Below are 54,073 nucleotides of genomic sequence, written 5' to 3' on the forward strand. Positions count from 1 at the left end.
ATCTGCTCGGCCTTGGACCGGAGCCGGTCGACCGACTTCGCGGTGTTGCGGCCGAGGACCGCGCCGACGAGTCCGATGAGGACGACGCCGGCGACCGTCGCGTACAGGCCGTACTGGGAGACGCTCTCGACGAAGCCATAGGCCTCCGTGGTGGGCGTGTGGACGAGGACGACCCAGTCCGTCTTGGCGACGGGTGAGTAGCCGACCACGTAGGAGGTGCCGTTCACGCCGGAGGCGGTGCCGTCGGTCAGGACGGCTCCGGTCGGCGGCCCGCCCTGGAGTGCGCCGCTCTCTCCCGGGTCGAGTCCGAGCCCGTTCTGGACCGCGCTGGTGTCCTCGCCGTAGGTCGAGAGGAGGTGCGACCCGGTCTCCTCGAAGACGACCGAGCCGGAGCGGTCGACGACGAGGGTCGTGCCGCTCCCATCGCTGCCCTGCAGGTTGCCGACGTACTCCTGTAGCGGGACGGCGTACACCAGCGCCATGTCCGCTGGCAGGTCCTTCGTGGTGACGAAGGCGTACCGGGGGACGTTCGACCCGTAGGTGCTCTCGCTGGAGTAGGCACCGGTCATGACGGTCTCGGTCCCACCGGAGAGCTCTTCGGTCCACGAACCGTTCAGCTCCGAGACGGGGGTACCCGCGAGCCCGAACTTCGTGCTCGCGACGACCTCCCCGGTGGAGCGGTCGATGTAGTGGAGGTTCGCCGAGTCACCCGCGTCGGACCCGGTGAACCCCTTCTTCTCACGTTCGAGGTACTTCGTGATGTTCTCGGTCGAGTCGCCCGTGGGCGTGCCGCGCGCGACCGACTCGACCACCTGGCGTTGCTGCTGGTTCCACGCGTACAGGGCGCGTGCCTCCTGTTCTGCGAGCGTCGCGTACTCTTCGTTCGCGTCTGCCTGTATCTGTTCGCTCATCTGGTCGGTGGCTGCGATACCCACGCCGCCCACGGAGACCCCGAGGACCACCAGCGCGATGGCGAACTTCAGTGCGTAGTTCCGCCGGATGAACCGCGGAACGATACGTCGCAACATCCCAAGCATACTGACAACAATATCGGCATGTGTAGTAAAATGTTGTGTAGAATTTCATCATGATTTCTGAGAATCGAACCTGTTAGTGTTCCTATCAGTAGTGATGGCCACTGGCGACGACGACCGGCCAGCTATCCGGGATTCGGGCTGCGTTCCAGCAAGATGTTCCACGAACCGCAACATTCAGACGCGCTGAAACCTCGTCTAACGGCCGTCTGACGGGTTTTGAAGTGACGCCGAGCACAACGTGAGTGAGATGACAACGATCTCTGAGCGGCTCCGGCGGGTCGAGCGGGGAGCCGAGTTCACCGGACTGTACGGACCGGTCAACAGGCTCCTCCTGCTGGTCGGTGCGCTCTTGCTCAAGGTGAGCGTGCAGCTGACCGTCTTCGACGACTCGCTGGTCGGCGCTGTGCTGTACTACCTGGCCGTGACCGTTCTGGTCCCCATCGCGCTCGTCGGCTGGTATCGGCTGCGGTCGGCGGAACACAGTGGCCGCAGTACTCGAAACGGTGGTGGGGTTCGCGGCCGGTTCCAGTTCCCGTCGCTGGCGGTCTCTGTCGGTTCGGATAGTACAGGCCGTCGCAACTCGTCGCTCGGCCGGGCGTCTGCATCGCCCCTGGTTCGACTCCGCCGGCGACTCGCATCGATCCGCCCAGCAGTTCCCTGGGCACCCGACGAGATGGACAGGCTCTGAAGGAGAACGTGGCTCTCAGTCGGCGGTCTCGCTGACCTCGAGTTCGAGGTGACAGCACTTGTCGGCCTCGGCGTCGAAGCAGTCGGGGCACTCCGAGCGGCGGTCGATGATTGTGTCGAGTCGGTCGGCCACCGTGTCGTCGATGACGGCCTCCAGTGCGTGGGCCTCCTCCCGGAAGTTCTCGACCTCGAGGACGTTCGCGAGGAAGCGCTCGATGATGCAGTAGGTCTGCAGGGCGTCTTCGGCCCGGAGGATGCCCTCGTCGGTGAGTTTCGCGCCCTTGTACTTCTCGTGGTCGACGAGCCCGCGTTCTTCGAGTTTGCCGACCATCTCGTTCACGCTGGCGGGTGAGACGTCGAGCATGTCGGCGAGCGCGCCCGTCGCTGCCGGCCCGTCGTTCATTCGCTGCACCAGGTAGATCGCCTTGAGGTATTGGTCTGCCGTATTCATCGGTCTGCCCCCGTGGTTCGCGGTCCGCCAGTGCCCGTCATTCGCGGTCCTCCATGATCGTGGCGACTTCCTCGACGCCCTCTGCCTCCTCCTCGCGGATGCTCCGGAGGGTGTCGAGGACGCGGTCGCGGTCGATGCTGAAGTCGCTGTCACTCGCCTCGATGGCCTCGATGAGGTCGTCGTAGAACTTGTACGCCGTCTCCTCGTTGCAGAGCTGGTCGTACAGTAGCCCGTCGAAGTCCTCGGGTTTCGTCTGTGCGTACTTGGCCTCGACGAGGGTGTTTATCTCCTCGTACGGGACGGTTTCGGCGTCGAGGTCCTCGATGAGTGCCTCGAGGCGGTCGCGGTGCTCGGCTGACTCCTCGGCGGCGTGTTCCAGCAGGTCGCGGATCTCCTCGTCGACCTGCTCGGACTCGTCACCGAAGGAGTCGAGATGGTGGTAGGCACGTGACTCGACGACCTCTTCGAGCACCGCGCCGATCTGGAGGAGGCGCGCGAGCTGGTGGTCGGTCGAGACACGCTGACCCAGACTCATATCCAAAAGGCGGGGACGGGGCTACCTAACTCTTGCTGACTGTCGAAACGAGGCCAGTCGGCCCTCAGTGACTGCTATCTGGTCGATGTATCGCCGGTCTGTGGCCGGCATGTGGCCTGTGAGTAAGCCACACTGTCGAGAGCGTAACTCTCAACCTGCCGGCTCCGGTCAGTACGTACAATGACTGGACAGGACTGGTACGAGGACGCGACCGTCTACACACTCGACGTGAAGACGTTCAACGACTCGAACGGCGACGGATGGGGTGATTTCCAGGGCCTCATCGAGAAGCTGGACTACCTCGACGACCTCGGCGTCGACTGCATCTGGCTCCGTCCCTTCTACCCGAGCCCCCTCCGTGACAACGGGTACGACGTAGCTGACTACCGAGACGTCGACGACCGACTCGGCTCCCTCTCAGACTTCGAGGAGTTCACCGACCGGGCCCACGAGCGCGGTATCCGCGTGCTCACCGACGTCGTGTTCAACCACACGTCCATCGACCACGGCTGGTTCCAGGCGGCCCGCGAGGACCCCGAATCCGAATATCACGACTACTATCTCTGGACCAGCCACGTCGAGGACGCCTACAACACCATCAACATCTTCCCGGAGTACGAGGACGGCGTCTGGTCCTACGACGACGTGGCCGAGAAACACTACTTCCACCAGTTCTACCACCACCAGCCCGACCTGAACGTGTCGAATCCCAGAGTGCGCGACGAGATTCACGATATCCTGCGGTTCTGGCTCGACAAGGGCGCAGACGGCTTCCGGGTCGACGCCGCCCATCCCATGCTGATGCAGAAGGGCCACAACGGGACCGAGGAGGGCATCTGGCTGTTCAAGGAGATGCGCGAGGTCGTCAAGGCGGAGAAGGACCACGCCATCCTGCTCGCCGAGGCCGACGACGAACCCGAGCACCTCGACCACTACTTCGGCGACGGCGACACCTTCGACCTGCTGTTCAACTTCGTCCTCAACGCCCACATGACCTACGCGGTCGGCGTCGGGGACACCTGGCCGCTCCACCGGGCCGACGACATCCTCCCCGACATCTCCGACGTGGGCCACTGGGCGAACTTCCTGCGCAACCACGACGAGTGGAACCTGCTCAAACTCCCCAACGAGGCGCTCGAACACGCCCGCGAGTACTTCGGGCCGGACGACGACTCCTCGTGGATCTTCGGCCGCGGCCACCGTCTCCGACTCGCCGACCTCTACGACGGCGATCACGACCGCATCGCGATGGCTCACAGCCTCCTCTTCTCGTATCCCGGCACGCCCGTCATCCTCTCGGGCGACGAGATCGGCATGGGCTCGGACCTCTGGCTCGACGAGCGCGAGTCCGTCCGCACCCCGATGCAGTGGGACGACAGCCAGAACGGCGGCTTCTCCGACGCCGACCGCGAGGACTGTTACAACCCGCCCATCGCCCACGGGGAGTTCAGCTACGAGCGCATCAACGTCGCCGACCAGCGCGAGCATCCCGACTCGCTCCTCTCGCGCATCCAGCGCATCGTCGCGGCCCGACAGGACAACCTGGAACTGGCTGACGGCTCCTTCCACATCGCCGAGTCCGGCCACAAGGACGTGTTCGTCCACCGACTCGACACCGACGATACGGCGTTCATCTTCGCCCACAGCCTTACCGACGAGCCCCGCGAATCGGTTCTCCAGTGGGAGGTGCCAGACGCCGATACGACCCAGATACTCGGACCCGGCGACTACCACGTCGAGGACGGCGGCGTGACGTTCTTCCTCGACGGCTGTGACTACGTCTGGCTGCGCGGCGACAAGAGCCACTGGGACTGAGCTACCAGCCCGCCATCCAGGCCGTCTCGACCGTCTTTCGAACCAGCCAAAACCGCTTCTTCGCACCGCGATACTTGTTGTAGCTCACCAGTCCGAGCAACAGGAGCAAGACCAATCCCACGACCGCCGCCATCGTGGCTGCCCGGGTCGTTCCCAGTGACGCCGAACCGCCCAGGTACGTCACCGCGGCGAGTCCGACGGCGAACGGGAGCGCGTCGACGAAAGCGACCAGCAGTGCCGCGAATCGAGTCATGTCGGCGGCTTCACGGGACCGCGAGAAAAGCCTTCGGCCCGGAACAACGGCCCGGAACACAGCGGTCGCTCGGGAGGCTGAGAACGGAAAGAGAGAGAAAGAACCGCGTCTGCGCTTACCCGCGCAGGCGCTCGGAGATGAGCTCTTCGAGGTCGTCGCGGAGTTCGTCCACGGCGACCTCCTCGAGGACCGGCACGAAGAAGCCCTCGACGAGCATGTTCTTGGCGGACTTCGGGTCGACACCGCGCGAGGTCATGTAGAACATCTCCTCGGCGTCCACCTGGCCGACGGTGGCCGAGTGGGACGCTTCGGTGTCGTGGTTGTTGATGATGAGCTTCGGCGAGGCGTCGGCCTCGGACTTGTCGGAGAGCATCAGCGTGTTCTCACGCTGGTAGCTCGACGTGTCCCAGGCGTCGCGGCCGACGTCCTGGACGCCCTCGTACACCGAGCGGGCGGTGTCGTCGAGGACGCCGCGGGTGACGAGGTCGGCGGTCGTGTGCTCGGCCTTGTGCCAGACCCGACTGTTCACGTCGAAGTGCTGGTCGTCGTGGCCGAAGAACGCGCCGACGATGTGGGTCTCGGAGCTGTCACCGTCGAGCGTCGTCTCGACGCTGGACTTGGTGAGACGGGACCCGATGTTGCCCTCGATCCAGTTGATCGTGGCGTACGTGCCGGCGGTGCCGCGCTTGAGCGTGTAGTTGTACGTCTCCTCGTCGAGGTTCTGGAGGCTCCCGTACTGGACGTGGGAGTTCTCACCGGCGGCGACCTCGACCAGCCCGCTGTAGTAGCGCTCGCCCTCGAGCTCCTCGCCAGTGGACTGGCGCTCGAGGATGGTGACGGAGGCGTTCTTCTCCGTGATGACGAGCGTGTAGTTGAACAGCGACTGGCTGTTCATGTGCGTCCGGATCTTCACGTCCTCGGCGTCGACCTTCTCGGGGACGTAGACGACGGTCCCGTCGGTGAACAGCGCGGTCGACAGCGCGGTGAGGTAGTTCTCCTGCGGGTCGATGACGCTGCCGAAGTGCTCCTTGACGAGCTCCTCGTGGTGGTCGACTGCCTCGGACCATTCGAGGACGGAGACGCCCTCGGCGCTGACGCGCTCTTTGTCCTGCGCTGCGTTCAGCGGGTCGACGAAGCCCTCGAAGTCGAGGTTCGCGAGGTTCGTCCAGTCGCGGCCGGGCGTCCGGATGACGCTCGGCATGTCGAGCGATTCGAGGGCCTCGAGCGCGTCGAGACGCGTCTCGAGGAGCCACTCGGGCTCGCCCAGTTCGGTCGAAATCTGCTCCACCTGGTCTCGTGTGAGATTGGCGTGTACCTGTGTGCTCATGTCAATTCTCGGGATTACCCGAGGCTACCCTCCATCTCGAGTTCGATGAGGCGGTTGAGTTCGACCGCGTACTCGATGGGCAGTTCCTCCGTGATGGGCTCGATGAAGCCGGCGACGATCATCTGCTTGGCGTCGTCGTCGTCCAGTCCGCGGGACTGGAGGTAGAAGACGTCCTCGTCACCGATCTTGCCGACGGTCGCCTCGTGGGCGACGTCCACCTTGGACTCCTGGATCTCCATGTACGGCATGGTGTCGGAGGTGGACTCGTTGTCGAACATCAGCGCGTCACACTCGACCGACGTCGAGGAGTTCTCGGCGCCGTTGGCGATGTGGACGAGGCCACGGTAGTTCGTGCGGCCGCCGTCCTTACTGATGGACTTGGACTCGATGGTCGACTTCGTGTCGGGCGCGTTGTGGTAGACCTTCGCGCCGGTGTCGATGTTCTGGCCCTTGCCGGCGAACGCGATGGTGATGTGGTTGTCCGTCGCGCCGCGGCCCTTCAGGATGGTCGCCGGGTAGAGCATGGTGGCTTTCGAGCCCATGCTGCCGGAGACCCACTCCATCGTGCCGTTCTTCTCGACGATGGCACGCTTCGTGTTGAGGTTGAAGGTGTTCTTCGACCAGTTCTGGACCGTCGAGTACTGGACGTGGGCGTCCTCGCCGACGAAGACCTCCACACAGCCGGAGTGGAGGTTGTGGCTGCCGTACTTCGGGGCGGAACAGCCCTCGATGTAGTGGACCTCCGAGCCCTCCTCGGCGATGATGAGGGTGTGCTCGAACTGGCCCATCCCCTCGCTGTTCATGCGGAAGTACGCCTGCACCGGCATGTTGACCGTGACGTCCTCGGGGACGTACACGAACGAGCCGCCGGACCAGACGGCACCGTGGAGCGCGGCGAACTTGTTGTCCGACGGGGGGACGCACTTCGTCATGAAGTACTCCTTGACGAGGTCTTCGTGCTCCTGGACGGCCTTGTCCATGTCGCAGAAGATGACGCCCTTCTCCTCCCACTGCTCCTGCATGTTCTGGTAGACGATCTCGGACTCGTACTGGGCGCCGACGCCGGAGAGCGCCTTGCGCTCGGCTTCCGGGATGCCCAGCTTCTCGAACGTGTCCTTGATCTCGTCCGGGAGGTCATCCCAGTTGTCCGCGCCGCCACGCGTCTCCACGTCGGGGCGGATGTAGGGGACGATCTCGCCGATGTCGAGTTCGGAGAGGTCCGGCTGTCCCGGCCAGTCCGTCGGCATCGGCATCTTCTGGTACTGCTTCAGTGCGCGAACGCGGCGCTCGCGCATCCACTCGGGCTCGTCCTTGTCTTCGGAGATGAGCCGAATGGTCTCCTCCGTGAGACCCTTCTCGGTCTGGAACGCAGACTTCTGTTCCTTCTTGAACTCGAAACGGGCCTCGGTGTCTGTCTCTTTGAGGTGGTCTTGATCTGAACTCATGATTTGATTGGTTGTTGATTACTGGTGGGTACGTATCTACCCTGTGCTAGCCAGAACCGGTTACGCGGTCTCGTAGACCTCCTCGCGGACCCAGTCGTACCCGTGCTCTTCGAGCTTCTCGGCGAGTTCCGGGCCCTCGCTCATGACGACCTGGCCGTCGAGCATGATGTGGACGTGGTCCGGCTCGACGTAGTCGAGAATACGCTGGTAGTGGGTGATCTGGAGGATGCCCGTGCCGACCTCGTCGCGCAGGGCGTTGATGCCGTGGGAGACGTCCTGCAGGCGGTCGATGTCCAGCCCGGAGTCGATCTCGTCGAGCACGGCGATGCTCGGCTCGAGGATGGCGGCCTGGAGGACCTCGTTCTGCTTCTTCTCCCCGCCGGAGAAGCCGGCGTTGAGGTAGCGCTGGGCGAACTTCTCGTCCATGTCGAGCTGCTCCATCTTCTCCTGGAGGAGCTGCTGGAACTCGGCGACGCCGATGTCGCCCTCGTCGGCGGGACCCTCCATCGGGGAGGTGTCGTAGCCCGCCTCTTCCTCTTCTTCCTCCTCGCCGTCGTCGTCCTCGAAGAGCTCCTCGCGCTCGTCGAGCTTGGCGTTGAGGGCCGTGCGCAGGAAGTTCGTCATCGTGACGCCCTCGATCTCTGCCGGGTACTGGAAGCCAAGGAAGATGCCGAGTGCGGCACGCTCGTTGGGCTCCATGTCGAGCAGGTTCCAGGTGCGCTTGTCTTCCGGAATCTCGAAGTCCTCGCCGAAGTCACCCTCCTCGAGGTGGAGCAGGACCTTCCCGTCCGTTACCTCGTAGGCGGGGTGGCCCGCGATGACCTTCGCGGTCGTGGACTTCCCGGACCCGTTGGGACCCATCAGGGCGTGAATCTCGCCCGAACGAACCTCAAGGTCGACGCCATCGAGAATCTTCTCACCGTCGTCTTCTGCGACCTTCGCGTGAAGGTTTGTGAGTTCTAGTCGTGCCATTCTGAGCTACCTCTTATCGTTCTAGCGAAAGGGGGTCGGCCCCATAATGCTTGCGTAATGCCCCGCTTTCGATTCCCGAATGCAGAAATATTTTTCTCGGTTGGTAAACTGTGGCACAGTTTCGGTCGACCGAAACCCCGTCGACCCGACGCCCTACATGAAGTTGCCGAGGCCAGTCTGTTGTTGGCCGGATTTCACTTCGTCCCAGGAGATGCCCAGGGCTTCGATGACGCGGGCGATGGGACCCTTCAGGGTCTTCTCGAGCATCTTGTCGTAGTCGACCTCGAACGTCTCGGGCACCTGGTCGGCGTACTCGAAGCAGATGACGTCCGGGTCGCGCTTGAACTCGCCGTAGAGGTGGTTGCGCTGGGGGTCGAACTCACCGGCGTCCTCCAGTTCTCGGAAGTACTCGGGGTGGACCTTCTTGAGGTAGAGGCGCTTCGGCTTCGACCCGCGGTCGAAGTTCGTCCCCAGCAGCATGTTCGCGTACTTCGCGCCTCGCACGTGCGCGGTGTCGGTGTCGTAGTCGTCGAGTCGTTTCCCGATACCGCCCGGGATGGCGATGTCGTCGTAGCTCATCTCACCGGCCTGGAAGTCCTCGATGATGTCGTGGAGGTACTCCGTGATGTCGTCCTCGCTGGCACCGCGGACGATCTGGTCGATGACGTGGTGCTGGACCTCCTTCGTGATGGCCGCGATGTCCGAGCGCTTGTACTCGAACCCGGTGATGTCGATGTCGTCGACGTCCTTGCCCTCCTTCCAGACGATGTGGCCCGCGTACCGCTTCTTCTTGCCCGCCTGGAAGAACCGGCGATACAGTTTCTCGAACTCAATCTGGAAGCGGTGCTCCTCGCCGCCCTCGATGTCGACGTCGAGCTGCTCTCGCGCGAACTCGTCGTAGGAGGCGTTGATGTGCTCCTCTATCTTGAAGGACTGCTCGATGGCCTCCTCGACCGACACGTCGGTCCCGAGTTCCAGCATGACGGAGTCGGTGTCTCCGTACGCGACCTGGTAGTCTATCTCGTTGGCGGCTTTCTCGGTGTGTCGGATGACCTCGCGGCCTGTCGCGGTCACGGCGGCACCCATCTCCTTGTCGTAGAGGCGGAACCGGTCCCAGCCCAGCACGCCATACAGCGAGTTCATGATGACCTTCACTGCGGCCTGTTGCTGGTCGTATCGTTCGTAATCCTCGCTACCGGGTTCGTGCTCGTTGCGCAGCGACTTCTTGTGCTCGCGCTCGCCGAGCAGTTCGTCGACCATCTCCCGGATCATGCCGTCCTCGTCCTTCCGGAAGTGGGTCCCGTTGGGGGCCTTGTAGGTCGGGCCCTCGAAGCTGTCGGGGTCGACCTTCGTCTCGGGGCTCGCGTTGATGGTCACCATGCACATCGGGTAGAGCGACTTCAGGTCGAGCACCGTCACCATCTCCTTGACGCCGGTGATGGGGTCGAAGACGGCCCCGCCCTCGTAGTCCTCGGACTCCTGTTTGCCCTTCGAGGGCAGCGCCCAGCTCCCGTGGACCTTATGGAGTACGTACATGTCGACCGCGTCACCCGCGGTCGGGGCGTCCTCTAACTTACAGCCGACGAAGGTGCGGACCTCGTCCCAGAAGGCGACGATGTCCTGCTTGCGGTCGAGTTCGACACAGATCTCCACGTCACGAAGGTTGTATTCGAGGAGTTTCTCGGGGTCCTGCTCCCAGAGGTCGCCGATGTCGCCGGTGTAGCGCTCTTTCCCCACGTCGAGTTCGAGCTCGCCGACGGCGTCGAGCCGGTAGGATTCGAGTTCGGAGAACTGCGTGCTCTTGTAGGCGTACAGCAGGTCGAAGACGACGCGGCCCTTGATGTCCGGACCGCCCCAGCCCGAGCGCCAGACCTCGTTCACGCGCGAGAGGCGATTCAAGTCCAGGTCGTACTCGTGCATCGCGGAGTCAAGCACGTCGAGCCGGTCGAGGAAGTACGGCGCGTCGAAGTCCTCGAAGTTCCACCCGGTCAGCACGTCGGGGTCGGTCTCGTCGATGTAGTCGACGAACGCTTCGAGCATCGCCATCTCGGCCTCGCGCTGGCTCTCCCCGTCGAACGTCTCGACGCGCACGTCGAGGTCGCCCTCGATGGGCTCGTAGTTCGGCAGTTCCTCGGGAATCTGGGCGTCACCCTCGTGGGCGACGTTGAGCCAGACGACGTACTCGTCGTCGACGGAGTCGTGCGAGGTGAGACAGACGATTGGTTCCTCACCGTCCTCGGGGAAGCCGTTCCGGTCGTCGACCTCGATGTCGAAGGTGTTGACGCGGGGTTCCGCGGTGACCTCGGTCGCCTCGACCTCCTGGTGGGGGACCCGGAGGACGCCACTGCGCCCGCGGCGCTCGGGGAGGCGAATCCCGCTCTGGATGTCCTTGTCGATGAGGAACCGGTTCGGGAACAGGATGTCGGCCTCGTAGTGGTCGAAGCGGTCGCGGATGTTCCCGACGTCCCGTGGCGTGCGTCCGAATATCTTCGTCAGGTGCTCCCCGCGGATGCTCTCGTAGGGCTCGCCCTCGTCGTTCGTCTCTTCCCAGTCCGTGATCACCGCCTCGTTCTCGAGTTCTTCCTCGTCGAGCGAGTCCGTCGGGGCGTAGAAGTACGGCTGGAAGCCGAACACCATGACGTGCTCGGCGGTGCCGTCGGGACGCCGGCCGAAGACGTGGATCACCGGCTCCTCGTGGTCCCCGGAGCCCTCGACGGTGTAGTCGACCTGCATGACGGCCAGCTCGACGGTCCCCTCGGGGTCGGGGAACAGTGCCTCGTCGCTCTCGACGATATCTGAGTTCTCCAGTCCCGGTGTCGTGACGGCCTCGGCCTCCGCGACGAGGTCGTAGGCGTCGTCACCACCGTCAGCCTGCGCACCCGCGTCCCCTGACGACTCCCCGAAGTCGGCGAAGGACGCCTGTTGTCCGGTCATTGCAGACGGATTAGCGGCCACCGATTAAAAGGATGGTTCATCGCGGTCGGCCGGCGTGGCTCACCCTGAACGGCCGGTATCCCACTGCCGTCTCCGGATGGTGTCGTTGCCCCGGCAAAAAGACCTTTACAGTGGTACGACTTAGCAAGGGGCGAGGTGAATGGGCTTGTCCGACCACGCAAGTAACGGTGACGGATCGACGCCCGACCAGAGCGCAGCAGATGGAACGGAATCCATCGAGACATACGAGACGGAGGATAGCGTCGTATTCTACGACGCCGAGAACCCGCTTGCGTGGCTCGAAGCCACCAAGACGTTCGCGCTGCGAGACGTGGCATAGAGAGACGACAGTCTCTGACATAGGGAGACAACGGCCCCTATCATAGGGAGACGACTCGGCACAGTCTCGAACTATCGCAGAACCCTTTTGTCCCAACCCGAACTATCTAGAAGTAGTGTTCAACGAGCGTAGCGAGCACGAACCGGACGAGTTCGACCCGGAGGACGACCTCCGGGACTACGAGGACGAACTCACCCCCTCGGTTCGGATTCCCGAAGCCCCGCAGGCACCGTCGGTTCCGGACGAGGCCGACGCTCCCAGCGAGCTGAAGTACGAGTTCTGGGCGATGGTGCTCGTGTTCAATGCTGCCATCCTGGGCGTGAGCCTGGGCGGGATGTACATCCTGTTCCGGGGCAACTGGGAGCTCGGTGGCCGTATCTTCCTCGGCGGCGTCGTGTTCTTCCTCTACGGACTGTATCGGTACCAGACGCGGACGTTCGGACGTGGGGACGAGGACGATGAGACTGCCGATTCCGACGCCGACACCGAAGACGCAGTCGACAACGACTAACGCCTCCTTCTCCAACCCGAAGCCATGCGAACCGTGCGCGACGATTCGGGCGACCGCTACCTCCTCGTGAAACGGTCGAGTGAGGCCAGCCTCGTGCGCGACCCGGTGACCGGTGAGGAACGATACGTCGAGAACGACCGGCTGGAACCAGCAGAAGGCGAGACACCGCTGGAGACTGCCGCGGGGGCTGTCTCCCCCGCGGTTCGCCGGATTCTCACGGCGACCCACGACGACCGCTCGCTCGGCCTGCTGGTCGAACTCGTCGACGGCGGTCCCATCGCGGTCCGGGACCTGCTCGCCACCTACGACCTCTGCGAGAGCGACATGCTCGGCCTGCTCACCGAGTTCCGTGCGGCCGGGCTGGTCGAAGAAGCGACCATCGCAGGTGAGCGCGGGTACGACGCGACCGACCTCGCGCGAGAGGGCGTCGCGGCACTCCGCAGCACCCGGGATTAGTACAGTTCTGCCAGCGGTTGCTCACCACGAGAGACCGTCGACCGGTTGGTCGTCGGGTCCTTCTCGACGTGGACCAGCGAGTCCGCCGCCCCGACGAGTTCCTCGTCGTGGCTGACGACGACGATCTGCTCGACGCCGTACTCCGTCCGCATCGTCTCGACCAGCGTCAGCAGTTGCGTGACGTGGCCGGAGTCGAGGAAGACGGTGGGTTCGTCGAGGATGAGTGGGGGCATCGGGGCCGCCCCCTCGACGCCCTCCGAGAGCAGCCGGTAGATGGCACACCGGAGGCTCAGGTTGAACAGGGCGCGCTCGCCGCCCGAGAGCTGCTCGGGGTCGAGCGTCTCGCCGTCCTTCTGGTAGACGGTGAGTTCGTACTCGCCGGAGAGCTCGATGTGGGAGTACGAGTCGTTCTGGTACACCAGGTCGAACGTCTCGTTCAGCATGCGTTCGAGCGTCTCGACGTTCCGCTGGCGGAGGTCCGCCCGGAGCTCCTTGTACATCTCCTGGAGGTCCTGCGCCTCTGCGTAGAGCGATTCCAGGGCATCGAGGCGCTCGCCGAGCGCGTCACGCTTCTCGCGCAGGTCCTCGAGTTCCTCGATTTCACCCCGGACGCGACCGGCCCGGTCCTGCAGGTCGTCGCGGGTCTCCGTAAGTTCTTCCAGCTTCGTTTCGACCTGTTCGATGTACGTCGCGGCGCGCTTCTTCTCGCTCCGGGCGTTCTCGACCTGCGAGTCGTCGACCGCGTCCTCGAGTTCGGCCTTTCGCTCGCGCTTGTCCGCGAGGGTCTGGCGGCGCTCGTCGTTCTGCTCGCCGAGCAGGTCGCGTTTCTCGCCGAGGCGTTCTATCTCGCTCTCGGTCTCCGAAATCTCGTCGAGCGTATCCGCGAGCGATTCGAGCGTCTCCTTTCGCTGGGTGACCGTGGCCTTCTCGGCGTTCGCTTCGCCGAGTGCCTCGCGGCTGTCCTCCAGCGCGTCGCGTTCGGCCTCGGCGTTCTCGCGTTTCTCGTCGGCCTCACTGTCGAACTCGTCCGCCTCGGAGCGCAACGTCTCGCGACGGTCGCGCTTGTCGGCGAGTGACGATTCTCGCTCCTCGACGAGCTGGGTTATCTGGTCGATGCGCTGGCGAAGCTGGGTCGCCTCGTCCTCGGCGTCGACCAGTGACTCGGCCGCTTCGATGCGGTCGTCGAGGGCCTCGAGGTCCGATTTCACCGACTCGAGTTCGGCTCGTTTCGCTTCGAGTTCCGCGCGGTCGTCCTCGATAGTGTCGACGTGGGGTGAGTCCTCGACAGGCTGGCCACACTCGGGACACTTGCCCTCGGCCAGCAGGTCTTCGGCCTCCTCGATGCGGCTGCGGAGCAACTCGACCTGGGTCTGGACCTCGTTTCGCTCCTCGCGCAGGTCCTCGCGCTCGCTCCGGAGCTCGTCGCGATGGGCCTCGGCCTCACCGAACTCGACCGGTGCGTCCTCGAACGGCTCCTTGGCGGCAGCGACCTCCGATTCGAGGCTGTCGAGCTTCTCGCGTCGGTCCGCGATGGCCTCCTCGTCCGCCTCTATCTCGTCGGCGAGGTCGGCTGCTTGCTCGCGTTTCTGTGCTGCTTTCGCGTCGAGGTCCTCGGCTTCCCCTTCGAGGCGGTCGGCGCGCTCGCGGTGGTTCGAGAGTTCGTTCCCGAGGTCGTTCACGCGCTCTTTGAGTTCGTCGAGGTCCGCGGTGACCTCGTCGATCCGTCCCGCGACGGTGTCGGCGTCCGGGTCATCATCGAGGTCAGTATCCGCCACGAGCTCGTCGCGGCGGTCGCGGGCCGCGGTCAGTTCCTCGCGCAGTTCCCGGCGTTCGGCCTTGAGTTCGTCGCGTTCGCGCTCGGTCTCGGCGATGTTCGACTGGAGCGTCTCGATGTCGTCCGCGACCGACTCGAGCGTCTCCCGTTTCTCCTCGTACTCGGCGAGGATGTCTTCGGCCTCCTGCTTCGTCTGTTTCGCCGTCTCGACCTGCTGTTCGTAGTTCTCGATCTGCGATTTCGTCTCGGACAGGTCGGTCTCGATGGTGTTGAGCGTCGCGTGCAGGTCCTTCGCTTCCTTCTCGGTGATCTGGTCTTCCAGCCCCTCGTAGCGCCCGCGCACGTTGTCGAGCACGTCGTTGACGCCGAGGCGGGCCTCGCTGGCGCGCTCGCGGTACTCCTCCAGCTTGCCTAACTGGAGCAGGTCGTCGATCATGTCCTGGCGGTCCGACGGTGAGGCGTGGATGAGCTTGTTGACCTCGCCCTGGCGGACGTACGCGCAATTGACGAACGCGTCGGCGTCCATCCGGAGCAGTTCCGTCACCTTCCGACGGACGGCCCGCGCGCCCTCGAAGGTTCCTTCGGGCGCTTCGAGGACGCACTTCGCGGTCTGGGCGCGGTCGGTGGTGTAGCGGATGCGGCGCTCGATGTGGTACTCGGACCCGGCGTGGGTGAACCAGAGTTCGACCTCGGCGTCCTCGGCACCAGTCCGGACCACGTCGTCCATCGTGCCGGTGAGTGCCTTCGAACCGTAGAGCGCGAAGAAGCAGGCTTCGAGCAGGCTCGACTTCCCGCTCCCGTTGACGCCGTGGACGACGGTGACCCCGCGGTCGAGCGTGAGGTCGGCGTCGCCGTAGCACTTGAAGTTCGAGAGGCGGACGCGTTCGACCTTCATTCGAAGTCCTCCATGGATGCCTGGCCGTCGTCATCGCCGGCGACGGTCGCCTCCGCCTCGGTAGGTGCGGGCTCGGATTCGGCGGGTGCGGCCTCGGCTTCGACAGGTTCGGGGTCGGATTCGGTGGGTGCAGGCTCGGCTTCGGCAGTTCCGGAATCGGCCTCGGCGGTGTCGGTCGAAGCATCGGCTTCGGTCGCACCGTCGGCAGCCTCGACCGCCTCGAACGCCCCGAGGTCGTCGTCGACCAGCGCCTGCACGCGGTCTTTCACCTCGTCGCGGACGTTCGAGTCGGCGACCTTGCTCGCGCGCACCGTCTCGTCCACGTCGCGGGCGGCCTGGCTCAGGCCGAGTTCGCGGACGCGCTCGCGGACCGCCTCGTCGGGGTCGGCGAACGACACCTCCACCCCACTGTCCTCGTCGAACTCCCGGCGGTCGGTGACGCGGGCGACCAGTGCGCCGCGGTCGATGGCGAACTCCTCGACGGCGGCGGGCGAGACGGGGTCGCCGTCGCCGGTGACCGAGACGATGACGACCGCGTCCTCGCAGTCGTGCTCGCGGACCGCTTCGCGCACGCGCTCGACACCCTCGCCCGGCGCGAGGTCCACGTCGACGAACCGGAAGGGGCGGTTGTCGGGGATGCCCCGGCGGGTGATGGTCACCTCGTCGTCGGCGGTGACGATGTTGTAGCCGCGGTCGTCGCGCTCGCTCGCGCTCACGCGCTCGGTCGACCCGCAGTAGGTGACCCAGGTGTCGCCGAGCTGTTCGACGCCGGGGGCGTGGTTGTCCCCGAGCAGGAGCGCGTCGAAGTCGACCGACGATTCCTCGATGAGGCGTTCGGTGTCCCAGTCGGCGTGCGCGAAGGGTTCGAACAGACCGTGGGTGACGAGCATGGCGTGGTCCGTGTCGTGGGGCGCGAAGTCGTACTCCAGGTCGTCGCGGCGCGAGCGCGGGACGAAATCGAGCCCGTAGAACGCGGTGTCGCCGAGTACGTAGGGCTCGCGGCCGAGGCGGGTCGCGAGGCCGATGTCGGCGAAGAGGTCGAGCCACTGCCCGTCGCGTTTCCCCTCGTGGTTCCCGACCACCGCGAGGAACGGGATGTCGGCGTCGGCGAGGTCGCGCAGCGCGGCGACCGTCCCCTGGAGGTCCTGCAGGCCGGGGCGACGGTCGTGGAAGAGGTCGCCCGCGTGGACCACGGCGTCGACATCGTCGTCGATAGCGTCGGCGATGACCCGTCGGAACGCATCGAGGAAGTCCTCCCGACGAGCCGGGGAGTGGTACTGGCGATACCCGAGATGGGTGTCTCCAGTGTGGATCACTCGTGTCATAGCTGGGACTATCGCCCGATGCCGTAAAGACGTTCCGCGAGTGGGGTGAAAGTGAAGCGACGGTCCGGTCGGTCGCGGGGTCGAAACAGGAGAGCGAGAAGGGTTCGCTATGGAACGGCAGCACCGCGACGGCGCGAATGGGTAGACGCGTGCGGGCCGCGGTCGTGGTCGACGATGCGGGGTGTCGCCGACGGGTGGTTCCGCCTACTCGATGTTCAGCGTATACAGTCGCTTGCGGGCGTCGGAGAACGAGAACCGGGAGTGGACCACGTCCTCTTCCTCGAGACGGTTGAGGGCGTAGCGGACCGTCCGGGGCGGGAGCAGTGTCTCCTCCGCGAGCTGACTCTGGGTCAGCGTGTCGTTGTACTCCAGCACCTTCGCCACCAGCTTCGCACTCGGGGGAGGTCGCGAACGTCGTCCCAGCTCCCCGCGGGTTGATCGGTCTGTTCCAGTTCGGTTGCGCTCATCGTACTCTCCCTTTCTGGATACTCTCTAATAATACTTGCTGTATTATTTTATTCCTGCTAGTAATCTCTCTGTGGCGGTCACTGGACAGGACACCGTTCCAGAATCACCGGACACAGCGGCGGGCGACAAGTTGATGACCGCTTCGGTGTCTCACCCGAAGCCTCTTAAGATTCAGAACCTAATGCCACTGTGATGACCGACACTGTGGACGACGTCGACCTTCCCTATGACGAGGAGGAGGCGTCCCAGCAGGAGAAAATAGAAGCTCTCCAGGAGCGTTTGGACGTGCTCGAGTCACAGAACGACGAGATGCGCGATAAGCTCCTCGACGCCAACGCAGAGAACAACAAGTACCAGCAGAAACTGGAGCGTCTCACCCACGAGAACAAGAAGCTCAAGCAGTCGCCGCTGTTCGTCGCCACCATCCAGGAACTCACGGATGAGGGCGTCATCATCAAGCAACACGGCAACAACCAGGAGGCGCTCACCGAGGTCACCGAAGAGATGCGCGAGCAGATCGAACCCGACATGCGGGTCGCGGTCAACAACTCCCTCTCTATCGTGAAGACCCTCAGCAACGAGACCGACGTGCGCGCTCGCGTGATGGAAGTCACGAAGAGCCCCGAGGTGACCTACGAGGACATCGGTGGGCTCGAAGAGCAGATGCAGGAGGTCCGCGAGACCGTCGAGATGCCCCTCGAGAAGCCCGAGGCCTTCGAGGAGGTCGGCATCGACCCGCCGTCCGGTGTCCTCCTCTACGGCCCGCCGGGGACCGGGAAGACGATGCTGGCGAAGGCCGTCGCGAACCAGACCGACGCCACCTTCATCAAGATGGCCGGCTCCGAACTCGTCCACAAGTTCATCGGCGAGGGCGCGAAGCTCGTGCGCGACCTGTTCCAGGTCGCTCGCGACCACGAGCCCGCCGTCATCTTCATCGACGAGATCGACGCCATCGCGAGCAAGCGCACGGAGTCCAAGACCTCCGGCGACGCCGAGGTCCAGCGGACGATGATGCAGCTGCTCTCCGAGATGGACGGCTTCGAGGACCGCGGTGAGATCCGCATCATCGCGGCGACGAACCGCTTCGACATGCTCGACCGCGCCATCCTGCGCCCGGGCCGGTTCGACCGCCTCATCGAGGTTCCCAAGCCCGACGCCGAGGGCCGCGAGATCATCTTCAAGATCCACACCCGCGACATGAACGTCTCCGACGACGTCGACTTCGCCGAACTGGCGGGGGTCGCCGAGAACGCCTCTGGTGCCGACGTGAAAGCGATCTGTACCGAGGCCGGGATGTTCGCCATCCGTGACGACCGCCGTGTCATCACGATGGCCGACTTCGAAGCCGCGTGGGAGAAGATCCAGGCCGAAGAAGAGGACGACCCGGACGTCTCCAAGACCTTCGCCTGACCCCGCACAGCCTCCTCGTCAGCGACTCGTCTCCACACGATTTTCACCGCGGCCGCCGACCATAGTTTGAATAGCACTCCGGCACCAGCCGTGGGTGATGCCGCCCTCACAGTGTCCCGATTGCAGTACCGAACTCGTCGATGGCACGGTCGGAACCGGCACGAAAGAACTGGTCGTCAAACCCGATACCGAGGACGGCGGACTGCTCGGGTTGGGTGGCTGGCAGACCACGACTGCCAAGTGCTGCCCCGAGTGCGGTCGCGTCCTGCTCTACGCCGACGACTGAGACCGCGAGACCGCCGACCGACTGTTTATGCCGGAAGCCGCGGCCAATCGTGGCGTGACCTGACCACGGACGTCCGTCGGTTCGCGGGTGTGCGGCACCCCAGCGGACGACCCCACCAATCCATTCCAGACAGTGCCGCCTGTCCGCCACCAGCCTACGGGTTCAGCCCCTTGAGCGCCGACCGGAAGAACACCAGCACGGGGATGATCTCCAGCCGACCGACCCACATGTTCAGGAGGAACATCGTCTCGGCGACGACCGGCATGTCGGGACCGGTGATGCCCGTCGAGAGGCCGACGTTGCCCTGGGCGCTCGCCACCTCGAACAGCGCGTCAGCGTAGCTGAAACCCGGCCCGGCAACGTTGACCAGCACCAGGCTCGTCGCGAGCAGCAGGATGAGCCAGAGCATGCTGACGATGGCCGCCTCGGAGAACTCGCGGTCCATCTCCTCGCGCCCGAGTGTTCGGTCGCCGATGTCGACGTTGACCACGGCATTCGCCGGCAGGAACACCCGGGAGAACTGCCACTGGATGCCCTTCGAGACGGTGTAGCCGCGGATTATCTTGATGCCGCCGACGGTCGACCCGGCCGCGCCACCCATCGTCATCGCGCCCGAGATGAGCAGTTTCCCGCCGTCGGACCACCTGCCGATGGGCGAGGACTGGAAGCCGGTGCACGAGAGCGCGCTGACCCACTGGAACGTCGCGTCCCTGATAGCGTCGAACTGGGCGGTCGAGAGGGTGGGTAGCGGTGACGGGACGGTCGCCCCGTACCCCGCCGACGCGAGGCCCACGAACAGGTTCTGTGCGGCGAGCACGACGATTCCCCCGCCGAGCAGCAGGAACAGCCAGCGCGTCTGGAGGTCCTCGACCAGCTCGCGCCATCTGCCGTCCGAGAGGATGGCGTAGTGGATGGGGAACGCGATAGCACCGAGTGTCATCACCGGCAGGAGGACGGACTCGATGAGCGGTGAGTTGTACGTCTCCATCGAGTTGTCCGTCACGGAGAAACCCCCGGTCGAGAGCGCCGTCATCGCGTGGTTGAGTGCGTGCCAGAACGCCTCGCCCACTGGGTAGCCCTCGGCCAGCCAGATGACGAGGAACAGCGCGAGGATGGAGAGCAGCGTGTAGCCGACGAATATCTTCCAGACGGTCCTGACCGTGGAGACGACACTCGGATGGATTTTCTCCTCGCGCGCCTCGGAGCGGTACAGCGCGTAGCTCCCGCTCCCGGGGCGCGAGAGGATGGAGACGGTGAGGACGATGACGCCGACCCCACCGACGTACTGGATGAGCGAGCGCCACCACTGGACCGAGTGCGGCAGCGACGGCTCGTGGATGGCCATCGTCAGCCCGCTCCCCGTCCAGCCGCTCATCGACTCGAACATGGCGTGCAGCGGGTTCCGGAAGTAGCCGAGACTGGACTTCGTCGCGAGCCCGCCCGCCGTGACCACCGACCAGTCGCTCGTGTCGGTCGCGGCCGGGACGTAGCCGTTCATGACGGTCTCGGGAGTGACCCAGGCGACGAGGAAGAACGCGAGCGCGCCGAAGACGGCCGTCGCGAACCAGCCGCCCGCGGCGATGACCATCCCGTGTTTCATCATCGGATCGGGGGCGTCCGTGAAGACGCGACGGCTCAGGCCCCCGAGGAGGGCGGTGACGCCCGCGGCGGTCAGGAAGCCGAGCGCCGGGTAGAGCTCACCGAAGACCAGGGCGACGAGGACGGTGAATCCCATCAGCCCGGCCTGCATGAGGAGGAGCGTGCCCACGTCCCGGAGGATGATCGCGAGGTCAGCCGGGACGCCGGCGACGGTGCGAGTGCGAGCCATCTATTCGAGGTCGTGGTCCTCGTAGTGCCCGAAGATGTCGGTCACGTCCGGGGTCGCGCCGTGCTGGGCGTACACCGTGAGGAGGTCTCCGGGCTGCACGACGGTGTCGCCCCGCGGGGTGAGGGGGTCGCCGTTGCCGTTCCGCTCGATGGCGACGATGAGGATGCCGTGGTCCAGCACGCCCTCCCGGTTCGCCTCCTCGAGCGTGTAACCGGCGATGGGTGCCTGCTCGTCGACGGTTATCTCGAACACCTCTGCGGTGTCGCCGACCTTCATGTAGTCCTTGATAGAGGGGCGCTTGACCGCCCGGTAGAGGTATTCGGAGATGAGACGCTGGGGGTTCTCCATCGTCGTGACGCCGACGCGCTCGAAGAGGTTCATGTGTTCGGGGTTGTGGACCACGCTGACGACCGCCGGCACCTCGCGCTCCTTGGCGAGCAGCGAGACCATGATGTTCGTCGCGTCCTGGTCGGTCGTCGAGATGATGGCGTCGGCGCGCTCGATGCCGGCTTCCTCGAGCGTCTCCGCCACCGTCGCGTCCGCGTTGATGACCAGACAGTCGAACTGCCGCGCGGCGGCATCCGCCTTCGACTCGTCTTGCTCGATGACCACGACCTCGTTCTCGTCACGGGTCGCGATCTCGATGAGGGGCGTCCCGATGTTGCCCGCACCGACGATGATGATATACATTAGGCGCGGGTTCAGGACCCGCCGTCGAAAAGGTACCGTTCTCGCTTATTCGGGGGTCTCGTAGTCGCCGCCGTACTTGAGGAAGACGAAGGCGAGCGAGAGCACCGACAGCATCGCGCCGAGGGTCGCCACGCCGATGGCCTTCGCCGAGTCGGGGAGCGCCGGCCCGCCGCCGCCACCGCCGCTGGACGGTGCCTGGCCGCTGTCGTTCACGACGATCTCACCCTTCATGCCGAGGCCAGCGTGGGGGTCACACTGGTACTCGTAGGTGCCCTTGGTGTCGAACGTCGAGGTGAACGAGAACCCGGTGTTCTCGATGGGCTTGTGGCCCTCCCAGGACGCGCCCTCGGGGACGCTGGTGGGGTTGACGTTGTGGTTGTCGGACTCCCAGACGAACTCGACGGTGCCACCCGCGGCAACGTAGAGTGGGTCCTCGGTCCCCGGGGTGTAGACGTAGTTTCCGCCCGGACCGACCTTCACCGTCTTGGTCTCCTGTGCACTGGCCGTGTCAGCCGTAGCTGCGACGGCTGCTGCCCCTGCGGCGCCCGTCAGAAACTGCCGGCGAGAGATGGGCGCGTCCTCTGTGTCGCGGCTCATACTGACCGCTTTGGAGTCGGTTGTAGTGAAATCTTCGATACGGCTCACAGCGTGTAGTCGTGTTCACCGTCTTCAGTTTCGAGGAACGCTGCGGTCAGGTCGATACACGCGGCGATGTCGTCGGCGTGGGCGACCTCTGTCGGCGTGTGGAGGTACCGGGTGGGAATCGAGACGGCCCCGACCGGGAGCGCGCCGTGAGAGTACTGCAGGCCACCAGTGTCGGTCCCGCCCGAGGGGAGAACCTCGAACTGGTGGTCGATGTCCTCGTCTTCGGCGACCGCGCGGAGCCGGCGGTGGACCTTCGGGTTCGTGATGACCGAGGAGTCCTTCAGCTTGATGCCAGCACCGTCGCCGAGCCGGGTGATGTGGTCCCACTTCTCGAAGCCGGTGATGTCGTTGGCGACGGTGGTGTCGAGCGCGATGGCGAGGTCCGGGTCCACGTCGACGCCGAGTGCCTCCGCACCGCGGAGGCCGACCTCTTCCTGGACCGTCGCGGCGAAATGGACGGTCACGTCGGGGTCCTCGATGCGCCGCGCGAGTTCGAGCATGATGAACACCGAGACGCGATTGTCGATTGATTTCCCGGAGATGCAGTCGCCGAGGACTTCGGTGTCCTGTGACATCGTCACGAGGTCACCGACCGAGACCAGTTCGTCCACCTCGTCGGCCGGGAGCCCGAGGTCGACCGTCACGTCGTGGACCGTGCGCTCCTCGTCGTCGTCCTCGCCGCCGGTGTGGGGCGGGACCGAGCCGATGACGCCCGGGAGGTCGCCGTCCTCGGTGCGAATGTTGACCCGCTCGGCACGGAGAATCTGGGGGTCCCAGCCACCGAGCGCGTCGATGGTGACGAAGCCGTTCTCGTCGACGTGTCTGACCATGAAGCCGATCTCGTCCATGTGGGCCGCGACGAGGACGCTGTAATCGCTGTCGCCCTCGATGGTGCCGACGAGGTTGCCCATCCCGTCGCTCTCGATGGCGTCTACCTCCGGGTCGAGCTCGCGACGGACGATGTCGCGAACGGCGTCTTCGTACCCGGGCGCTCCGTGGGTCTCCATGAGTTCGACGAGGAGCTCGTAATCGAAGTCGAAAGAGGTCATGCCAGAGACTGCCGTACCGCACACGTAAAAACTGGCCGAATCCGGCCGATACACCGGCTCTCCCGCCTGCGTTTCCGTTACTGGATATTTCCAATCGCGGCTGGATGTCAGGGCAGCCGGTCCGTCGACAGCCGCCGCCGGAGGTACCCGGAGAGCGCGTGGCGCTTGATGAGCGCGAAGCCGGCGAAGATGATGGTGAACCCGAACAGGGTCGTGCTGTCGACGAGGTCGCCGAAGAGGAGCCAGGTCGCGACGGTCGCGACGACGGGTTCGAGGTAGCCGACGAGGTTGATCTCGGTCGGCCCGAGGCGGTCGAGCAGTTCGAAGTAGAGCAGGAACGCGACGACACCCGAGACCAGCGTGAGGTAGGTGAGCGACACCACGGCGGGGCCGGTCCATTCGATGGCCGCGAAGGACTCGCCCCGCCCGAAGCTCACGACGTGGAGTAGCCCCGCACCGAGCAGCATCGACCAGCCCTCCATGGTCTGGACGGGGAGCCCGGAGTCCAGCGGACGCGTCAGGACCGTCCCGAGGGCGAAGCTCGTCCCCGCGATGAACACGAGGAGCACGCCGATGAGGCTGGTCGACAGTGCGGTTCCCGGCTCGGGCTGGACGACGACCACGACGCCGGCGATGCCACAGAGGAACCCGATGGCCCCGAGGGGCTGGAGCGGGTCGTCGACCTTGAGGACGCTGCCGAAGCCCGCGGTCAGGATGGGCGAGAGGCTGATGACGACCGCGGCGACCGCGCCCGAGATGTGCTGTTCTCCGATGTAGAGGAGTGCGTGGTAGGCGGCGAAGACGAAGACCGCGGTCACCGCGGTCTGGAGCCACTCGTCACGCTCGCGGGGCCGCCAGCGGTCGGTCGAGTAGAGGGCGTAGCCGAGGACGATGAGTCCGGCCACGTCGTACCGCAATGCGGCGAAGAGGATGGGTGGGAAGTGATGGAGACCGACCTCGATGGCGACGAAGGAGGTGCCCCAGAGCGTTGCCAGAATGAGGAACATTCCGCTCGTATCTGAAAGTCGTCTCCAAAGGTTCGCGTGAAACATGTTCGTATCTGCAACTACGGTAGATTGTCGATATTAAAGACTTCCGCAACAGGAACAGAATAATTGGTTTGAATAGCGAGAAGATTGAGAACAGTAGAATAGAACTACAATATTTCGTTTGAATATCGAAATAGAATCGATTTCTTTTGTGCCGAATGTTCATTACGGTGGCGCGAGACCCCTCTCACAATGGACGAACGCGACGTGCGCTTGCTCAAAGCGATCGCCGAACTGGGGACGGGGAGTCCCGAGCGACTTCACGAGGAGACGGGCATCCCGGTGTCGACCATCCACTACCGGCTGAACAACCTCAAGGAGGCCGGCGTGGTCGAGAACGAACTCTACGACATCGACAAGGAGGCGTTCGGCCTGAGTGTCACCATCATCATCGAGGTGCTGGCCGACTACAGCGGCCCCCACGAGGTGGTGTCGGACCAGCTGCGCGAGATAGAGGGCGTCACACAGGTGTTCTCGACGATGGGGGAGACCGACTTCATCGCCATCGCACGCTTGCGCGACAGCGACATGGTCGGCCGCATCATCCGCGACTTCGAGGAGGTGCCCGAGGTCCAGCGGACGAACTCGACCTACGTCATCGACACGCTGTGGGAGGACTCGCGCGGGCTGCAGAGCTACAGTCTCGAGACCCTGCTCGAGGAGTTCACCGAGGACTGAACCGGTCCGGCGGGGAACGTTTTTCCGGCCCCACGACGGACCCGACGTATGGACGACGAGGTCGAACGCGAGCTGCGCGCCCAGCTGACGGCCGCGCTGGAACCGGCCACGTATCCCGTCGCGGATCCCTTCGACCTCGTCCCGGCGATTCCCGGCGGCCCACAGACGCGATTCGAGGTCGGCGACGAGCGCTACACCGCGATGGAGCTCGCGGTCCGGCTCGGCGGCTACCACGCTTTTCCGTACGAGTCCGTCGACGAACTCGTCGACGACGTGATTGCAGCGATGCGAGAAGAAGGCCTGTTGTAGTCGACCGGATCAGTGGTCGACGCGCGGTTCGTCGACCATCTCCCGGCGCTGGCGGCGAAGGTGGTCGGGCATCTCCGCGTACGCGTGCTCGAACATCTCCTCGGGCTCGTAGCCCGTGTGTTCCTCGGCGGCCTTCACGGCGGCGGCGACCTCCTCCTTGGCCCACTGGGTGACGGCCGCCTCGTCCTCCTCGGACCAGCCGAACTCCTCTTCGAGGTAGGTCCGCGAGCGGTCGAGGGGGTCCTCCTGCAGCCAGTCCGCGGCGTCGTCCTCGTCGCGGTACTTCGAGGGGTCGTCGGTCGTGGTGTGGGCACCGCGGCGGTAGGTGACCGCCTCGATGAGCGTCGGACCGCCGCCGTTTCTGGCCTTCTCCAGCGCATCGGAGACGACCTCGTGGACGGCGAACACGTCGTTCCCGTCGACGCGGACGCCCTCGAAGCCGTACGCCTGTGCCTTCTGGGCGATGGTCGCGCTGGCGGTCTGGCGCTCGCGCGGGACCGAGATGGCGTAGCCGTTGTTCTGGCAGAAGAACACCGTCGGCGCGTTGAACACGCCGGCGAAGTTCAGGCCTTCGTGGAAGTCGCCTTCCGAGGTCGCGCCGTCACCGAAGGAGACCAGGGACGCGACGTCGTCGCCCTTGAGCTGGGCGGCCATCCCGATGCCCGCGGCGTGGGGCAACTGGGTCGCGATGGGGATAGTGATGGGGAACGTGGTGAGCCCCTCCGGGTCCTCGCGGTCGATGTACTGCCCGTCGCCGAGCAGGTGGAGCAGGACCTCACGGAGGCCGATGCCGCGCTGGACGTACATCCCGTGGTCGCGATACGTGGGGAACAGGTAGTCACGGTCGGCGAGGGCCGCGGCCGCACCGATCTGGGCAGCCTCCTGGCCCCGCATGGGGGCGTAGGTACCGATGCGCCCCTGCCGGTGGAGGCTGATCGCTTTCTCGTCGAATGTCCGGGCGAGTACCATTGTCTCGTAGAGGGACTTCGCCTCTTGTTCCGAGAGCTGACGGTCACCGACGGCTGAGCCGCCCGGAGACATAACACGAACGAGATTTTGGGCCTCACTTGACATTAGAACCACCTGAGGGTCTATCGGATGATTGGGCCAATAGGTAATAAAACATCGCCTCAAACCGGAATCGGTGTGAAATAATCGGCAGGGTACTTATACTCTGGAGCAGAGTGTCGATAACCACCCACGGAATCCCGCTTTCAAATGAAAAATCGTTAGCCATGTGCCGGAGTCGCAATCCTTACGCGTCACGGGGCCACACGGCAGACCATGTCTACCTGGATTGGTCGTACGTTCATCAGTGACACGGGATGGGACCACCTCGAAGCCCTCGTCGACATCGGGGACCGAATGGCAGGCTCTACAGGGGAGCGAGCCGCCGCCGAGGTAACGCGTGACGCACTCGCGGAGGCTGGCGCGCGCGACGCGCGCCTCGACGAGTTCGACATCCAGGGGTGGGAACGTGGCAGCAGTGCTATCGAAGCCGACACCGAGACGTTCTCGCTCCAGCACGAGTGCATCGCCCTCCCCCGCAGTCCCTCCGAGACGGCGACCGGTGACCTCCTCGACCTCGGCTACGGCCTGCCGGGCGACTTCGAGGCCGCCGACTGCGAGGGGAAGGTCGTGATGGTCCGCTCCGACATCCCCGACCACTACGACCGGTACCTCCACCGCCGCGAAAAGTACTATCACGCGGTCGAGGCGGGGGCGGCCGCGTTCGTCTACCGCAACCACGTCGAGGGCTGCCTACCGCCGACCGGCTCGGTCGGGACCCAGGCCGACCCCATCGGTGAGGTCCCAGCAGTGGGCGTCTCCGCGGAGACCGGCGCGCAGCTCGCCCGGAAGTACGACGGCGAGGAGGTGTCCGTCTCGGTCGAGGCGACCATCGAGGACGCGACCAGCCAGAACGTCCACGCCAAACTCGGCCCGGACACTGACGAGGAAGTCCTCGTCACGAGTCACGTCGACGCCCACGACATCTCCACGGGTGCGATGGACAACGGAGCGGGAACCGCCATGGTCGTCGAACTCGCGCGACTGCTCGCCGACCGCGAGGACGAACTCGACACCCGCGTGCGATTCGTCTGTTTCGGCGCGGAAGAGGTCGGCCTCGTCGGGTCCGAGTACGAAGCCGACCGCGCCGACTTCGCGGACATCAAAGCCATCCTCAACAACGACGGCGTCGTCCAGGCGCGCGACCTCGGGTTCTACACCCACGGGTTCCCGGAACTCGAGGAGGCGCTCGACACGGTCGGCGACCGACTCGACCACCCCCTCAAGGCGGTCCCGAAGCAGGGCCCACACAGCGACCACTGGCCGTTCACGCAGTGGGGGGTTCCGGGGTACCACGCCTACGGCGAGACCAGCGGCACGGGCCGCGGCTGGGGGCACACGCACGCGGACACGCTCGATAAACTGGAGAAGCGCGACCTGCGCGAACAGGCAATCCTGCTCGGCGACCTCGCGGTCCACCTCGCCAGCGACGAGTTCGAGGTCGCCCACCGCGACCCCGAGGACATCGCGGCCGACCTCGAAGCCGAAGACCTCGCCGAAGGGATGCGCATCACCGGTGACTGGCCCTACGACGAGCAGGAGTAGGCCACCTCTCGTGGCGACGGAGTGGAGCCTTTTTTGTCGGCGGGGACGCGAGTACGACACATGGACAGCGTGGCGGGCGACGAGGAGCAGTCGCCGGTGGTCGGAGTCGCGGGCGAGTCGGACACAGAGCGCGTCGCCGCGGTGGAAGCGGCCGTCGCCGACACCGGCGCGACCGTCCTCCGTGAGGACCCGGCGACCCTCGCCGAAGCGTCGCCGACGTTCGTCGTCGCGGTCGGCGAGGCCGCAGTACTCGACCTCGTCCGCGGTGGCGTCGACGTTCCAGTCCTGCCAATCGATGCCGGTGCCGGCCTCAGGTCGGTCCCTGGAAAGGCGTACGACGAGGCGATAGCCGCCGCGGTCGCGGGCGAGACCACGACCGAATCGCGCCGGTGCTTCGACGTGTCGGTCGATGGCGACAGTACAGTTGCACTGTTCGACGTCATGCTCGTGACCGCCGAACCCGCCCGCATCTCCGAGTACGCCGTCCGCTCCGGGGGCCACCTCGTCTCGAAGTTCCGGGCCGACGGCGTCGTCGTCGCCACCCCGACCGGGAGCCACGGCTACGCGAAGGCCGCGGGCGGGCCCACGCTCGAGCCCGGCACGGGAACCGGTGTCGTCGTCCCGATATCGCCGTTCGCCATCCAGTCCGACCACTGGATCGTCGACGACGACGACCTCGTGCTCTCGGTCGAGCGCGACGAGGGGGCCGTGTTGCTCCGAATCGACGACCGTGCGTTCTGCGAGGTCGGCCCCGACGTGACCGTCTCGCTCTCTGCCGGCCCCAGTCTCACGGTGCTCTGCACCCCTGCGAGTGCCGGTCGGTGGTAGGGCGCTTTGGAAAAACTCTAATGGAACGGGGACAGAGTGACGACCATGGACCCAGATACGATGTTCGGACCCCTCGACCAGGTACTCGCCCAGGAGGTCGTCGGCGGGGTCCTGGCCATCGAGTACCTGTTGCTGGTGCTCGTCGTGCTCAACATGGGCACGCGCTTCCTCGCGTATCGGCGCGACGTGAAGCAGGCTGCTCAGGAGGACACTGAATCGCTCTCGCGCTGGATGCCCCACGAGGTCATGAACGTCGTGCTCATCATCGCGACGTTCTACTACACGACCATCGAACCACACGGCGGCGTCGTGCTCTCGATGCTCGTCGTCGGCATGTTCCTCGCCGACTTCTTCGAGTTCGAGGTCCGCGAAGTCGACGTCCGCAAGGACGCCAAGCCGCGCGCCCCGAAGGGCGCACTCGGCGCGTCCGCGTTCGTCCTCGCCTACGCTGGCTACCAGTCCCTGTTCTTCCTCGTGAAGGGCGTCTGGACGGCCATCATCTGAACCGGCGCTTCCAGCAGCATCTTCCTTCTGTCCGTCACCCCGAACAGCCACCGGTAGGGCCGAAACCGGGTGACGTCGACCACATCTGGGGGACGGATCACATCCGGTGGGACGGGAGTCACGGTTCGGACACACCCGTTCGACCCCGCCCATCTCAACCTCGGGCTCGTAGCCCGTCGGCTCCAGGCGACACACTGAGTCCGAGTGACCCCCGCCGTGTCGGAGTCGGCCGCTCGACCTGCTCCGACACTCGGCCCCGTCAGCTCCCTCGTAGCAGGGCCGCGATTGTCGGTCGTCGGATGGCTGCATTTGTCTACTGTCTGTGCGCCGCTATCGGTGCCACACTTTCGTACGTGCTCTCGCACTATCCGTACAGTCCCGTCGCTGGCGAGGAGCGACAGAGAGGAGAGAAGGACGTCGACCGCGACGTTAGTCTGCCAGTTCCGCGCGCAGTCCCTTCGCGGCCGGGAGGACGACCCAGAAGGTCAACATCCCGAGGACGGCGAACCAGAACAGGCCGTTCTTGACCATGATACCGAGAGCGTCGTACGCGCCGGGGTTCTCCGGTCCCGCGCCCGTCAGCTGTGCGCCCTCGAAGCTCGGCGTGTTGTACCATCCGGCGAGCACCATCCAGATGAGGCCAGCGCCAGTGCCGATGGCGAGGCCCTTGCCAAATTCGTCAGCCATTGTCTGAATCTTCGGAGGAGTCGTCTTTAGACTTTCCCATTCCCGCGGTCCGGAACCGTGTCGAGAAGGCGTACACTGCTGCGCCGAAGACGATGAGTCCCAGGCCGACCAGCGCGAGCACGACGTTCACCTCCGAGAGCTCGGCTGTCGCGCGGTTGGTCGCCGAATCGAGCAGGATGAACCCCGCGATGACGCCGGCCATCGCGAGCAGCGTGGCGACCACGGTCACCGTCTTGTACACTCGCAGTGGCACCTCGACCTCGCGACCGCGTGGGCCAGCCGAGTCTGGCGACTGTGTTTCGTCTGTATCGTCCATGAGAGGAGAGAACGGGCGGAGTTACTTCGGCGGGCGCAGGCGGTAGTAGCGCCGGTTGAGGCTGTACATGTACCCTTCCTGCATCGACTTGAACACCGCGTACGCGATGAGGCCCGCGATGGGCGGGATGAGGAACGTCAGGTCGAACAGCAGGTGGGAGTCCATCGGGAGCAGGTTCTTGACCGACAGCGCGGAGATGGTGAACGCGAACACCACGCCCATCACACCGACTGCCGCCCAGAACGGCTGCTCGACGGGCCGCCGTGCGCTCCCCTTGTTCAGGAAGGGCACGATGGAGATGAACCCGACGACCACGACGTTCGCGAGAACACCGTAGGTACGGTCGGACACCAGCTTGTCGCCGCCGAGGATGCTCAGCTCGGGGTTGAGCGGGCCGAGCTTCAACAGGCCGAACGACCAGTAGAGATACCAGTCGGGCAGGATGATCGCCGGCGTCGTCGATGGGTCCGCCGGCGGACCGATGTGCGGCGGAAGCGTGGCCGAGAGGAAGATGATCATCCCGACGAAGAAGCTCGTCAGGGCGAGGTTGCGGATCATCTCGTGGGGCCACGTCGGGAACGCGAGCACGTCGCGCTCGACGTAGTCGGACTCCATGCGGAGGTCCTGGTCCTCGCGGCGCGCGCGCTCGAAGTACTCGTAGGTCAGCCGGGAGAGGCCCTGCGTGCGCTCCTTGCGCTCACGCCACGTCGGGACCTCGTCGTCCGGCGCGACGATGCCGGTACCGCTGCCGTCTGTCATTGGTTGGTTGTCGTCTGACATGATTCTCGATTAGTGTGGCTCCGCGATCCCCTGCATCCAGACGATGCCGATGTGGATGGCGATGAGCGTCGTCACCACGAACGGCAGCACGAACACGTGGATGATGTACATGCGCTGGAGCGTCGCCTGGCTCAGCGAGAAGCCGCCGAACAGGAGCTGTGCGACCCACTCACCCGCGAGCGGGATGGACAGCGACATCTCGACGCCGATCTGGCCGGCCCAGTACGCCAGCTGGTCCCACGGGAGCAGGTAACCGGTGTACCCGAACACCATCGTCAGGGAGATGAGGATGATGCCGAGGATCCAGTTGAGCTCGCGCGGTTCCTTGTACGCGCCCGTGAAGTACACACGGAGCATGTGCAGGAACACTGCCGCGACCATCACCTGGGCGGACCACCGGTGGATGGACCGGAGCATGAACCCGAAGTTCAGGTCGGTCATGATGAACACGATGCTGTTGTACGCGGTCGACGGGTCGCCCGTCGTCGCCGGGGAGTAGTAGAACCCGAGCAGTGCGCCCGAGAGCGCCGCGACGACGTACGCTATCGTGGAGAAGCTCCCTAACGCGTACAATGGGTACCAGTACCAGAACTTGTTGTCGAGGTTGTACTGCTCCGTGTGGCTCTTCGGCATCTGGAAGTTGACCTTGTAGTAGAGGTTCTCGACGAGTTCCAGGTAGTCCACGAGCCGGAGACGCTGGTCCATCCAGATGAGGACGGTCAGATACGTCTTCTCCACGGGAGTGAGATCTTTGGTCTTCATCCACCCGCTGTGGTCGTAGTCGTCTTTCTTTTCAAGACTCATGATATCACTCCTTGCTCGGCCGTGGTAGTGCCACGAACGATTTCTCGACGATGTTGAACGGGTCGTACACCGACTGGTGGCACTGGCAGTAGATGGCGTCGGCCGCGGCGAACTTCGCCGAGCCTTCCTTCTTGAACCCGGGCACGCAACAGAAGTGCGTACACTTGTTCAGGTGTGCCATCACACCCTGGTCCGTACTGGCGGCGAGCCAGCTGTCGGGGTTCTCCTTTGCCATCTGCTCGATGCGCTTCGAGCGGATGATCTCGACCGGCATCGTCTCCGCCGGTTCGAGTCCTTCAGAGCGCCAGGTGCCGGTCGCCGGCTTCCCGATGCCGGGCGTCCCGACGCCGTTCTCCCAGGTCTCGTAGTCCTCGAAGTCGCTGAGCTTCATCCGGTCGCCGCCGCTGACCTCGGAGCTCTGCCACTCGTACTGGGAGCTCTCGGTGTACCGGAAGTAGTTCGTCAGGTCGGAGTTCTCCTCCTGTGCGTCGGGGTAGACGCCCGTGTACGTCTGGACACCACAGTACTGGAACCACTCCGAGGAGTAGGTGACGCCAGCGATGTCCTGCTTGGCGACCTTGACCTCGCGACCCTGCTGGGTCTCGGTGGACACCTCGGGCCAGACGCCCTTGATGTAGTAGTCGTCTTCGCCATCGATGGGTTCGAGCTCGATGGGAATCTGTGGCATCCCGCGCGGCGCGGGACCGTCCGTGTTCTCGACCGCACGGAAGGTGGTTGTCCCACCACCCTGGCCGCTCGGGGCTGTCGCGGAGTTGACCGCGGCGGACCCTGCAGTGGTGATCCCTGCAAGTGTCGCACCGCCCACGACGCCCTTTACGAAGCGGCGACGGTCCGATTCGACCGGATATTTGTCTTCGTCGACTGGCATGGTTTATTTCTTGTAGTAGGGGTAGACAGCACGCTTGAGTGTGTCCATGGCGGATGTACCGCCGATACTGACGCCATCGGCGTCCTCCTCGCGGATGTAGAGGTCCTCCCACTTGCGACGACGCTTCTTGACGATCATCACGTCGGGGAGGAACTCCTTGCGGTACAGCATCAGGATGAACGCGAGGTCGACGAAGATGATCGCGAGCAGGAACCCGAGGTACATGTTCCCGACTTCGTCGAGGCCCCACCCGTTGACGAGACCGAACGTGAACAGACCGACGAACACGATCTCGATGACGGTGAGGAGCACGATGGCGACTGCTGCGGCCGTGCTCTCGCGAGCCGGTTCGTAGCGGTGGATGTCACCGTAGTTGCTTCCTTTCGTTGACATTGTTTACTTCCTCCCTGGGCTGCTGGTGTGTGCGGATTCGCCGTACTTGATGACGTAGAACGTGAACATGAGCGAGGCGATGATCGCGAGGATGGTCGCGATGCCGACCCAGTGTGCCTGGAACGGGACGCCCATGTGTTCGGGGTCCGCCTCGCCGCCGCCACCGCCGCTGGACGGTGCCTGCCCCGTCTCGTTGACGACGATGGTCCCGACCATTCCGAGGCCGGCGTGGGGGTCACACTGGTACTCGTAAGTGCCCGTGGTCTCGAACGTCGAGCTGAACGAGAACCCGGTGTTCTCGATGGGCTTGTGTCCCTCCCACGACGCGCCCTCGGGGACGCTGGTGGGGTTGACGTTGTGGTTGTCAGACTCCCAGACGAACTCGACGGTCGTCCCGGGCGTGATGTACAGGGGGCTGTCCGTTCCGGGCGTGAACACGTATTCGCCGCCGGGCCCGACCTGGACGGTCTCTGTACCTCCGCCGCCGCCTCCGCCCGAGGTCCCGGTACCTGTTCCGGTACCTGTTCCGGTCCCCGTGGAGGTGCCGGACGTTCCGGAGGTCGTCGTTGTCTCCTCCTGCCCGGCAGCAGACGCCGCCGTGCTCGCTGCTGCAGCGCCTCCGGCAACGCCGCTGGCAGCCTTCAGAAAGTCCCGCCTATTCATACATGAAATGCTCAGGATTGGGTTCGCTTAAACCCACCGATGCCGCCGCCGAGAACGGGTTTACGAATCGGGGTTCGCGGCCGAATCCGTCGGTTCGGCTCCACCGTTGGACGGTATCGCCTCGTGGCCTTCGAGCGGCTCGACGGGCGGGAGGAACTCGGGGCGCTCACCGTCTTCGAGCCCGATGGCTCGGAGCCGGTCCTTGTACTCCTTCGCCCGGAAGCGGTCGGACAGGCGGGCGTTCGCGACGGTCAGGAAGAGGATACCGGCGGTGAGCAGGAAGACGAGCCCGGCGACCACCATCACCCCTTTCGCGATGGCGGCGTCGCCCGGGCCACCGGGGTTCGGGACGAACGCCGCGCCGCCGAACAGTGCCAGCGCACTCAGGGTGAGCACGAACGCGATGGCCTGGAGCATCCAGTTGCCGAGCTGGCCGCTGCCCTCGGGCACCTCGTCGGGGTGTGGCAGGACGGCGTTCGCCTGCGCGTCCGACGGGTCGTACTCCTCCATCGAGCAGAGCGCGACGGTCGGCTTGACGTCCCGGAGGACGGTACCGAACCCGTCCGTCGAGCCGTCGGGGTACACCAGCGCGTAGCCCTCGTCGGAGTACGCGAGCAGGCAGTGCTCGCCCTCGTACCGGACGCGCTCGACGATGGCGAACACGTCGCGGCTGGCGATCTGGGCGTTCAGGTCGCGTTCGACGCGGTCGAGGAGCTCCTCGCCGACGATCCACGTCTCGGGGTCGAACACGGCGTCCCACTCCTCGTAGGACATCTCGGCCATGTCCTGTGGGCCGAAGTTCTCGAAGTCGTAGGTCTCCTCGACGCGTCGGCGGAGCTCGTCCTCGGACGGCTCCGCCACGTCGGTGTCGGACCCGCCGTCCGCCCGTTTCGGTCGAGTCATCTGCCGGGAGGTTAGGTCCGGACCAGTATACGCTTTCCGAACGCGCCTCCCTGCCCGGATTCAGACCGTTTAACCCGTCGGCCCCCCGAGACAGGCACATGGTCGCCGACACGACGATTGCGACGGTCGCGCTCGCCCTCGTGACGGCGAGTTTCCCGTTCTATCTGTACGGTGCCTGGATCATGATCGACGCCGACGTCGTCACCTGGGACGTGCTCATCTACCACCTGAAGTTCATCGTGACCGGGCTCACCCTGAACACGGTGCCGGTGGTCACCTGGATGGGCCCGCGACTGTTCGAACAGCTCGGCGGGCTGTCCGCACTGCACGCCTTCCTCGGCCTGCAGGCGTACGCCCTGCTGGTGTTCGCCCTCACGGGTATCGTCCGTATCATCGCCGCGAAGCGCCGGTACAACCTGTATCACGACCCCGACCAGGACGTCGACCTGGACGACCTCGGGGAGAACATGGGGCACTGGCGGCGACGCCTCCGCGTCGGCGTGTTCGGGTACGTGGTCTTCTGGATACTCGCGTACCTCGTCGGCGTCGCTCGCTATCTCATCAGGTACGGGTTCCTCGAGGCACCGTTCTGAGGCTCAGTTCGGTCCCTGGTTGGGCATCTCGTCGGGGCCGTTGTCCGCGTTGGTCTGGTTCTGGGCGGTCGTGCTCTCTTTCTCGGTGTTCTTCTGTCGGCCGGGCTCGCGCTCTGTCTCTTCACGGTCTTCGACGGAGTCCTCGTGCGCGTCGTCGGTGCGCTCGCGCTCCTCCTCCGGGACCGGGTCGTCGGTCTCGTCGGGTGGGTTCTCTCCGGGCTCTCCGAGTTCGTCGGGGATGCCGGACTCGTTTCGTTGCTCGACGTGGGTGTTCTGGTCGCGAGATTCCTCGTCTCCCATATCTCCCGATTACGCCGACACCGAGGTCAGTGTCGGGCCTATTCCACTAGCCCTCGGGCCCGCCTGAGTGGGGACGGACGATTTGTATAAACTTCAGAGGATGGTGTGGTCCTACCCCCAGGGCTCGCCAGAGGCGAGGTCGACTTCGCCGTCGCCCTTCTCCGATGGGCAGATGTCTGCGAGCACGCAGGCCTCGCAGTCGGGGTTGCGTGCGTCACAGACCGCGCGCCCGTGGTCGATGAGCAGGTGGGTGAACTGCTGCCAGTGTTCCTCGGGGACCACCGGCATGAGGTCGTCCTCGATAGCTTCGGGGCGTTTCGCCTCGGTCAGCCCCAGCCGACGGGAGAGGCGCTGGACGTGCGTGTCGACGACGATTCCCTCGACGATGTCGTGGCCGTGCTGGAGGACCACGTTCGCGGTCTTGCGGCCGACGCCCGGGAGCTCGGTCAGCTCGTCCATGGTGTCGGGCACCTCGCCGTCGTGCTCCTCGACCATGATGCGCCCGGCCTCGACGAGGTAGCCCGCCTTGTTGTTGTGGAAGGTGATGCCGTAGATGTCCTCGGCGAGTTCTTCCTCGTCGGCCGCGGCGTAGTCGGCTGCGGACTGGTACTTCTCGAACAGGTCCTCGGTGACCTTGTTGACACGCTCGTCCGTACACTGCGCCGAGAGGACGACCGCCACCAGCAGCTCGAGCCGGTTACGGTAGCGCAGTGAGATGGTCGAATCGGGATACTCCTCCTGGAGCCGGTCGACGACCGTTTCGGCCTGTTCCGTGCGTGAATCGAGTGGTGTGCCCATGGTGGAGTGTACGAGGGGCCGGATTTCAGCGGTTCGGTTCGCGGAGTCGTGTGACCTTACGTGTAATGGCCAATGGTTATGCAATGTGCGAACAACCAACATAGTGAGGCGTTCCCCGTCCGACTCTGCCGGGCGCTCGTTCCACCTGCCTGTGAGGCACCCATACACACGCTTCGGAGCGGCCGTCCGGCGGGTAGGGGGGTCCGGGGAAGCCTCGTGCCCGAAGCACCTCGTGAACCGATACCTCTGGACTTCGTCCAGGGTCGATTACCGGGTGTCTCCGACGACCAGAGCCAGCGAACCAGTATCTGGCACCCGGCCTCTCGTTTCAGGACGGTCCGACAGCATCGAGCTCGCCGACCGTTGCCGTGACTTTTAAGCGCGCACTCGTTGGGTACTCACATATGAAAGCAACCGCGATGGCACACCCGATCCAGGGCCTCGTCAAATACCACGGTATGCGTGACTCCATCGAACGACTCCCGTACCACGATTCCATCAGCGTGTGTACGGCCCCGAGTCACACCAAGACGACCGTGGAGTTCTCCATGGACTACGACGAGGACGTCTACATCGTCGACGGCGAGGAACTCGACGGGCACGCCTACGACCGGGTCGAGCGCGTCGTCGAGAAGGCGCGCTCGATGTCCGACGCCGCCCACACCGTCTACCCGGTGAAGCTCGAATCCGAGAACTCCTTCCCCTCCAACGTCGGGCTTGGCTCCTCGTCCTCCGGCTTCGCGGCCGCCGCGATGGCCCTGGCCGAGGCCGCCGAACTCGACGCCACACTGGAAGATATCTCGACCATCGCGCGCGTCGGCTCCTCCTCTGCGGCCCGCGCCGTGACAGGCGGCTTCTCCTACCTGAGCGCCGGTCTCAACGACGAGGACTGCCGCTCGCACCGCATCGAGACGGCGCTCGACGACGAACTCAAGACCATCGTCGCGCTCGTCCCCGCGTACAAGAACACCGACGACGCCCACGAGGAGGCCGCGGACAGCCACATGTTCGACGCCCGGCGCGCCCACGTCCAGGACCAGCTCGTCGAGATGAAAGACGCGCTCCACGACGACGATCTCGACCGCGTCTGTGAGATCGCCGAGCACGACTCGCTCTCGCTGGCCGCGACGACCATGACCGGCCCGGACGGCTGGGTCTACTGGCAGCCCGCCACGCTCGCCGTGTTCAACAAGGTCCGCGAACTCCGCAACGAAGGCTACCCCGACGACGACGACGTCGACTCGGTGCCAGTGTGGTTCTCGACCGACACCGGCGCGTCCGTGTACGTGAACACGACCGCCGAGCACGCCGAGCGCGTCAAGGAAGCCGTCGCGGAGACGGGCGTCCGCACGACCATCTGGGAGGTCGGTGGTTCCGCGAAGTTGCTCGACGACGACGAAGACCTCTTCTAGGCCAGCGACCCCGGCTCTACTCCCGTCGGTGATTCGAACGTCCTGAGCGACGGCACCAGCAGCCAGTACGTCGCGGTGAGGACGGTCCCCGCCGCGCTCGCCAGTAGTACCGTCCACGACCCGACCAGTTCACCGAGGACACCACCCAGAAGGACGCCAGCGGGCGAGACGAGGCTCGACGCAGTGGAGAGCACCGAACTCACCCGGCCGAGACGGTCGTCGGGGACGCCGGACTGGAGCGTGGCCATCACCGAGACGTTGTAGATGCCGACGGGGACTCGCGAGAGCGTGAACAGTGCCACCGACAGGACGGGACGTGCGACCCAGACGCTCACGGCGAACAGGAGGCCGGATGCGGACAACCCGACGATGGTCGACCGACCGAGCGGGACGGATTCGACCCACGACGAGAGCAACGACCCGCCGACGGTGCCCGCCGTCAGCCCGGCCAGTAGGAGGCCGTACGTCCCGGCCCCACCGAGGCCGGCGGCGAACGACGGGAGGACGGCGAAGGCGACGCCGAACAGGAAGTTCGCGAACAGGCTGCCGACGAGCATCAGGCCGAGAACCGAGCCAGTGAGCATCTCGATGCCCTCGCGGAGGTCCCGAACGTACGCGTCACGGTCGAAGCCGTCCGTCTGGTTGGAGTCGTCTTCTCCGGTCCCACCGCGTGACGTGTCGGGAACGTCGAGGCTGAAGAACAGGAGTGCCGCGAGTGCGAACGTGGCGGCATCGACGACGTAGACACCGACCGCGCCGACGAGGACGATGAGTGCGCCACCGATGCCACGTGCGAGCGCGTCGACCGTCTTCCCGACCGCCGTGGCCGCGGCGTTCGCCCGGACCAGCGAGTCGTCGGGAACCAACCGTGGGACCGCCGCAGTCTGGGCCGGCCCGGCGAACAGTCCGACGAGCGAGAGCACTGGCATCGTCGCCAGCACGACCGCGACCGACAGGGACCCCGTGAGCCACGCGAGAGGGACTACGAGGACGACGACCCCCTGTGCCAGTTCGGAGAGCGTGAGGACCCGCCCCAACCGCGCGCGGTCGACGATGGGGCCGACCAGCATCGAGAGGACGCCCGGAATCTGCGTGAGAAATCCGGCGAGCCCGGTGAAGGCGGTCGATCCGGTGAGGTCGAAGACGAGCCACATCGCCGCGACGGTGTAGAGCCCGTCGCCGAGAACGCTCACGGTCCGGCCGGCAAGGAGCCGCCGGAACTCACGGTGGCGCAACACGGTGAGTCGGCCGAGGAGGGTCATACGCGACGATTCGACCATGCCGCACTTGTCCGTTCCGCGAACGCCAGTTCTGTAGCTGAGGCGATATCTCTCACGAGATATATCACGGGCGCACCCGACCGGCCCGGTATGGACGACGCGGACGCGACGGACGCCCTGGAAGTCCTCGGGAACGAACTCCGGATGCGAATCCTGCGCGAACTCGCCGCGGCAGACGAGCCACTCGCGTTCTCGACCCTGCGGGAGCGTGCGGACATCCGTGACACTGGGAAGTTCAACTACCACCTCTCGCGACTCTGTGACTACTACGTTCGCGAGGGAGCGCGTGGGTACGAACTCGGGCACGCTGGAACGCGGGTCATCGCCGCGGCCGACCCGGGACGGGCCAGCGACGGCGGGTCGATCGACGCCGAGCCAGGGACGGACGAGACCTGCCCGGTCTGTGGCGACGACGACTGCGAACGGCTCTTTCACGTTCATCTGACTCCGCCGTGGGCCTGACCCGTCTCCCAACGTTCGCTCTCCGAGTGGGCTACCGGAACGACGGCCGCCAGTACAGCAATCCCACAGTGACGACGAACACGGTCGTCGAGAGCGGGAGCGACTGCTGCATGGCTGCGGTCGCCAGCGCCGAGGAACTCCCGGCGACACCGGTGACGATGGTCGCGATGACCGGCCAGCTACAGGAGACACAGGAGAGCAGCCCGAGCACGCCTGACACCGCCGAGCTGGCGGCGTCGATGACGGTCGCGTACACCAGGTACGTCAGCGCGGCGTAGCCGATCAGCTTGTACGGAAGGATGGTCACGTTCACCAGCTGGCTCTCGTAGGAGAAGGCGGGGCCGAACCCCGGCGGGAGCGCGGTCGAGACGTACCAGCCGAACGAAGGCTGGTATGCGCCGGTGTCGAAGAACATGTAGCCCTGGCTCCAGAGCCCCCCGAAGTACGCGAGGACGAGACCGTATCCGAGGGCGATGGCCGCGGCCCGACGCTTCCGGCCGGTCGGTGCGGGTGGCACCTTCGCCCGCCAGAGCGCCCACAGTCCGAGGTTCACCCAGACGAACGGGAGCACGAGCGTTCCCAGTGAACTGGTCCCACCACTCGCGAGGAACAGGCCGACCAGTAGTGCCTCGCCGGTCAGGACGATGAAGAAGGCAAAGAGCGTCTCCGGTTCGGGAACGACCGTCTCCGGGTCGAGGTCGACGCGTTCGAAGGCCATCAGAAGGCGAGGGAGTCGACGACGATGGCCACCAGCAGCGCGCCGAGGTAGGCGTTCGAGGCGTGGAACGCGCGGAACGCGGCGTCGGACGTCTGCTCGCGGTGGAGCCGGACGACCATCCAGAGGAACACCGCCCCGAGGGCCACGCTGACGAGCGCGTACAGCAGCCCCAGCGACGAGACCGCCGAGAGGAACGCCGCGCTGACCAGCGTCGCCGCGAGGTACCAGACGATGTGCTTTCGCGTCACGGCCTCACCCCGGACGACCGGGAGCATCGGGAAGCCGCCGCGGGCGTAGTCCTCCTTGTAGGCCAGCGCGAGGTTGTAGAAGTGCGCCGGGGTCCACAGGAAGATGACGCCCGCGAGCGCGAGGCCGGGGAGGCCGATGGTCTCGGTGACCGCGGCCCAGCCGATGAGCGCGGGGAGCGCGCCGGCCGCGCCGCCGATGACGGTGTTCGAGACGTAGTTCGGCTTCAGCACCAGCGTGTACACGACGCTGTAGAACACGATGGCGGTCAGACCCAGCCCCGCGGCGAGCAGGTTGAGCTGGGCGAACGCGAACAGCGACGCGGCGGTGAGCAGGAAGCCGAACGCGAGCGCGTTCCGGACCGGAATCACGTCGACCGCGAGCGGGCGGTCGGAGGTCCGCTGCATCCGGCGGTCCACGTCGCGTTCGAGGACGTGATTGAACGTCCCGCTCGCGCCGATGGAGAGGATTCCCCCGAGGAGCGTCCAGCCGACCGTCTCGAGTCGCAGCGCCGGCCCGGCAGCCAGTGCCATCCCGGCGGCAGCGACGAGGCAGAGGAGCCACATCAGGCGTGGCTTCATCATCCGGAAGTACGCGTTCACGGTGAGTTTCGCGCGTGCGAGGAGCCCCGACGGCATCTCGACGCGGCCGTCCGTCGGTTCCCCGTCGAACGCGTCGGGCTCGGGAACCGGGTCCCAGTCGGGCTCGCTCGCGGTCTCGGTCTCGAGCGTCCAGGCCAGCGCGACGACGATGGCGGTGAAGATGCCGACGCCGACAGTGAGGTGGACGGCCGACAGCAGGCCGGTCGAACTGGTCGTCGCGGCGACCGCCCCGAGGCCCACCTGGAGCGGGTATAGTACGAGTGAAAGTGTCAGTGCAAGCCGGACCCGGCGGTCCACGTCACGGCCGAGCCAGGCGACCGCGACCGTCGCGAGGACGGTCAGGCCCACCAGCAGGGCAGCGACGCGGTGGCCCCACGCGATGACGAGGGCCTGGTCCGACAGGGGGACGACCCACTGTCCGTTGCACGCCGGCCACGTCGGGCACGCATCCGAGGCACCTGTGATGGCTGTCGTCGCCCCGACGATGATGAGCAGGTAGACGCCCATCGCCGCAGCGGCGAGCAGCCCGGTGAAACGGGCGTGGGTCCTGACGGGGGTCGGGAATTGACGAGACACGGCAATCACTGGATGATTCGGCTCCGCGTACTTAGAGCCCGCGCTTTGCCGCCAGATAGCGGTCCCCGGTGGCGAAAGTCAGCACATATTTAACCCCGAGTTCCTAACCGTCGAATCGACATGAACGCAAAGCGGCTGGCCCCGACTGCCCTGCTCGGGGCGGCGATCCTGCTGCTGCTCGCGGACCCGGTCGCAGCGCAGCCGTCGACAACAGAAGAGGCGATTCGGGGACTGAACGAGAAACTGCTCGTCGTCGCCATCCCCATCACGGTGCTCGTCGAGGGCGTCCTCATCTACACCGTCCTCAAGTACCGCAAGAGTGACGAGGCGAAGCCGACGCGGGAGAACCGCCGGCTGGAGATAACCTGGACCGTCGCGACGGCGGTCATCCTGCTGTTCGTCGGGCTCTCCGCCACGATGACGATGGCCGACCCCGCCGTCATCGCGGACGGCGTTGACGACCGCGCGGACGTCCCATCTGACGCCGAGCACATCGGTGTCGAGGCGCGGACGTACGCCTGGACGTTCACCTACGACAAGCACAACGTCACCTCGAGCCAGAAGCTCGTCATCCCGAAGGACCAGGAGACGTACTTCAACGTCACCACACAGGACTGGCTCCACGCGGTCCACGTGCCTGCACTCGGACTCAAGCAGGACGCCGTCCCCGGCCAGAACCACTACCTCATGACCGAGGCGAAGGAGGTCGGCACCTACCAGGGCTACTGTGCTGAGTACTGTGGTGTCGGTCACTCGGGTATGATGTTCGAGGTCGAGGTCATGCCCCAGGACGAGTACCAGGACTGGCTCAAGTCCCAGTGTGAGGACGCTGGCGGGAGCTGGGACGCTGGTGCCCAGACCTGTACCGCGGGCAACAGCTCTTCGTCCAGTTCGGCCGTCGCAGCATAACGGCTCCCGACGCTCGTTCTTCACCGTTCTCGCTTCCACCGCCAGAGCTTCGCGTTCGACACACGTCCCCACGCTTGCTGTCAGATATGCCGGGCGAACACGCTTGGATGGATTTTTAGTAGTCGGGTCGTAAGCCCCGTGTATGACAGTCGCGGAAGACGCTGACGACCACGGTCACGGGCACCACCTGCCGGCCGTCGAGGACTGGCCGAAGGGGTTCGGCGAGGCCAGCTGGTGGCCCTTCATCACGGCCATCGGCGGGGGCGGAATCTACCTCGCCGCGGCCCTCTACGTACTGGCGAACAAGGACATTCTCGGCATGGGCGCGTTCACCGGCGTCGCCATCGGGAGCACCTTCCTGTTCCTGGTCGGGCTGTTCGGCTGGCTCTACCACACGTTCATCAGCACGTTCTGGGAGCGCGGCGCGAACGAGAAGAGCGAGCACAAGCTCCGCTGGGGCATGGTCGCGTTCCTCGGGAGCGAGGTCGCCACGTTCAGTGCCGGCTTCATCTACTACTTCTTCATCCGGGTCGGTGGCCTGGGTGAACTCCCGCACCTGTTCGGGAGCCTCGTCATCATCAACACGCTGTTGCTGGTGCTGTCGAGTGTCACCATCCACTTCGCGCACACGTCCCTGCTGAAGGGTAACCGCAAGCGCTTCATCGGACTGCTCGGCGCGACGCTCCTGCTGGGCGTCGTCTTCATCGGCGGCCAAGTGTACGAGTACTACAAGTTCATCGCACACGACGGCTTCATCGTCGGTGCCGAAGCGTTCGACCAGACCTTCGCGTCCGGTTTCTACGCGCTGACCGGCCTGCACGGCCTGCACGTGAGCCTCGGTGCGGTCCTCATCGGTATCGTGTTCGTCCGCGCCCTGCGCGGACAGTACTCCGCGGAGCGCCACGTCTCCGTGAGCACCGTCTCGATGTACTGGCACTTCGTCGACGCCGTCTGGATCTTCCTCGTCGTCGTCCTGTACGCCGGCGCGTAAGCCAGCCAGACACATTTCGTTCTCGATGATTCGCTGGACCCGGAGCCGCCGCGCACTCGTCGCCCTGCTCGGAGTGGTGACGCTGGCGTCCGGAACGGCGCTCGCACACGGTGGCTCCCTGCGCGGACAGGCGGAGACGCTCACGATTCCGACGTGGCTCTTCCTGCTGACTGGCGGGGCCGCGGTCGGGGCGTCGTTCCTGCTCGCGACGCTCGTCACGGACCGGCGGTGGATTGCGACCATCGACGACTGGCAGCGGTTGCTCGGACGCGTCCCTGCCGCCGTCAGAATCTACCTCGCGCCGGCGGTCGGTCTCGTCGGCCTGGCCGCGATTCTCGGCTTCGGCCTCTTCGCACCGGCGCTCGAACTCGAGGCACCGCTACGCAATCTCGCGGTGTTGCTCGTCTGGGTCGGCTGGTGGGCCGGCTACACGATGTCGGTGTACCTGGTCGGCAACACCTGGCCCGCGCTGAACCCGTTCCGGACCCTCGCACGGATTCTGCCGACGCGAGGGCGGTCGTACCCCACGGACGCGGGGGCGTGGCCGGCCGTCGTCGGCCTGCTCGCGCTCGTGTTCGTCGAGGTCGTCAGCCCGCTGGCCGACGACCCGCAGCTCCTCGCGGGAGTCGTCGCGGTGTACGGCGTGCTGACGCTGGCCGGTGCCGTGACGTTCGGCCACGAGACGTGGTTCGCACGCGCCGACCCGGTCTCGCGGGTGTTCCAGGCCTACGGGCGCGTCGCACCCCTCACACGGACCGACGACGGCCTCCGGCTCCGGTTGCCCGGGATGGCCCTCTCGGACGCGAGCGAGCACCGGGGTCCCGGCGAGGTCGCATTCGTCGTCGCCCTGCTGTGGGGGACGACCTTCGACGGGTTCGTCACCACGCCCGCGTGGGGCGACTTCGCCAGGGCTGCCGTGGCGGCGGGTGTGCCGGCCCTGCTGGTGTACCTGCTGACGTACCTGCTCGGGTTCGTGCTGTTCCTCGGCGCGTACCTGCTGGCGGCCCGGCTGGCGCGCCGGACCGGCGACACGTACCTCACGGCGCGCGAACTCGCGCGTCGGTTCGCGCCGCCCCTGCTCGCCATCGCGGCCGGGTACCACCTCGCGCACTACCTGGGGTACTTCCTGTCGCTGTCGCTCCCGCTCGCGAGCGCGCTGGCGAACCCGCTCAACCCGCCGCTCAACCCGCAGCAGTTCGTGCTGCCGTCGTGGATCGCCGGGCTCTCCCTCGCGTTCGTCCTGCTCGGGCATCTGCTCGCCATCTGGGTGGCCCACGCCGCCGCCTACGACCTGTTCCCGAGCCGCCTGCAGGCCGTCCGGAGCCAGTACCCGTTCATCGCCGTGATGGTGCTCTACACGATGGTGAGCCTGTGGGTCATCGCGGAACCGAACCAGCTACCACCGTTCCTATGACACGCCGAATCGACCATGCCGAGTTAGAGACCGACGTGCCAGCGGGCGAGGAGCCGTATCACTGTCCGTACTGCGACCGTCCCTTCCGGGAGGCAGAGTACCGAACCTTACACGTCGGATTGACCCACTACGACGTGATGACCGACGACGAGCGCGACCGGTTCCAGGACGCCTACCGCGGCGAGTCCGACGAGCTCGGGCTGTTCCGTCTGCGGACGTTCGCGGTGCTGGTGCTGTTGTACTTCGGGATGCTGATGCTCTACTCGATAGTCACCTGAAAACGCGACGCGAAATCGCGTCACCGCGTCGGGTGTGCTATGGAAAGTCGACGCGGATATGCTCGTTTCCTGCCGTGTTTGATAAGTGTTCTTTTGTGTGGTTGTTCACGCCCCTCACATGCCCATGTCTTCGGCGGCCCCGGGCACGGGAAGGTCGTGCTCGGAGACGCCCAGCAGTTCGGCGACGTGGTCGAGCGCCATGTCGAAGCCGTAGTAGCGCTCGAGTTCGTCGCCGTCGGCGGTCGGGCGGACCTTCAACATCGCGTAGCCCTCGATGTTCTGGGCGACTGCCGCCGTCTTCCCGCCCTTGTCGAACTCCAGGAGGCGTTCCGTCTCGGTCTCGGAGTAACGTGCCGTGATGCCGTTCGCCTCGGCAGTGTCGTCGCTCATACACCCCGCTTGGGACCGGGTGTTTTCGTACGTACCGGTTCCGTGCGAGCATGCCGATGTCGGTGGACCGGCTCGCAAGCGAAACACACCTGTGACCCGCGCGACACCGTCGAGGTATGACGAAGTGGCTCCAGAGTGGGCGTCGCCGCGACCTCTGTTTCCTTCTCGCGGACGCGGGCGAGCTCCCGGCCCAGCGCCTCAAGACGCGCCTCGAACAGCACTACGACGACCGTATCGACCCGAAGTCGTTCTACGGGACGCTGGAGGCGATGGTCGAATCGGGCTTCCTCACGACGCGGACCGAGGGGCTGCACGACGTGTACGCGCTGACCGAGGCTGGCGACGCGCGGCTCCGCGAGCACTACGAGTGGGTCAGTTCGTGCGTCGATGGCGACTCGGACGAGGGCGAGTAGGCGGACAGGTCACCCCATCTCGGCGGGGTCGAGTTGGCCGACCAGGGTGTCATACAGGCCCGCTAACACCCCATCGGTGTAAGAACGCCGACAGAAATGCGTTTCTGCTGACGTTTTTCTCCCGTCCGTGAGACCGATTCGACGATGACACGAGGACAAAGCGAGACACAGCACCACTGGCCGACACCCCGCCCCCACGAGACCGAGGTCCTCCTCCTCGGGACATACCACATGGACAACCCCGGGCTGGACGTGGTGAACGTCGATGCCGACGACGTTCTCTCGGCCGACAGACAGCGGGAACTTCGTGAGCTCACGGACCAGCTCGCGGACTGGAGCCCCGACCTCGTCGCCATCGAACGCCCCCACGACCGGCAGGGCGAGGTCGACTCGCTGTACGAGGACTATCGAACTGGTGTCCGGACCTACGACGAGGAATCCACCGTCGACCCACCGCATCCCGCGCGGAACGACCCGACCACAGAGTGTCGAAGCGAGACCGTGCAGGTCGGGTTCAGGCTCGCAGACAGACTCGACCACGAGCGGGTCCACGCCGTCGACTGTCCGATGAGACTCGACGCCCGGTCAGACGACGATGCCGAGACGGTCGACCTCGGCGAACTGACCCATCGAGCCACGTCGGAACTCGACGTGCCACTCCCGGACCCGGCGGCGATACAACGTGAAACCGACGAACACCTGCACGAATCGACCATCCCGGAACACCTTCACTGGCTGAACCAGGAGGACCGTCTTCATGGGAACCACGACCTGATGTTCGCGGCCGCGATGGCTGGTGCAGACCGTCGGTATCTCGGCGCCGAACTGCTGGGAGCGTGGTACGAACGGAACCTGCGGATGGTCGAGAACGTCTGGCGGGCGACGGAAGACGACGACGAACGAGTCCTCCTTCTCGTCGGCTCGGGACACGTCCACGTCCTCCGCCACCTCTTCGACGAGCTACCGATGTGCTGCCCGGTCAGTCCGCTTCCGCTGCTCGGATGAGTCTCGTCTCTTTCAGGCCCGGAACGTCGCCCGGAACAGCCCGAGTGCGAACAGCGTACCAGCCACGAGGAACCCGGCCGCGACGAACACGCCCGGGCCCTCCGCGAGCCCGAGGGTCCCGAGCAGGATTCCGATGAGAAACAGCCCGCCGACGGTGCCGAATCCGAGCACACCGGCTCGGAGCAGGCCCATCGGCTCAGTCGAGCAGCTGTGCGGCGATGGTGTTCCGGAGGACCTCGGAGGTCCCCTCGTAGATCTCGTTCAGCTTCGCGTCGCGGTAGAACCGCTCTGCGGGGAAGTCCTTCGTGTAGCCGTAGCCGCCGTGGATCTGGATGCCCTCGTTGGCGACCTCACGGCTGATCTCGGAGGCGTAGAGCTTGGCCTGTGCGGCCTCCTTGATGAACTTCTCGCCACGGATCTTCTTGTCCGCGGCCTGGTGCATCAGGAGCTTCGCGCACTGGATCTTCGTGTCCATGTCCGCGAGCTTGTGCTGGATGGCCTGGAAGTCCGAGATGGGCTGGTCGAACTGCTCGCGCTGCTGCGAGTACTCGAGGGCCTGGTCGAGCGCTGCGCGGGCGATGCCGACGGAGCGGGCCGCGATGGTGATGCGGCCGCCGTTGAGCGTCTTCAGCGCGTGGACGAAGCCGTCACCCTCGTCGCCGAGGAGCCGGTCTTCGGGGATGCGCAGGTCGTCGAAGCGGAGTTCCGCGGTCGGACAGCCCTTGTCGCCGAGCTTGTCCTCGGTGCCCTCGACGATGAAGCCGTCGTCCTCCTCGGGGCGGACGATGAACGAGGAGATGCCCTTGTTTCCGGCGTCGGGGTCGGTCTTGGCGAAGACGGTGACGGTGTCGGCGACGGAGCCGTTGGAGATCCAGAGCTTGCCGCCGTTGATGACGTACTCGTCGCCGTCGCGCTTCGCGGTCGTCGTCATCGCGGGCACGTCGGAGCCGGCCTGGGGCTCCGAGAGCGCGAACGCGCCGATGTCTTTCCCTTCGGCAAGCGGTGTGAGATACTCCTGTTTCTGGTCCTCGTCACCGAACTCGTAGAGCATGTTGCCGGCGAGCGAGATGTGGGCGGCGACGATGGTGCCGAGGCCGCCAGACCCGCGCGAGATCTCCTCCAGGCCGATGGCGTAGGAGTGGTAGTCGAGGCCGGCACCACCGTACTCCTCCGGGAAGGGCATACCCATGAGGCCGAGGTCGGCCATCTCCGAGACGAGGTCGGCGGGGAACTCGTCGTCGTGGTCGATGTCGGCGGCGACCGGCACGACCTCCTCGTCGACGAAGTCCGCGACCATGTCACGAATCTGCTTTTGTTCAGTGGAGAGACTGAAGTCCATACACGAAGGTACGGCCGTCGTCCCTTTACTCTTGCTACAAACCTCTCGAAAATACCTGATAATCACGGTGTCCGACCGATGCCGGGTCCCTGTCTCTCCCGAAAGGTAGAAACGACTACAGACCTCCCATCATGAGTATGGAGCATCCGGTTCGCCGACAGGGCCACCCCGCTGTGAAGACTACCACGGCAGGTGGGTTTTTCAGAGTGGAATACACAGGGGTAGGTGGATGAACGAGGAACAGGCCGCGTATCCCGTGGACGACGACCTCGCGTGGTGTTACGACGCGGTGCAGGGCGTCTCGCGGACGTTCGCGATCACCATCGAGGAACTCGAGGAGCCGACGGCCCGTCACATCTGTCTGGGCTATCTGCTCTGTCGCGTTGCCGACACCGTCGAGGACGCGGGCCACATCCCGCCGGCGGAGAAGGCCGAGCTGTTGCGCATGTATGCGGACGTGCTGGACGAGGAAGACCCGACGACCGCCGTGGACTTCCGCGAGCAGGTCGACCCGTGGATTCCGGACGAACTGAACGACGACTGGAAGGTGGTCGCCGAATCACCACGCGTCGTCGAGACGTATCGCAAGCTCTCGCCGGAGGCGCGCGAGGACATCCTCCCGCCGGTGCTCGAACTCACCAACGGCATGGCCGAGTTCGTCGAGCGCCACGCCGACTCGGGCGGACTTCGCATCCAGACGCTGGACGAACTCGAGGAGTACTGCTGGTACGTCGCCGGTACGGTCGGCTCGCTCGTCACCGGACTGGTGACCCGCGGCACGTCCGAGTCCCGCGAGTCCCGCCTCTGGGACAACGCGCGCTCGTTCGGGCTGCTGTTGCAGCTCGTCAACGTCGCCAAGGACGTGAGCGACGACTACCAGGAGGAGAACAACGTCTACCTCCCCGCGGAGTGGCTGGCCGAGGAGGGCGTCGACCGTGACAACGTCCTCGACCCCGAGAACGAGGAGGAGGTCGCGACGGTCATCGAGCGCGTGGTCGACCACGCCTCGGGCTACCTCGACGACACCCAGACCTACCTCGAAGCGCTCCCCGAGCACCGCGGGAACCGCCTCTCGGCGTGGGGTATCCCGTACCTGCTCGCGGTCGCGACGCTGCGGGAACTGCGCAAGCGCCCGCGCGACGTGGTCCGCGAGGGTGGCGTGAAGATCTCCCGGATGGAGGTCATCGCCATCATCGGTTGGTTCCGCCAGCACGGCGACCGGCAGGCGCTGGAGCAGGTCCGCAACATCATCGAGAACAAGCCGCTGCACGAAGCCGACGTGTCGGTGTAGTTCGGCCGGGCGACGCGCTTGGTCGGCTGTTCCGACTGCGGAGCGCGGTACCTTCGACACCTGCTGGGAGGCACTTTTCTCTGCCTCACGAGTCACTACTAGAGTCCCCGAGTAGTCTGTGGTCGAGTCCACCGTCGAGTGGCACTGCCTTCTGTCAGACCGAGGTCGTCCGCGATCCGTCCGGGCCGTCCGGGTGGGCCGTTCTCTGCCCCCCGAGGCAGCGGCCCAGTGCGAACAGCGGGACGCCGAGCAGTGCCGACCCGACGAGCAGGGCCGCGAACAGACCCGGTGTGACGAACACGACGCCGATTCTGGGGACGAAAGGCAGCGCAGCGACGACCGCCCCGAGCGCAGCGACGGGCGGGAAGAGCCACCGCGCGGGGTGGCCTGCTCCAGCGAGAACCCCGTAGGCTAGGAACGCGAGCGGCCCGAGCAGCAGGACGAGTACGGCGCTCCCGGGTGCGCCGAGGACGAGCACGAGCGGCCAGCCGACCGCGACGATGGCCGCGACGGTGGTTGCACGCGGACCGGGGTCGGGGTCGACGCGCTCGGCGAGCGTGACGATAGCTGCGGTCAGGACCGCCGCCGGGGCGAGTCCCACCGACTCGAGTGCGAACACGAACGCGAGTTCGCCCCATTCGCCGCCGAGCAGGGCCCCGCCCGCGCCAAGGGTGACAAGGCAACCGGCGGTCGCGAGGATGGCATAGACGACCCGACGGGCCGCCCCGTCCTCGAACGTGAGGTGGCCACCCGCGAGGAGTAGTCCGGTCGCGACCAGCCCGAGCAGCAGGGCTGGCCACTGGGCGTAGGCGCGGAGGTCGGGCTCGACCATCGCGAGAGAATGCCCCCGGACCGCGAGCGCGGTGGCGGTCTGTGCGACGAGACCGCCGTCAGGGGCGAACGCGATGGTGGCGTGGCGTCCGAGGTCGGGGTGGTAGCTGCCGGCATCGGTGTCGGCCCAGCTGACGATGCTGCCCCGGATTGTGCCGCCGTCCGGTGCATGGGTGACGACCCGGTGCTCTGGCCCACGGACGGCGACGCGGTCCGCATCGACGTACGCCTCGCCCTCGCCCTGGTCCTGTGTGAACACGTCGAAGAGCAGGACGTCACCGGTCCGCCGGTGGGCCGCGTCCGGGACCGTCCACTGGATGACCAGGGTCCGGTCGTGTACCTGTGCGGTGAGGTCGCGGGGCTCGTCGACGACGGTCCGGGAGGAGTCGAACGTCGCGCGAACGACCCGGTCGAGCAGACTGTGGTTCGTCGTGAACTCGTCCGCGGCTTCGGGGTTCACCTCGACGGTGGCGGTCCAGCGGCTGTCGCCGTCGTCGTCGACCCGGACGACGAGTTGGCTCTCGGCGACGGTCACGTTCACGCCTGCGTCTTCGGCGGCTCGCTCGAAACCGGGACCGCAGACGCCACAGACGCCTTCTGGCGGCGGGGCAGCGGCTGGTGCAGGGGCGAACACGGGAACGAGGAGGAGCAGCGCGACGACAGCGATGGCTGCGTGTGGAGGGCGCATCGGCTAACTCGTCTCATGGATTCGACAAATAGTTTCTGCGTGTGGTGGGGTGGAACCTGAGACTCGGCGCTCAGTCGTACTCGTAGAAGCCCTTGCCCGTCTTCTTGCCGAGGTCGCCCGCGTCGACCTTGCGCTTGAGCAGGTACGCCGGCTTGTACCGGTCGCCCAGTTCCTCGTGGAGCGTCTCGGTCGCGTGCAGGCAGATGTCCAGCCCGATGTGGTCGGCCAGCTGGAGGGGGCCCATCGGGACGTTCGTGCCGAGTTTCATGCCCGTGTCGATGTCCTCCTTCGTGGCGACGCCCTCGTCGAAGGCGCGGATACCCTCGTTGATCCACGGCATGAGGATGCGGTTCGCGACGAAGCCGGGCTTGTCGTCGGACTCCCACGTCTCCTTGCCCATCGCCTCGGCGAGGTCGTGTGCGAGTTCCAGGGCCTCGTCGCTGGTCTTCTCGCCGTAGACGATCTCGACGCCCTTCATGACCGGGACGGGGTTCATGAAGTGGAGGCCGACGACGCGCTCCTCGGAGTCGATGGCGGAGGCGATGGTCGTGATGGAGAGCGTGGAGGTGTTGGTCGCGATGAAGGCCTCGTCGTCGACGACGCCTTCCAGTTCCGCGAAGATGTCCTGCTTGATGTCCATGTCCTCCAGGGCGGCCTCGACGACGGCCTGGCAGTCCGCGAGGTCGTCGAGCGCGGTCGTGCCCTCGATGCGCTCCATGGTCTCGGCCTTCTCGGTCTCGCTCAACTTGTCCTTCGCGACGAACCGGTCGAGCGAACTCTCGATGCTGTCGAACCCGTTCTGGACGTACTGGTCCTCGATGTCGCGCATGACGACGTCGTAGCCGTTCATGGCGGCGACCTGTGCGATGCCGCTGCCCATTGTCCCTGCGCCGATGACGCCGATCCGCTCGATGCTGTCGAGGTCGTACACCATGTGTCGCAATTCTTGCGAACCCGTCCTAAGCCTGCCGGTCCCAGCGCAACTGCCAACCCCTTGGCACGCCTCTCTCCCTATGTGTCGGAACTCCTCACGGTCGTGGTCGCGGTCGTCGGGCTCGGCGTGGCAGCCCAGGTCATCGCTGACCGGCTCCGCCTGCCCAGCGTCCCGCTGCTGGTGCTCGTCGGCCTCCTGCTCGGACCGGAGGGTGTCGGTCTCGTCCAGCCCGCGACCTTCGGCGACGCGCTCTCGGTCATCGTGGGCATCAGCGTCGCCATCATCGTCTTCGAGGGGGCGTTCAACCTCAAGTCGAAGACGTTCAAACGCGCTCCCTCGGCGACGATCACGCTCATCACCGTGGGAGTACTCATCTCGTTCCTCGGAACCGCCGTCGCGGTGCGGTTCTTCCTGAACGCGACGTGGGGCGTCTCCCTGCTCGTCGGGGCGCTCCTGGTCGCGACCGGTCCGACGGTCATCACGCCGATCCTCTCCGTGGTCCGGGTACGTCCCCGCGTCGCGGCCACGCTGGAGGTCGAGAGCATCATCAACGACGTGACGGCGGCCATCCTCGCCGTGGCGACCTTCGAGGCCCTGACCGCCGAGAACCCGACGCTGGCGAACGTGACGATGGCGTTCGGCCATCGTCTGCTCGTCGGCGCGCTCGTGGGGGTCGTCGTCGCCGGCTTCCTCTGGTACCTGTTCGAGGCGGTCGAGCACTCGCCGTGGAACGCGCCCCAGAACGCGCGACTGCTCGTGCTCGCCAGCGCCGTCGTCGCGCACGGGACCGCCGAACTTGTCGCTGGTGAGGCCGGAATCGCGGCGGCGGCCACCGCGGGTGTCGTGCTGGGCAACGCGAACCTCGCCTACGAAGCCGACATCGCCTCGTTCAAGGACGACGTGACGGTCCTGTTGCTCTCGTTCGTGTTCATCATCCTGACCACCCTCGTCGAATTCGACGAACTGCTCGTCCTCGGGATGGGCGGGGTGCTCGTGGTGGCCGTGGTGTTGCTGGTCGTCCGCCCCCTGTCGGTGTTCGTCTCCACGTGGGGCAGCACCTTCGACATCCCCGACAGGCTGTTCATGAGCTTCGTCGCGCCCCGGGGCATCGTCCCGGCCAGCGTCGCGACCCTGTTCGCGCTCGAGCTCCGGGAGTTCGACCCGACCGGCGCGTCCATCCTCGTCGGGACGGTGTTCCTCGTCATCATCACGAGCGTCGTGGTGGAGGGTGGACTCGCCCGGTCGCTCGCCGACCTGTTCGAGGTGACCCCACCCCGCGTCCTCATCGTCGGCGGTGGCGCGGTCGGGCGCGCGATGGCCCGTCAGTACGACGCCGGGGGAGAGCGCATCGAACTCGTCGACCGCGACCCGAGCGCGGTCGAGGCGGGACGCAACGCCGGCTTCACGGTCCACCGGGGCGACGCGACCGACCCCGTCGTGCTCCGGGCGGCCGGTGCCGCCGACGCCGACCGTGCCGTCGTCGCGACCGGGGACGACCGGACCAACGTCCACATCACCCGGCTCCTCCGGAAGCGGTTCGACGTCGACCCGGTGTTCGTCCGGGCGGACGACCCCGACGCCGTCGAGATGGTGAAGGAACTGGGAGGTCGCCCGCTGGCCGGCTCGGTGTTGCACCTGTGGGCCATCGAGGGCATCACTCCGCGGGAGACCACGGCCAGACCGGGATGGCTCACCGCACTCCTCCGCGAGGGCGACATCCGGCAGTTCGTGGTCGATACGTCGATGGCGGGGCTGACCGTCGGCGCGGTCGCTGCCGACCTGCCGGAGCGGGCCTTCCTCGTCACCCTGACCCGTGGCGACGAGACCTCCGTCCCCGATGCCGACGAGCGACTGGAGCACGGGGACCGAATCACCTTCGTCGGCGCGAAACCGGCCGTTCGGGAGGCACTCGAACGACTGACCGACCCGCGAAACCGGTAGGGGTACCCCGTGAGACCACGGCAAGATTGAAGTCGGGGTACCGGTAGATACAGACGAGTACAGATGGGTGCCGACGACCATGGCGGACGGGAACTCGTCGCCGACGCGGACGC

General features: G+C 65.7%; 58 protein-coding genes and 1 pseudogene (2 of these 59 running past the window's edge). 24 read left to right on the forward strand and 35 right to left on the reverse strand.

Going from position 1 to position 54,073, the window contains the following annotated elements; genetic code table 11:
* Positions 1–1,037, reverse strand: partial view of a methyl-accepting chemotaxis protein gene (locus N6C22_RS08895; protein WP_261650744.1) — the beginning only. Its footprint begins 1,378 nt before the window's first position; the window shows 1,037 of its 2,415 coding nt (coding positions 1–1,037); it begins with the start codon at positions 1,035–1,037; its stop codon lies beyond the left edge, outside the window.
* Between the two features lie 247 nt (positions 1,038–1,284).
* On the opposite strand from N6C22_RS08895, the gene N6C22_RS08900 reads away from it, so the two are divergent.
* Entirely contained in the window at positions 1,285–1,725 is a 441-nt protein-coding gene (locus N6C22_RS08900) for a hypothetical protein (protein WP_261650745.1), read from the forward strand.
* Between the two features lie 15 nt (positions 1,726–1,740).
* Here N6C22_RS08900 and N6C22_RS08905 read toward each other — a convergent pair whose 3' ends face one another.
* Positions 1,741–2,175, reverse strand: a complete 435-nt coding sequence (locus tag N6C22_RS08905) for a metal-dependent transcriptional regulator (RefSeq protein ID WP_261650746.1) — start codon at positions 2,173–2,175, stop codon at positions 1,741–1,743.
* Positions 2,176–2,212: 37 nt separating this feature from the next.
* Positions 2,213–2,710: a ferritin-like domain-containing protein gene (locus N6C22_RS08910; protein ID WP_261650747.1), complete on the reverse strand. Its 498-nt coding sequence runs from the start codon at positions 2,708–2,710 to the stop codon at positions 2,213–2,215.
* A 180-nt stretch (positions 2,711–2,890) separates the two neighbouring features.
* Here N6C22_RS08910 and N6C22_RS08915 point away from each other — a divergent pair, with 180 nt between their 5' ends.
* Complete coding sequence (locus N6C22_RS08915) at positions 2,891–4,525, forward strand: alpha-amylase family protein (protein WP_261650748.1); 1,635 nt, start codon at positions 2,891–2,893, stop codon at positions 4,523–4,525.
* 1 nt (position 4,526) lies between these two features.
* Here N6C22_RS08915 and N6C22_RS08920 read toward each other — a convergent pair whose 3' ends face one another.
* The 5 genes from N6C22_RS08920 to N6C22_RS08940 form a co-directional block, all read right to left on the reverse strand.
* Positions 4,527–4,778, reverse strand: a complete 252-nt coding sequence (locus N6C22_RS08920; RefSeq protein ID WP_261650749.1) for a hypothetical protein — start codon at positions 4,776–4,778, stop codon at positions 4,527–4,529.
* Positions 4,779–4,893: 115 nt separating this feature from the next.
* Positions 4,894–6,105 carry a Fe-S cluster assembly protein SufD gene (gene sufD / locus N6C22_RS08925; RefSeq protein ID WP_261650750.1) on the reverse strand — a complete coding sequence of 404 codons (1,212 nt, stop codon included), beginning with the start codon at positions 6,103–6,105 and terminating at the stop codon, positions 4,894–4,896.
* A gap of 14 nt (positions 6,106–6,119) precedes the next feature.
* Entirely contained in the window at positions 6,120–7,550 is a 1,431-nt protein-coding gene (gene sufB, locus N6C22_RS08930; RefSeq protein ID WP_261650751.1) for a Fe-S cluster assembly protein SufB, read from the reverse strand.
* 60 nt (positions 7,551–7,610) lie between these two features.
* Entirely contained in the window at positions 7,611–8,522 is a 912-nt protein-coding gene (locus N6C22_RS08935; protein ID WP_261650752.1) for an ABC transporter ATP-binding protein, read from the reverse strand.
* Between the two features lie 153 nt (positions 8,523–8,675).
* The gene (locus N6C22_RS08940) at positions 8,676–11,456 is read right to left on the reverse strand and encodes a DNA-directed DNA polymerase (RefSeq protein ID WP_261650753.1); all 2,781 of its coding nucleotides are present in this window, start codon (positions 11,454–11,456) and stop codon (positions 8,676–8,678) included.
* Between the two features lie 160 nt (positions 11,457–11,616).
* Here N6C22_RS08940 and N6C22_RS08945 point away from each other — a divergent pair, with 160 nt between their 5' ends.
* From N6C22_RS08945 to N6C22_RS08955, 3 genes are all read left to right on the forward strand, one after another.
* Positions 11,617–11,796, forward strand: a complete 180-nt coding sequence (locus N6C22_RS08945) for a hypothetical protein (RefSeq protein WP_261650754.1) — start codon at positions 11,617–11,619, stop codon at positions 11,794–11,796.
* A gap of 115 nt (positions 11,797–11,911) precedes the next feature.
* On the forward strand, positions 11,912–12,307 hold the full coding sequence (locus N6C22_RS08950; RefSeq protein WP_261650755.1) for a hypothetical protein: 396 nt from the start codon (positions 11,912–11,914) through the stop codon (positions 12,305–12,307).
* 24 nt (positions 12,308–12,331) lie between these two features.
* Positions 12,332–12,763 (forward strand): hypothetical protein, encoded by a 432-nt coding sequence (locus N6C22_RS08955; protein WP_261650756.1) that lies wholly within the window; start codon positions 12,332–12,334, stop codon positions 12,761–12,763.
* Here N6C22_RS08955 and rad50 read toward each other — a convergent pair.
* From rad50 to N6C22_RS08970, 3 genes and pseudogenes are all read right to left on the reverse strand, one after another.
* On the reverse strand, positions 12,760–15,432 hold the full coding sequence (gene rad50 / locus N6C22_RS08960; RefSeq protein ID WP_261650757.1) for a DNA double-strand break repair ATPase Rad50: 2,673 nt from the start codon (positions 15,430–15,432) through the stop codon (positions 12,760–12,762). The genes N6C22_RS08955 and rad50 overlap by 4 nt on opposite strands.
* Positions 15,429–16,757, reverse strand: a complete 1,329-nt coding sequence (mre11, locus tag N6C22_RS08965; RefSeq protein ID WP_261650758.1) for a DNA double-strand break repair protein Mre11 — start codon at positions 16,755–16,757, stop codon at positions 15,429–15,431. Before mre11 ends, rad50 begins: the two co-directional genes overlap by 4 nt.
* A gap of 204 nt (positions 16,758–16,961) precedes the next feature.
* Positions 16,962–17,224 (reverse strand): annotated as a pseudogene (locus N6C22_RS08970) (winged helix-turn-helix domain-containing protein).
* 193 nt (positions 17,225–17,417) lie between these two features.
* Between N6C22_RS08970 and N6C22_RS08975 the strand changes: the two are divergent.
* Positions 17,418–18,635: a proteasome-activating nucleotidase gene (locus tag N6C22_RS08975; RefSeq protein ID WP_261650759.1), complete on the forward strand. Its 1,218-nt coding sequence runs from the start codon at positions 17,418–17,420 to the stop codon at positions 18,633–18,635.
* 97 nt (positions 18,636–18,732) lie between these two features.
* The gene (locus N6C22_RS08980) at positions 18,733–18,921 is read left to right on the forward strand and encodes a PF20097 family protein (RefSeq protein ID WP_261650760.1); all 189 of its coding nucleotides are present in this window, start codon (positions 18,733–18,735) and stop codon (positions 18,919–18,921) included.
* A gap of 154 nt (positions 18,922–19,075) precedes the next feature.
* On the opposite strand, the gene N6C22_RS08985 is transcribed toward N6C22_RS08980, so the two are convergent.
* From N6C22_RS08985 to N6C22_RS09005, 5 genes are all read right to left on the reverse strand, one after another.
* Positions 19,076–20,749: a TrkH family potassium uptake protein gene (locus N6C22_RS08985; RefSeq protein ID WP_261650761.1), complete on the reverse strand. Its 1,674-nt coding sequence runs from the start codon at positions 20,747–20,749 to the stop codon at positions 19,076–19,078.
* Entirely contained in the window at positions 20,750–21,439 is a 690-nt protein-coding gene (locus N6C22_RS08990; RefSeq protein WP_261650762.1) for a TrkA family potassium uptake protein, read from the reverse strand.
* A 45-nt stretch (positions 21,440–21,484) separates the two neighbouring features.
* Positions 21,485–22,036, reverse strand: a complete 552-nt coding sequence (locus N6C22_RS08995) for a plastocyanin/azurin family copper-binding protein (protein ID WP_261650763.1) — start codon at positions 22,034–22,036, stop codon at positions 21,485–21,487.
* A 44-nt stretch (positions 22,037–22,080) separates the two neighbouring features.
* Positions 22,081–23,133 carry a M42 family metallopeptidase gene (locus N6C22_RS09000; RefSeq protein ID WP_261650764.1) on the reverse strand — a complete coding sequence of 351 codons (1,053 nt, stop codon included), beginning with the start codon at positions 23,131–23,133 and terminating at the stop codon, positions 22,081–22,083.
* Positions 23,134–23,240: 107 nt separating this feature from the next.
* Entirely contained in the window at positions 23,241–24,140 is a 900-nt protein-coding gene (locus N6C22_RS09005; RefSeq protein ID WP_261650765.1) for a DMT family transporter, read from the reverse strand.
* Between the two features lie 234 nt (positions 24,141–24,374).
* Here N6C22_RS09005 and N6C22_RS09010 point away from each other — a divergent pair, with 234 nt between their 5' ends.
* Both N6C22_RS09010 and N6C22_RS09015 read left to right on the forward strand, forming a co-directional pair.
* Complete coding sequence (locus N6C22_RS09010; protein WP_261650766.1) at positions 24,375–24,860, forward strand: Lrp/AsnC family transcriptional regulator; 486 nt, start codon at positions 24,375–24,377, stop codon at positions 24,858–24,860.
* A gap of 48 nt (positions 24,861–24,908) precedes the next feature.
* Positions 24,909–25,169 (forward strand): MTH865 family protein, encoded by a 261-nt coding sequence (locus N6C22_RS09015; RefSeq protein WP_261650767.1) that lies wholly within the window; start codon positions 24,909–24,911, stop codon positions 25,167–25,169.
* Positions 25,170–25,178: 9 nt separating this feature from the next.
* Here N6C22_RS09015 and pdhA read toward each other — a convergent pair whose 3' ends face one another.
* Positions 25,179–26,210, reverse strand: a complete 1,032-nt coding sequence (gene pdhA, locus N6C22_RS09020) for a pyruvate dehydrogenase (acetyl-transferring) E1 component subunit alpha (RefSeq protein ID WP_261650768.1) — start codon at positions 26,208–26,210, stop codon at positions 25,179–25,181.
* A gap of 243 nt (positions 26,211–26,453) precedes the next feature.
* Here pdhA and N6C22_RS09025 point away from each other — a divergent pair, with 243 nt between their 5' ends.
* The 3 genes from N6C22_RS09025 to N6C22_RS09035 are packed head-to-tail and all read left to right on the forward strand — an operon-like array spanning position 26,454 to position 29,114.
* Entirely contained in the window at positions 26,454–27,782 is a 1,329-nt protein-coding gene (locus N6C22_RS09025; protein ID WP_261650769.1) for a M28 family peptidase, read from the forward strand.
* 60 nt (positions 27,783–27,842) lie between these two features.
* Positions 27,843–28,610, forward strand: a complete 768-nt coding sequence (locus N6C22_RS09030) for an ATP-NAD kinase (protein WP_261650770.1) — start codon at positions 27,843–27,845, stop codon at positions 28,608–28,610.
* A gap of 45 nt (positions 28,611–28,655) precedes the next feature.
* Positions 28,656–29,114 carry a hypothetical protein gene (locus N6C22_RS09035; RefSeq protein ID WP_261650771.1) on the forward strand — a complete coding sequence of 153 codons (459 nt, stop codon included), beginning with the start codon at positions 28,656–28,658 and terminating at the stop codon, positions 29,112–29,114.
* 429 nt (positions 29,115–29,543) lie between these two features.
* Here N6C22_RS09035 and N6C22_RS09040 read toward each other — a convergent pair whose 3' ends face one another.
* The 8 genes from N6C22_RS09040 to N6C22_RS09075 are packed head-to-tail and all read right to left on the reverse strand — an operon-like array spanning position 29,544 to position 34,549.
* Entirely contained in the window at positions 29,544–29,801 is a 258-nt protein-coding gene (locus N6C22_RS09040; protein ID WP_261650772.1) for a hypothetical protein, read from the reverse strand.
* Entirely contained in the window at positions 29,794–30,117 is a 324-nt protein-coding gene (locus tag N6C22_RS09045) for a hypothetical protein (RefSeq protein WP_261650773.1), read from the reverse strand. Before N6C22_RS09045 ends, N6C22_RS09040 begins: the two co-directional genes overlap by 8 nt.
* Before the next feature lie 21 nt (positions 30,118–30,138).
* The gene (locus tag N6C22_RS09050) at positions 30,139–30,897 is read right to left on the reverse strand and encodes a cytochrome bc complex cytochrome b subunit (protein ID WP_261650774.1); all 759 of its coding nucleotides are present in this window, start codon (positions 30,895–30,897) and stop codon (positions 30,139–30,141) included.
* A 9-nt stretch (positions 30,898–30,906) separates the two neighbouring features.
* The gene (locus N6C22_RS09055) at positions 30,907–31,701 is read right to left on the reverse strand and encodes a cytochrome bc complex cytochrome b subunit (RefSeq protein WP_261650775.1); all 795 of its coding nucleotides are present in this window, start codon (positions 31,699–31,701) and stop codon (positions 30,907–30,909) included.
* Between the two features lie 4 nt (positions 31,702–31,705).
* Entirely contained in the window at positions 31,706–32,590 is an 885-nt protein-coding gene (locus tag N6C22_RS09060; protein WP_261650776.1) for a ubiquinol-cytochrome c reductase iron-sulfur subunit, read from the reverse strand.
* 3 nt (positions 32,591–32,593) lie between these two features.
* A complete protein-coding gene (locus tag N6C22_RS09065) occupies positions 32,594–32,983 on the reverse strand; it encodes a hypothetical protein (protein ID WP_261650777.1) in 390 nt (129 codons plus the stop codon).
* Between the two features lie 3 nt (positions 32,984–32,986).
* The gene (locus tag N6C22_RS09070) at positions 32,987–33,646 is read right to left on the reverse strand and encodes a plastocyanin/azurin family copper-binding protein (RefSeq protein ID WP_261650778.1); all 660 of its coding nucleotides are present in this window, start codon (positions 33,644–33,646) and stop codon (positions 32,987–32,989) included.
* A gap of 60 nt (positions 33,647–33,706) precedes the next feature.
* Positions 33,707–34,549 (reverse strand): hypothetical protein, encoded by an 843-nt coding sequence (locus tag N6C22_RS09075; RefSeq protein ID WP_261650779.1) that lies wholly within the window; start codon positions 34,547–34,549, stop codon positions 33,707–33,709.
* A 98-nt stretch (positions 34,550–34,647) separates the two neighbouring features.
* On the opposite strand from N6C22_RS09075, the gene N6C22_RS09080 reads away from it, so the two are divergent.
* Entirely contained in the window at positions 34,648–35,142 is a 495-nt protein-coding gene (locus N6C22_RS09080; RefSeq protein ID WP_261650780.1) for a hypothetical protein, read from the forward strand.
* A 3-nt stretch (positions 35,143–35,145) separates the two neighbouring features.
* Here N6C22_RS09080 and N6C22_RS09085 read toward each other — a convergent pair whose 3' ends face one another.
* A complete protein-coding gene (locus N6C22_RS09085; protein WP_261650781.1) occupies positions 35,146–35,442 on the reverse strand; it encodes a hypothetical protein in 297 nt (98 codons plus the stop codon).
* Positions 35,443–35,553: 111 nt separating this feature from the next.
* Positions 35,554–36,240 (reverse strand): endonuclease III, encoded by a 687-nt coding sequence (nth, locus tag N6C22_RS09090; protein ID WP_261650782.1) that lies wholly within the window; start codon positions 36,238–36,240, stop codon positions 35,554–35,556.
* Between the two features lie 404 nt (positions 36,241–36,644).
* On the opposite strand from nth, the gene mvaD reads away from it, so the two are divergent.
* Positions 36,645–37,652: a phosphomevalonate decarboxylase MvaD gene (mvaD, locus tag N6C22_RS09095; protein WP_261650783.1), complete on the forward strand. Its 1,008-nt coding sequence runs from the start codon at positions 36,645–36,647 to the stop codon at positions 37,650–37,652.
* Here the strand turns inward: mvaD and N6C22_RS09100 are convergent.
* Positions 37,649–38,914 (reverse strand): MFS transporter, encoded by a 1,266-nt coding sequence (locus tag N6C22_RS09100; RefSeq protein ID WP_261650784.1) that lies wholly within the window; start codon positions 38,912–38,914, stop codon positions 37,649–37,651. The two genes, mvaD and N6C22_RS09100, sit on opposite strands and share 4 nt — an antisense overlap.
* Before the next feature lie 108 nt (positions 38,915–39,022).
* Between N6C22_RS09100 and N6C22_RS09105 the strand changes: the two genes are divergently transcribed.
* Entirely contained in the window at positions 39,023–39,394 is a 372-nt protein-coding gene (locus N6C22_RS09105) for a helix-turn-helix domain-containing protein (RefSeq protein ID WP_261650785.1), read from the forward strand.
* A gap of 31 nt (positions 39,395–39,425) precedes the next feature.
* On the opposite strand, the gene N6C22_RS09110 is transcribed toward N6C22_RS09105, so the two are convergent.
* On the reverse strand, positions 39,426–40,112 hold the full coding sequence (locus N6C22_RS09110; protein ID WP_261650786.1) for a hypothetical protein: 687 nt from the start codon (positions 40,110–40,112) through the stop codon (positions 39,426–39,428).
* Positions 40,112–41,467, reverse strand: coding sequence for a heme o synthase (cyoE, locus tag N6C22_RS09115; protein WP_369684435.1), 1,356 nt, complete (start codon positions 41,465–41,467; stop codon positions 40,112–40,114). Before cyoE ends, N6C22_RS09110 begins: the two co-directional genes overlap by 1 nt.
* Before the next feature lie 189 nt (positions 41,468–41,656).
* On the opposite strand from cyoE, the gene coxB reads away from it, so the two are divergent.
* From coxB to N6C22_RS09135, 4 genes are all read left to right on the forward strand, one after another.
* A complete protein-coding gene (coxB, locus tag N6C22_RS09120; RefSeq protein WP_261650788.1) occupies positions 41,657–42,445 on the forward strand; it encodes a cytochrome c oxidase subunit II in 789 nt (262 codons plus the stop codon).
* 142 nt (positions 42,446–42,587) lie between these two features.
* Positions 42,588–43,436, forward strand: a complete 849-nt coding sequence (locus N6C22_RS09125) for a heme-copper oxidase subunit III (protein WP_261650789.1) — start codon at positions 42,588–42,590, stop codon at positions 43,434–43,436.
* Positions 43,437–43,461: 25 nt separating this feature from the next.
* On the forward strand, positions 43,462–44,850 hold the full coding sequence (locus N6C22_RS09130) for a hypothetical protein (protein WP_261650790.1): 1,389 nt from the start codon (positions 43,462–43,464) through the stop codon (positions 44,848–44,850).
* The gene (locus N6C22_RS09135; RefSeq protein ID WP_261650791.1) at positions 44,847–45,128 is read left to right on the forward strand and encodes a C2H2-type zinc finger protein; all 282 of its coding nucleotides are present in this window, start codon (positions 44,847–44,849) and stop codon (positions 45,126–45,128) included. Before N6C22_RS09130 ends, N6C22_RS09135 begins: the two co-directional genes overlap by 4 nt.
* Before the next feature lie 114 nt (positions 45,129–45,242).
* On the opposite strand, the gene N6C22_RS09140 is transcribed toward N6C22_RS09135, so the two are convergent.
* Positions 45,243–45,518: a hypothetical protein gene (locus tag N6C22_RS09140; protein ID WP_261650792.1), complete on the reverse strand. Its 276-nt coding sequence runs from the start codon at positions 45,516–45,518 to the stop codon at positions 45,243–45,245.
* 116 nt (positions 45,519–45,634) lie between these two features.
* Here N6C22_RS09140 and N6C22_RS09145 point away from each other — a divergent pair, with 116 nt between their 5' ends.
* Positions 45,635–45,931 carry a PadR family transcriptional regulator gene (locus N6C22_RS09145; RefSeq protein ID WP_261650793.1) on the forward strand — a complete coding sequence of 99 codons (297 nt, stop codon included), beginning with the start codon at positions 45,635–45,637 and terminating at the stop codon, positions 45,929–45,931.
* Between the two features lie 144 nt (positions 45,932–46,075).
* Positions 46,076–46,936 (forward strand): DUF5694 domain-containing protein, encoded by an 861-nt coding sequence (locus N6C22_RS09150; protein WP_261650794.1) that lies wholly within the window; start codon positions 46,076–46,078, stop codon positions 46,934–46,936.
* Between the two features lie 12 nt (positions 46,937–46,948).
* Here N6C22_RS09150 and N6C22_RS09155 read toward each other — a convergent pair whose 3' ends face one another.
* A complete protein-coding gene (locus N6C22_RS09155; protein ID WP_261650795.1) occupies positions 46,949–47,128 on the reverse strand; it encodes a hypothetical protein in 180 nt (59 codons plus the stop codon).
* Between the two features lie 4 nt (positions 47,129–47,132).
* Positions 47,133–48,275: an acyl-CoA dehydrogenase gene (locus tag N6C22_RS09160; RefSeq protein WP_261650796.1), complete on the reverse strand. Its 1,143-nt coding sequence runs from the start codon at positions 48,273–48,275 to the stop codon at positions 47,133–47,135.
* A gap of 229 nt (positions 48,276–48,504) precedes the next feature.
* Between N6C22_RS09160 and N6C22_RS09165 the strand changes: the two genes are divergently transcribed.
* Complete coding sequence (locus N6C22_RS09165; protein ID WP_261650797.1) at positions 48,505–49,566, forward strand: phytoene/squalene synthase family protein; 1,062 nt, start codon at positions 48,505–48,507, stop codon at positions 49,564–49,566.
* 154 nt (positions 49,567–49,720) lie between these two features.
* Here the strand turns inward: N6C22_RS09165 and N6C22_RS09170 are convergent, their stop codons facing one another.
* Positions 49,721–51,085 (reverse strand): hypothetical protein, encoded by a 1,365-nt coding sequence (locus tag N6C22_RS09170; RefSeq protein ID WP_261650798.1) that lies wholly within the window; start codon positions 51,083–51,085, stop codon positions 49,721–49,723.
* A 70-nt stretch (positions 51,086–51,155) separates the two neighbouring features.
* On the reverse strand, positions 51,156–52,019 hold the full coding sequence (locus N6C22_RS09175; RefSeq protein WP_303647492.1) for a 3-hydroxyacyl-CoA dehydrogenase family protein: 864 nt from the start codon (positions 52,017–52,019) through the stop codon (positions 51,156–51,158).
* Between the two features lie 81 nt (positions 52,020–52,100).
* Here N6C22_RS09175 and N6C22_RS09180 point away from each other — a divergent pair, with 81 nt between their 5' ends.
* Positions 52,101–53,960, forward strand: a complete 1,860-nt coding sequence (locus tag N6C22_RS09180; protein WP_261650799.1) for a cation:proton antiporter — start codon at positions 52,101–52,103, stop codon at positions 53,958–53,960.
* A gap of 63 nt (positions 53,961–54,023) precedes the next feature.
* Positions 54,024–54,073, forward strand: the 5' end (the start) of a protein-coding gene (locus N6C22_RS09185; RefSeq protein WP_261650800.1) for a hypothetical protein. 514 nt of this gene lie beyond the right edge of the window; the window shows 50 of its 564 coding nt (coding positions 1–50); the start codon lies at positions 54,024–54,026; its stop codon lies off the right edge, out of view.

Source organism: Haloarchaeobius sp. HME9146 (assembly GCF_025399835.1).
In the GTDB taxonomy this organism is placed as follows: domain Archaea; phylum Halobacteriota; class Halobacteria; order Halobacteriales; family Natrialbaceae; genus Haloarchaeobius.

Bases quoted from the DNA above. Each gene is read 5' to 3' on its own strand.
- N6C22_RS09015 (WP_261650767.1), top strand. From the start codon at position 24,909: ATGGACGACGAGGTCGAACGCGAGCTGCGCGCCCAGCTGACGGCCGCG.
- N6C22_RS09060 (WP_261650776.1), bottom strand. From the start codon at position 32,590: ATGCCAGTCGACGAAGACAAATATCCGGTCGAATCGGACCGTCGCCGC.
- N6C22_RS08985 (WP_261650761.1), bottom strand. From the start codon at position 20,749: ATGGCTCGCACTCGCACCGTCGCCGGCGTCCCGGCTGACCTCGCGATC.
- N6C22_RS09135 (WP_261650791.1), top strand. From the start codon at position 44,847: ATGACACGCCGAATCGACCATGCCGAGTTAGAGACCGACGTGCCAGCG.
- sufB (WP_261650751.1), bottom strand. From the start codon at position 7,550: ATGAGTTCAGATCAAGACCACCTCAAAGAGACAGACACCGAGGCCCGT.
- pdhA (WP_261650768.1), bottom strand. From the start codon at position 26,210: ATGTCTCCGGGCGGCTCAGCCGTCGGTGACCGTCAGCTCTCGGAACAA.
- N6C22_RS09030 (WP_261650770.1), top strand. From the start codon at position 27,843: ATGGACAGCGTGGCGGGCGACGAGGAGCAGTCGCCGGTGGTCGGAGTC.
- N6C22_RS09175 (WP_303647492.1), bottom strand. From the start codon at position 52,019: ATGGTGTACGACCTCGACAGCATCGAGCGGATCGGCGTCATCGGCGCA.
- N6C22_RS09170 (WP_261650798.1), bottom strand. From the start codon at position 51,085: ATGCGCCCTCCACACGCAGCCATCGCTGTCGTCGCGCTGCTCCTCCTC.
- rad50 (WP_261650757.1), bottom strand. From the start codon at position 15,432: ATGAAGGTCGAACGCGTCCGCCTCTCGAACTTCAAGTGCTACGGCGAC.
- N6C22_RS09125 (WP_261650789.1), top strand. From the start codon at position 42,588: ATGACAGTCGCGGAAGACGCTGACGACCACGGTCACGGGCACCACCTG.
- N6C22_RS09110 (WP_261650786.1), bottom strand. From the start codon at position 40,112: ATGGCCTTCGAACGCGTCGACCTCGACCCGGAGACGGTCGTTCCCGAA.
- N6C22_RS09035 (WP_261650771.1), top strand. From the start codon at position 28,656: ATGGACCCAGATACGATGTTCGGACCCCTCGACCAGGTACTCGCCCAG.
- N6C22_RS08980 (WP_261650760.1), top strand. From the start codon at position 18,733: ATGCCGCCCTCACAGTGTCCCGATTGCAGTACCGAACTCGTCGATGGC.
- N6C22_RS09050 (WP_261650774.1), bottom strand. From the start codon at position 30,897: ATGTCAGACGACAACCAACCAATGACAGACGGCAGCGGTACCGGCATC.
- N6C22_RS09155 (WP_261650795.1), bottom strand. From the start codon at position 47,128: ATGGGCCTGCTCCGAGCCGGTGTGCTCGGATTCGGCACCGTCGGCGGG.
- N6C22_RS08975 (WP_261650759.1), top strand. From the start codon at position 17,418: ATGACCGACACTGTGGACGACGTCGACCTTCCCTATGACGAGGAGGAG.
- mvaD (WP_261650783.1), top strand. From the start codon at position 36,645: ATGAAAGCAACCGCGATGGCACACCCGATCCAGGGCCTCGTCAAATAC.
- coxB (WP_261650788.1), top strand. From the start codon at position 41,657: ATGAACGCAAAGCGGCTGGCCCCGACTGCCCTGCTCGGGGCGGCGATC.
- nth (WP_261650782.1), bottom strand. From the start codon at position 36,240: ATGGGCACACCACTCGATTCACGCACGGAACAGGCCGAAACGGTCGTC.
- N6C22_RS09045 (WP_261650773.1), bottom strand. From the start codon at position 30,117: ATGGACGATACAGACGAAACACAGTCGCCAGACTCGGCTGGCCCACGC.
- sufD (WP_261650750.1), bottom strand. From the start codon at position 6,105: ATGAGCACACAGGTACACGCCAATCTCACACGAGACCAGGTGGAGCAG.
- N6C22_RS08920 (WP_261650749.1), bottom strand. From the start codon at position 4,778: ATGACTCGATTCGCGGCACTGCTGGTCGCTTTCGTCGACGCGCTCCCG.
- mre11 (WP_261650758.1), bottom strand. From the start codon at position 16,757: ATGACACGAGTGATCCACACTGGAGACACCCATCTCGGGTATCGCCAG.
- N6C22_RS08910 (WP_261650747.1), bottom strand. From the start codon at position 2,710: ATGAGTCTGGGTCAGCGTGTCTCGACCGACCACCAGCTCGCGCGCCTC.
- N6C22_RS08935 (WP_261650752.1), bottom strand. From the start codon at position 8,522: ATGGCACGACTAGAACTCACAAACCTTCACGCGAAGGTCGCAGAAGAC.
- N6C22_RS08940 (WP_261650753.1), bottom strand. From the start codon at position 11,456: ATGACCGGACAACAGGCGTCCTTCGCCGACTTCGGGGAGTCGTCAGGG.
- N6C22_RS09140 (WP_261650792.1), bottom strand. From the start codon at position 45,518: ATGAGCGACGACACTGCCGAGGCGAACGGCATCACGGCACGTTACTCC.
- cyoE (WP_369684435.1), bottom strand. From the start codon at position 41,467: ATGGGCGTCTACCTGCTCATCATCGTCGGGGCGACGACAGCCATCACA.
- N6C22_RS09130 (WP_261650790.1), top strand. From the start codon at position 43,462: ATGATTCGCTGGACCCGGAGCCGCCGCGCACTCGTCGCCCTGCTCGGA.
- N6C22_RS09010 (WP_261650766.1), top strand. From the start codon at position 24,375: ATGGACGAACGCGACGTGCGCTTGCTCAAAGCGATCGCCGAACTGGGG.
- N6C22_RS09080 (WP_261650780.1), top strand. From the start codon at position 34,648: ATGGTCGCCGACACGACGATTGCGACGGTCGCGCTCGCCCTCGTGACG.
- N6C22_RS09100 (WP_261650784.1), bottom strand. From the start codon at position 38,914: ATGACCCTCCTCGGCCGACTCACCGTGTTGCGCCACCGTGAGTTCCGG.
- N6C22_RS08995 (WP_261650763.1), bottom strand. From the start codon at position 22,036: ATGAGCCGCGACACAGAGGACGCGCCCATCTCTCGCCGGCAGTTTCTG.
- N6C22_RS09055 (WP_261650775.1), bottom strand. From the start codon at position 31,701: ATGAGTCTTGAAAAGAAAGACGACTACGACCACAGCGGGTGGATGAAG.
- N6C22_RS09040 (WP_261650772.1), bottom strand. From the start codon at position 29,801: ATGGCTGACGAATTTGGCAAGGGCCTCGCCATCGGCACTGGCGCTGGC.
- N6C22_RS09000 (WP_261650764.1), bottom strand. From the start codon at position 23,133: ATGACCTCTTTCGACTTCGATTACGAGCTCCTCGTCGAACTCATGGAG.
- N6C22_RS09145 (WP_261650793.1), top strand. From the start codon at position 45,635: ATGACGAAGTGGCTCCAGAGTGGGCGTCGCCGCGACCTCTGTTTCCTT.
- N6C22_RS09085 (WP_261650781.1), bottom strand. From the start codon at position 35,442: ATGGGAGACGAGGAATCTCGCGACCAGAACACCCACGTCGAGCAACGA.
- N6C22_RS08915 (WP_261650748.1), top strand. From the start codon at position 2,891: ATGACTGGACAGGACTGGTACGAGGACGCGACCGTCTACACACTCGAC.
- N6C22_RS09075 (WP_261650779.1), bottom strand. From the start codon at position 34,549: ATGACTCGACCGAAACGGGCGGACGGCGGGTCCGACACCGACGTGGCG.
- N6C22_RS08945 (WP_261650754.1), top strand. From the start codon at position 11,617: ATGGGCTTGTCCGACCACGCAAGTAACGGTGACGGATCGACGCCCGAC.
- N6C22_RS08900 (WP_261650745.1), top strand. From the start codon at position 1,285: ATGACAACGATCTCTGAGCGGCTCCGGCGGGTCGAGCGGGGAGCCGAG.
- N6C22_RS08955 (WP_261650756.1), top strand. From the start codon at position 12,332: ATGCGAACCGTGCGCGACGATTCGGGCGACCGCTACCTCCTCGTGAAA.
- N6C22_RS09105 (WP_261650785.1), top strand. From the start codon at position 39,023: ATGGACGACGCGGACGCGACGGACGCCCTGGAAGTCCTCGGGAACGAA.
- N6C22_RS09150 (WP_261650794.1), top strand. From the start codon at position 46,076: ATGACACGAGGACAAAGCGAGACACAGCACCACTGGCCGACACCCCGC.
- N6C22_RS09005 (WP_261650765.1), bottom strand. From the start codon at position 24,140: ATGTTCCTCATTCTGGCAACGCTCTGGGGCACCTCCTTCGTCGCCATC.
- N6C22_RS08905 (WP_261650746.1), bottom strand. From the start codon at position 2,175: ATGAATACGGCAGACCAATACCTCAAGGCGATCTACCTGGTGCAGCGA.
- N6C22_RS09165 (WP_261650797.1), top strand. From the start codon at position 48,505: ATGAACGAGGAACAGGCCGCGTATCCCGTGGACGACGACCTCGCGTGG.
- N6C22_RS09160 (WP_261650796.1), bottom strand. From the start codon at position 48,275: ATGGACTTCAGTCTCTCCACTGAACAAAAGCAGATTCGTGACATGGTC.
- N6C22_RS09070 (WP_261650778.1), bottom strand. From the start codon at position 33,646: ATGAATAGGCGGGACTTTCTGAAGGCTGCCAGCGGCGTTGCCGGAGGC.
- N6C22_RS08990 (WP_261650762.1), bottom strand. From the start codon at position 21,439: ATGTATATCATCATCGTCGGTGCGGGCAACATCGGGACGCCCCTCATC.
- N6C22_RS09025 (WP_261650769.1), top strand. From the start codon at position 26,454: ATGTCTACCTGGATTGGTCGTACGTTCATCAGTGACACGGGATGGGAC.
- N6C22_RS09065 (WP_261650777.1), bottom strand. From the start codon at position 32,983: ATGTCAACGAAAGGAAGCAACTACGGTGACATCCACCGCTACGAACCG.